The sequence below is a fragment of the Shewanella seohaensis genome (assembly GCF_023283775.1).
GTDB classification, from domain to species: Bacteria; Pseudomonadota; Gammaproteobacteria; order Enterobacterales; family Shewanellaceae; genus Shewanella; species Shewanella seohaensis.
In genome coordinates this window covers 1-57,671 of the sequence record NZ_JAKILE010000017.1, presented here as the reverse complement: position 1 = coordinate 57,671, position 57,671 = coordinate 1, and the positions used below count along the sequence as shown (strand labels likewise).

Here is a 57,671-nt window from a genome sequence, read left to right as displayed (position 1 = left end):
CTGTGTTTATCGGCGGCCAGCATAGTACGAGTTTCAGGTTCAAGACCCGCTAATTGGCGCAGGTAGTTTACTTGCTCAATCGGCAATTCGACCCAACCTCCACGAGGCAGCGATTTAGGCAATTCCACCATACCGTAACGCACACGGATAAGACGGCTGACTTGCACCTCTTGGGATTCCCATAAACGACGTACTTCGCGGTTACGGCCTTCACGTAAACATACGTGCCACCATTGGTTCATGCCCTCGCCGCCTGCAGCTTTAATGGCATCGAACTGCGCCATACCGTCTTCTAACATCACGCCGGTACGCAGACGTTGTACCGCAGCCTCTGGCACTTCGCCAAAGGTACGTACCGCGTATTCACGTTCAACTTCGTTAGACGGGTGCATCAAGCGGTTAGCAAGTTCACCATCTGAGGTAAACAGTAATAAGCCTGAAGTGTTGATATCCAGACGGCCTACCGCAACCCAACGGGAATCACGCACTTTCGGCAAACGGTCAAATACGGTTGGACGACCTTCAGGGTCTTTACGGCTACAAATCTCACCTTCGGGTTTGTGATAGGCGAGTACGCGGCAAATCACATCGTCGGCGGACTTAAGCGATACGGCTCTACCATCGATGCGAACCTTCGCATCAGCTTCGATACGGTCGCCAAGATTGGCAATCACGCCATCAATACTAACTCGGCCTGCAGCAATCCATGCCTCCATCTCACGACGGGAGCCATGGCCTGCACGGGCCAAGACTTTCTGCAATTTTTCACTCATTAGTATCTTGCTCTTCTGACTGTTCAGGCGTTACTTTCAAACCTGAAAATACCGCCTGCAATGACTCAGTATCCGTAAGCGCAGGTAAATCCGCTAGGGTATCTAAGCCAAAATAGGCTAAAAATTCTAAGGTCGTGGCGTAGAGTGCGGGTCTCCCCGGGACTTCTTTGTGGCCAACGACTTTAATCCAATGTCTATCTGACAAACTTTTAATGATATGGCTACTAATGGCCACACCACGCACCTGCTCAATATCGCCACGGGTCACGGGTTGACGATAGGCGATCACCGCCAAGGTCTCTAATGTTGCCCGCGAATACTTAGGTGCTTTTTCCTGCCACAGGGGCTGCAAAAAAGGACTCAGGACTTCCAAGGTCTGGAAGCGATAACCCCCAGCCACTTTCACAAGTTGAACACCCCGCTCCTGATAATCCTGCTGCAACTCTTCCAATGCGGCTTTGATTTTGTCTCTGGAAACGCTGAAATCCGCCAACACGGTTTCTTTCAACATTTTCACCGACAAGGGTTTCCCCAATACAAACAGACTCGCTTCAATAAGCTGTTTTAATTGAATTGGATTTATCTGCATCAATTAATAGGCCTTTACGTAAATAGTTGAAAACGGCTCTGTTTGGTACAATTCCACTAATAATTCTTTGACCAATTCCATCAGCGCTAAAAAGGTCACCACCACACCGGCGCGGCCTTCTTCGACACTGAATAAACGCTCAAAGGGCGTAAACGTCTCGCTATTAAGCATGGCTAAAATTTGGCTCATGCGCTCACGGGTCGATAACTGTTCACGCTTAACATGATGATCTTCGTTGGCATCGATACGTTTAAGCACTTCGCCAAAAGCACGGGCGATTTCAAATAACGATACATCAGGCGGGATCACCAAAGGTTTGATATTCGGTGAAGGTGCCGCGGTTGCTTGAAACACATCGCGTTCAAGCCGAGGTAAATCATCAATTTTTTGCGAGGCTTCTTTGATTACCTCATAGGCCTTCAATTGACGGATCAACTGGGCCCGTGGATCTTCCTCCACTTCATCTTCCGCCACCATACGCGGCAGCAGCAGACGGGATTTAATCTCAGCCAGTGTTGCCGCCATGACCAAATAATCCGAGGCCAGTTCGATACGCGCCTGAGTGAGCATCGCGATATATTCTAAATATTGCGCGGTGATCTGCGAAATGGGTAAATCGACAACATCTAATTTTTGCTTACGGATCAGGTATAAAAGTAAGTCGAGCGGCCCTTCGAAGGACTCTAAAAACACTTCTAACGCCTCAGGTGGAATAAACAAATCCTGTGGCATTTCGGTCATTGCCTGACCGCGAACAACGGCTAAGGGTAAACTTTGTTGCGTGCCCTGCATCCGCTATCCCCATGTAAAACAATCGTTTTTAAACGGCTGTAGATGACTGACTTGACCCCGTACTGAGCGCGGCTTAAGCTCGCTAATCAAGCTCCCCTACGCCAAACGCGCGATTATACCCGCAATTGAGCGGCGATAACACTGTCAAATGATGGTTTTATCGCCTCAATCTCTTAGGGTAAATCGCGTGTTAGAGAAATGGGGTAACATCACCCGCGCCTTCACGCAGCACTTCGAAACCATCTTCCGACATATCGATGACTGTGGTCGGTTTCTCGCCTAAGTAGCCACCGTGCAGGATCACATCCACTTGATGCTCTAACAGATCGCGAATGTGCTCGGGATCCGATTCTGCAAAATCACTATTAGGCATCACCAAACTGGTCGACATCAGCGGCGCATCTAACGCCTCGAGCAGCGCCAAGGCAATTACATTGTCTGGCACGCGGATACCAATGGTTTTCTTCTTGTCATTTTGCAGACGACGGGGCACTTCCTTGCTCGCCTTAAAGATGAAAGTGTAAGGTCCAGGCGTGCAGCTTTTTAAGATGCGGTAGGCCTGATTATCCACCTTGGCATAGGTCGCAAGCTCAGATAGGTCGCGGCACATTAACGAGAAATTATGGTCATGCTCGATTTGACGAATGCGGGTAATGCGCGTCATCGCGTCTTTCTCGCCAATCATACAACCGAGGGCATAGCCCGAATCGGTTGGATATACAATCACACCGCCGGACTTAAGCACAGCCACGGCTTGACTGATCAGGCGTACCTGTGGATTTACTTCGTGTACATAAAAAAACTGACTCATGGTCGTTCCACCCAAGATCCCGACTGCCAGACCCAATCAATACCTTGAGGCTGGTAGAGATTTTTACCTAGTTCAATCCAATTGCTTGGAAAGTGAAAATCACTCCCTATCGATGCAAGCAACTGATTTTGGACACTCAGCGCCACTAAATTGGCCCTATCGTCCACCGTTTGTTGGCCGAGCACCACTTCCATGGCATCCCCGCCGGCTTCTTTAAATTCTCGCACTAAACGCTTTAACCATTTGGCTGACAGCTTATAACCGCTAGGATGGGCCAATACCGCGAGGCCGCCCGCGTTGTGGATCACCTCAATTGCGCTGGCCATATCGCCCCAATTGTTGGGCACATAGCCGGTTTTTCCGCGAGCTAAATAGCGTTTGAACACACTTGGCATATCCACCGCATGGCCATTATCGGCAAGCCAGCGTGCATAGTGACCACGGCTTATGGCGGCTCCTGCAGCGAGTTTTTTAGCGCCCTCATAGGCGCCTTCAATCCCCGCTTTAGCTAAGCGATGGCCGATTTCTTCGGCGCGCTGCTCACGCAACTCACGCTGATGTGCTAAAAAGCGTAATAACTCGGCATGGGTCTCATCAAAGTTGAGCGCCACAATGTGAATATCGTAACTATTCCAACGGGTTGAAATCTCAACTCCAGAAATCAGTTTTAACGGTTCGGCCTGCGCTTGATTGAAGGCGCGGGCTTCACTTAAGCCTGCAACCGTATCGTGATCGGTAATCGCAAATAACTGCACGCCCTTTTCAAGGGCTCTGGCGACCAGCTCGGACGGCGTGAGATGACCGTCGGATGCGGTCGTGTGGCTGTGCAAGTCAGCCAATATGCTTTGAGTATTCATGCCGTTATTGTACGTGAATTTAAGATGAAATGTGCATTTATCTCACACTTTATCGAGCAGGAATGGCATTCGGTACAGTGATTTAGCAACGTTAATCCATCATTTTGAAAAATATTCAATTGACTTTCGCCTCAGGCTCATGTTTTCTATAGCTCAACTAACAAATTATCGAGACCCTTTTGAATGACTCAGATTAACGCTTCTTTCAACATCATTTGGTGGTGGCACTTCCCAACTTAGCGGGTGGTGTGAAGCTCTGTGCTCATTTGAAAGTAACAGAATCAACAAAAAAGCCCGCAGAAATGCGGGCTTTTTTGTTGGTGCGAAAAATGTCTGCAACGCGGTAAACGGATAAAAAGCGAGATAAGCATGACCCTAAAGACATTTAATCAGGTTAACCAAGTTGATGGCGAAAATGTTGCCTCGTCTCAACAGACATTCGCACGTTCACATACGCTCAAGGCGTCGCTGGCATACCATAGCGACCCACTGCGTCTGTACCAGCACATCACTCAAGATGCGCCCCATACCATGTTGTTAGAATCGGCGGAAATCGACAGCAAGGAAAATCTTAAGAGCATGGTGATGACCCACGCGGCGCTGATGATCCGCTGCGATGGTTATCGTTTACGCTTTAGCGCACTGAGCGACAATGGCCTCAGTTTACTCTCCCCCATCGAGCAATTTTTTACTGCTCGCGCAAGCCAAACTCGATGCCAACGCGATGGCCACAACCTAGTGGTCACGCTACAAAAAGATACTGAGCTTAAGGATGAAGATGCGCGCTTAAAATCCACCTCGCCCCTCGATGGTTTGCGCTTGTTTGTAAAGCATATCGACTGCGGCGCTCATACTGACAGCCAATCCAAGCCAGCATTCGAAGACTTATTTTTAGGTGGCGTGCTCGCCTACGATTTGATTGATACCGTCGAGCCACTGCCTGAAGCACCAAATGGTGCAAATGATTGTCCTGATTATTTATTTTATCTCGCCGAAACCTTAATTCTTATCGATCACAAGCAAAAGCACGCCGAGCTAATCACCCACAACTTCAGTGAAAGCACTGAACAACATTCCAAGGTGACCCAAGCCTTAGCCGAGCGAGCAGAGAATATCCGCGCCCAATGTGAAGCCTTAGCCAAGAGTGCAACACCTGCGCCCGCCCTCGTTGGCATAACGGCAACAGAGCAAGTGAATGTCAGTGATGAAGACTTCAAACAAACTGTTATCGATTTAAAAGAACACATTATTGCCGGCGACATCTTTCAAGTGGTGCCTTCACGCAGCTTTAGCCTGCCCTGCCCCAATACCTTAGGCGCTTACCGCGCGCTGCGATTAACCAACCCCAGCCCCTATATGTTTTATTTCAGGGGCCATGACTTCACCCTGTTTGGTGCCTCGCCCGAGAGCGCGCTGAAATATGAAGCCAGCAACAATCAAGTCGAAGTCTACCCGATTGCAGGCACCCGTAAGCGCGGCAAAACCGCCAGCGGCGAGATTGATTTCGACCTCGATAGCCGTATCGAACTCGAATTGCGTTTGGATAAAAAAGAACTCTCCGAGCACTTAATGTTGGTCGATTTAGCCCGTAACGATATCGCCCGTATCAGCCAAAGCGGCAGTCGCAAAGTGGCCGAGTTACTTAAAGTCGACCGTTATTCCCACGTGATGCATTTAGTCAGCCGCGTCACAGGTCAACTACGCCAAGACTTAGATGCACTCCATGCCTACCAAGCCTGCATGAATATGGGCACTCTGGTTGGCGCCCCGAAAGTGCGCGCCTCGCAATTGGTACGTCAGGCGGAAAAGACCCGCCGAGGCAGCTATGGTGGCGCAGTGGGTTACCTCAATGCCCTTGGTGATATGGACACTTGTATCGTTATCCGCTCCGCCTTTGTGAAAAACGGCGTGGCCCATATCCAAGCAGGAGCTGGCGTGGTCTTTGATTCCGATCCCCAGAGTGAAGCCGATGAAACGCGCCAAAAGGCGCAGGCGGTGATTTCTGCCATCAAGATGGGCGCAGGCTTGGATGAAAGCCATCAAGCAACAGCAACCACGACGACTGAACAACCAAGATAAGGAGCCTAAGATGAAACTCTATTTACTCGATAACTTCGACTCCTTTACCTACAACTTAGTCGACCAATTTAGAAGCCTTGGCTGTGAAGTGGTGATCTACCGTAACGATGTTGCCGCCGACTATATTGCCGACAAGCTGTTAGCGGAAACCGAGCCTAGCGCCTTAGTCTTATCGCCAGGCCCAGGTGCGCCCCATGAAGCGGGCTCCATGATGGCGCTAATAGACAAAGTCGCGGGCAAAGTGCCTATGCTTGGGATCTGTCTGGGTCATCAAGCTATGGTGGAATATTACGGCGGTAAAGTGGAGCGTGCGCCTTTTGTGGTGCACGGTAAAGCCAGCCCCACCTTCCATAATGGTACAGGTGTGTTTGCTAACTTGCCTTCGCCCTTACCTGTCGCCCGTTATCACAGTTTAGTCGCCACAAAAGTACCTGATTGTCTTGAAGTGATTGCCACTACCGATGATATGCCAATGGCGATTTTGCACGCCGAGCACAGGGCGGTAGGTTTTCAATTTCACCCAGAATCCATCTTAACCACCTTGGGCAGCACCTTGTTAACCCAAACCCTACGCTTTTTGACTCAAGACATCGCCCACAATACCGCAGGAGCCCAATAATGAGCGCAACATCGATTCAGCCCCTGATCGATATCTTGTTTCAGGGTCAGGCATTAACGCGCGAGCAAACCGCCAGCCTTTTTAGCACCCTTATTCAAGGTGAAATGAATGAAACCGTGATGGCGGGCATGTTAATGGCGCTTAAAATTCGCGGTGAAACCATTGCCGAAATCAGTGGCGCCGCCGATGCGATGCGCGCCGCGGCTAAGCCATTCCCCTACCCAGCCTCAAGCCGTAGCCAAGGAATTATCGATATCGTCGGCACCGGTGGCGATGGTTTTAATACCATCAATATCTCCACCACAGCAGCCTTTGTCGCCGCAGCCGCTGGCGCCAAGGTTGCAAAACACGGTAATCGCTCCGTCTCGAGCAAATCGGGTTCTTCAGATTTACTCGCCCAATTTGGCATCGATTTAACCATGTCGCCCGAGCTGGCGAGCCGCTGCCTCGAATCACTCAATCTGTGTTTCCTGTTTGCGCCCCACTACCATGGCGGTGTCAAACATGCGGTGCCTGTGCGCCAAGCGCTGAAAACTCGCACCTTATTCAATGTGTTAGGGCCATTGATTAACCCAGCGCGCCCAGAATTTATGTTGCTTGGGGTCTATAGCCCAGAGCTGGTGACGCCCATCGCCCGCGTACTGCAAGCCCTTGGCACGCAAAGAGCCATGGTGGTGCACGGCAGTGGTTTAGATGAAGTGGCACTTCATGGCAGCACCCAAGTCGCCGAACTCAAAGACGGTGAGATTATTGAATATCAATTAACGCCAGCGGATTTTGGTGTGCCTCAAGCCCACATTAGTGAGCTTGAAGGGGGCGAGCCTGCACAAAACGCACAAATCACGCAATCTATTTTGCAAGGACAAGGCAGCGATGCCCACACCCATGCGGTTGCCATCAATGCGGGTTGTGCCTTATATCTGTGTGGCCTATCGGACTCAGTCAAAGCCGGCACCGCCCTTGCGCTCAATACCATAAAAAGCGGTAAAGCCTTTGAATTACTGAATCAACTCGCTAAAGTCAGCAGCGAAGCACAGGAATAATGACCATGGCACAGGTTCAACAACCCGAGTCGCATCGCTCGGAAGATAATCAAGCATCGCAGGATGTAAGGGGTAGCATGCAAACCAGCACCGCAAAAGCCAACGTTTTAACCCGTATCGTCGATACAAAGGCCGCCCATATCGCCGCCCTTAAGTTGCGCTTTCCTGAAGACAGCTTAACCCCTAAGATTTCGGACCGTAGTCTGTTTGCCGCCTTAAAAGCCCCGAAGGCGGGTTATATTTTAGAGTGCAAAAAAGCCAGTCCATCCAAAGGCTTAATCCGTAAAGACTTTGATGTCGAAGCCATCGCTTCTATTTATACCCATTATGCTGCTGGGATTTCGGTATTAACCGATGAGCAATTTTTCCAAGGAGACATGGACTATATCCCGAAAGTGCGGGCCAAAGTGAGCCAACCGATTCTGTGTAAAGACTTTTTTGTAGACGAGTATCAAATCAAATTAGCGGCTCATCAGGGCGCTGATGCGATTCTGTTGATGCTTTCTGTCCTCGATGATGAGCGATATCAGCAACTTGCCAACGAGGCGGCCAAGTATCAACTCGATGTGTTGACCGAAGTCAGCAATGAAGAAGAACTGAAACGCGCCATCGTCTTAAATGCACCAATTATTGGCATTAATAACCGAAACTTACGAGATTTAAGTACCGATTTAGCCACCACAGAAGCCCTTGCGCCGCACATCGGCAGCGATCGCGTGGTGATCAGCGAATCGGGCATTTACACTAACGAGCAAGTGCGCCGCTTAAGCCCGTTAGTCGATGGCTTCTTGGTCGGTAGCTCGATTATGGCCGAAGAAGACATTGATTTAGCCTGTCGTAAATTGATCTTCGGTCACAATAAAGTCTGCGGCCTCACCCGCCTTGAAGATATTCAAGCGGCGGCCACTGCCGGCGCCGTGTATGCAGGGCTGATTTTTGCTGAAAAATCGCCACGCGCGCTCACCAAAGATGCCGCCAAACAATTAGTACAGCAATACCGCGCCGCTAATTTGCCCGCCATTGAGTTTGTTGGCGTATGCGTGAATAGCACGCCTGAGTTCATGGCGAGTATTGCTCAAGAATGTGGCTTAGCCGCGCTGCAACTGCACGGCAGCGAAACTGAGCTGGAAATTGCCGAGCTGAGCCAATTACTGCAACAGGCCGGACTGAACACTCAAATCTGGAAGGCGGTCAGTGTCGATGCTCAAAGCAGCGAACTTGCTGCTATGCCAAGAGGGGTGCAGCGTTATCTCTTTGATAGCAAGAATGACGCAGGTTTTGGTGGTACAGGGCAAGCCTTTGATTGGCAATTACCTATTGCCCATAAAACCGAGGCTATGCTCGCGGGTGGCCTCAATGCTGACAATGCTGCCCGTGCCAATGCCCAAGGATTTTACGGTTTAGATTTTAACTCTGGCCTAGAAACAGCCCCCGGCATTAAGTCGGCAGAGAAAATCCAAGCGGCATTTAGTCAATTACGACTCTAGATCCACTTTTATAAAAACCTGTGCAAAGTACAGGCTAGCAAGAATTGAAACTCGATGGTGTTAACCTATATAGCCCTCGAAACAAATGAATAGGATAAGGAACAAGGTATGTCACAGTTAAAGCTTAACCCTTATTTCGGCGAATACGGCGGTATGTATGTGCCGCAGATTTTAGTCCCCGCCCTCAAGCAACTCGAAAACGCCTTTGTCGAAGCACAGGCTGATGAATCCTTTCAAACCGAGTTTACCGACCTGCTTAAAAACTACGCGGGCCGCCCAACGGCACTGACACTAACCCGCAATTTAAGCCCTAATCCTATGGTAAAAATCTACCTCAAGCGGGAAGATTTACTCCACGGCGGCGCCCATAAAACCAACCAAGTATTAGGCCAAGCATTACTGGCTAAACGCATGGGGAAAAAGGAAATTATTGCCGAAACCGGCGCTGGCCAGCACGGTGTTGCCACCGCCCTTGCCTGTGCGCTGCTGGGATTAAAATGCAAAGTGTATATGGGCGCGAAAGACGTTGCCCGCCAATCACCTAACGTATTTAGAATGCGTTTGATGGGCGCAGAAGTCATTCCTGTCACCTCAGGCTCGGCCACCTTAAAAGATGCCTGTAACGAGGCGATGCGCGACTGGTCTGGTAGCTACGAAAAAGCCCACTATCTATTAGGCACAGCCGCAGGGCCACATCCCTTCCCGACCATAGTGCGTGAGTTCCAACGTATGATCGGCGAAGAAACCAAGAAGCAAATGCTGGAGCGCGAAGGTCGTCTGCCCGATGCGGTGATCGCCTGTGTCGGCGGTGGCTCTAATGCCATTGGTATGTTCGCCGACTTTATTGATGAAACCAGTGTCGAGCTGATTGGGGTCGAACCCGCCGGTAAAGGCATCGATACCCATATGCACGGCGCGCCACTCAAACATGGCAAAACCGGGATTTTCTTTGGTATGAAGGCGCCCTTGATGCAGGACAGTGAAGGCCAAATCGAAGAGTCCTATTCGATTTCGGCAGGCCTTGACTTCCCATCCGTCGGCCCACAACACGCCCATTTGAACGCGATAGGCCGTGCGCGCTACGAATCGGCCACCGATGATGAAGCCCTAGAAGCCTTCCAATTATTGGCTCGCAGCGAAGGGATTATCCCCGCGCTCGAATCGGCCCACGCCCTCGCTTACGCCCTGCGCCTAGCGAAAGAGTGCACCAAAGAAACCATTTTGGTCGTTAACCTCTCGGGCCGAGGCGATAAGGATATTTTCACTGTGTCAGACATTTTAAACGGTAAAGAGGAATAACTAAGATGAGCAGCATTTCAAATCAAACTATCCCTCATCAAGCTGGCCGTTATCACGCAGCGTTTAGCCGTTTAAAAGCCGAAGGCCGCGGCGCTTTTGTGCCCTTTGTTACTTTGGGTGATCCTAGTCCTGAGCTGTCACTGAAAATTATCGACACCTTAGTGCAAAATGGTGCCGATGCGCTGGAATTAGGCTTTCCCTTCTCCGATCCGCTGGCAGACGGCCCTGTTATCCAAGGCGCGAACCTCAGAGCCCTCGCCGCAGGCACAACGCCAACGCAGTGCTTCAACTTATTAGCGCAAATTCGCGCTAAATATCCAGAGCTGCCAATTGGGTTATTACTGTACGCGAACCTCATATTCGCCAATGGCATCGATGCTTTTTATGCCAAAGCGCAGCAAGCGGGCGTGGACTCAGTGCTTATCGCCGATGTGCCAGTGGAAGAAGCTGCGCCTTTTATCCAAGCCGCTAAGGCCCACGGTATCGCGCCGATTTTTATCGCACCGCCCAATGCCGATAGCGACACCCTTGAAAACGTGAGCAAAAGTGGCGAAGGCTATACCTATCTATTGTCCCGCGCCGGTGTAACAGGCACAGACACTAAGGCAGGAACGCCCGTTGAAGAAATTTTAGCTAAGCTGCAAGCATTTAATGCGCCGCCACCGCTATTAGGCTTTGGGATTGCCGAGCCGGCTCAAGTGAGCGCCGCCATTCAAGCGGGCGCCGCGGGGGCAATTTCTGGCTCGGCCGTGGTTAAAATTATCGAAGCTCATCAACAGGATGAAGCAAAACTGCTGTCCACCTTAGGCGAATTTACCCGCGTAATGAAAGCGGCAACCTAATCGCCTCATCGGAGTGACACAATCATTCAGGGCCAAATCTGCGGATTTGGCCTTTTTTATTGCATTAAGTACCACGGCAAAACCATGTCGAGCAGAGAACCAACTGCATCTTAAAACTGTCAAACCCAAGGCTTATATTGGGCGCTGAGTCTCATGTCTTAGCGAAAGAGATGTTAATATAACGCCGGTAACATCGGCAGTTCGGCAGTTCGGCAGTTCGGCAGTTTTGTTATGGTAAATGGACTTTTTATGCAGTATCAAATCTATATTCTCGACGTCACGCCTTGGGGCTGTGGTTTTCAAGGTGAAGTCACCGCCCAATGTGATAATGGCGCACCAGTATGGTTTTATTATCAGGGTAGCGATCAACAGGCTAAACAACGTTTTCCAGTGAATCAGTGGGTTAAGGTTGAACTCTTCGGCCGCTTAGCCAAGGCAAACCTACAGACCGACATCATTGAACACCGCCAGAGTCTGCAATTCCCTAAACATAATTGTCACTTTGAGGCATCCGGGCAAATCGTTGAGATCACCCAAACGCCCGATGATACTGTGTATTTACTGCAATCGAGCCTCCCCCTTCCCTTCGATAACGAACTGGGCACCTCTCCGATTTCCCGTGGTCATTGGGTCAATGTTACTGGGGAATTATGGGTGACTAACTGGCAAGATTAAGGCTGGACTCAATATTCACGCAGTGCTCGCGTTTTCAGCGCAGGCTTTCCAGAACAATGGCCAGACACTCAATGAATAAAAGGGCAAATGGCTTTTAGGCGATTTTGCCCCTAAAATGGCGAACCGATTGTGCTAAAGTTTGATAAGCTCAATGCCTACGGCGCAATCCCTAACGTCTTTCGCCAAAAAATGCTTTCGCCTAATCTGCTGACCTAACCAGCTTTTGCAAAAGCGACACCTATTGAGGTTTTAATGTCTAGCGTAAACTCAGTCCCGACTCCCAAGCCCCGCACGATTTTTGGTACGCCTAAGCTACCCGCTAAATACGCTACGGTTGTGATGCCATTTTTTCTTTCGATTTTAATGAGCTGCATCGTGTCAGGGATCAGTACCTTCAACGGTGTCGGTGCATCGGCGCAATTTGTTGAGCTTTGGCTGAGTGCGTGGGGGATTTCATGGGCAGTGGCCTTCCCAACCTTACTGATGGTATTACCTTTAGTTCGAAAGTTAACCGCCGCGTTTGTGCAATTACCTTAGGTTCATCTTCGCGTTTAAAGCCATTTTCCCAAATGGCTTTTATGCCTTCCTTCCCCGCGTTGCCCTAAATTCCGCCTAATAACCCAGTCAAAGACTCGGATTTACAGTCGATTTACACTCAAGATTGACTCACACTTTCGTTGCTTAAGACTGCGTCCCGCAATGCTGGCAGCCCGAAATAAATCCGACGTTAACTTAACTGTAATTCACTGTTTTTGCTTTGAGTATTTCTTCAAAGATATTCTTAAGGACATGTTTTACTCATTTTATGCTACGGCAGCTACCTCGCTGACAAACCGTATTTAAGCCCTTTATTTCCCAGTCGAAAGTACGACACCTCCGACAACCTGCAAATGAGAATGGTTTGCATTTGTAATTTTTCGAATGCTAATTTATTCGCCGTTGCGCTGATGCACTCATCCTCAGCTTATGCGCAACACATGGAACCACACCTGATCCGCAAGATAAGGGAATGACTCACTCGGCTGAGATAGAGATAACCACTCCAACTTGCCCATCAGCCGATGATGACAACCACAGTTTCGGTTGGCAGCTGGAACTTAAGGAGGCGTAAGTGACTACCCCAAAAAAGGAAAACGATCGCAGGATTTTCGATCTACTCGGTATCGGCATAGGTCCATTCAATCTCGGATTGGCCGCCCTGAGTGAACCTATCGATGGCTTTAGCTGTTTGTTTCTTGATGCCAAAACCGAGTTTGATTGGCATCCAGGCATGCTGCTCAGCGCTTCTCGGCTGCAAACACCGTTTATGTCCGACTTAGTGACCATGGCCGATCCCACCAGTCGCTATAGTTACCTCAATTTTGCCAAGCGAACTGGCAGGCTGTACCCCTTTTATATCCGCGAAAACTTTTTCCTGCCACGGAATGAGTATAACCAGTATTGTCAATGGGTTAGCAAACAACTCTCCAACTTGAGATTTGGTTTTAAAGTCACCCAACTCGATTACAACGCCGGTGAAGGTATCTACCATGTTACGGGTGTGGATAGACGCAGCAGCCAGCCCCAAACCTATTTGTGCCGCAAACTGGTGCTCGGCACTGGCACCACGCCCTATGTGCCAGACAATTGCCCGCTACATGACCCCCGTGTGATGCATAGCGCTAGCTATATGCAGCAAAAAACCTACCTGCAGAGCCAAAACGCCATTACCGTGATCGGCAGTGGTCAAAGCGCCGCGGAAATCTTTTACGATCTTCTGCAAGATATTGATACCTATGGTTATCAATTAAATTGGATGACCCGCTCGCCACGCTTTTATCCGCTTGAATACACCAAACTCACCCTAGAAATGACTTCGCCAGATTATGTGGATTACTTCCATGAACTGTCGCCAGAAAAGCGCAGTCGCTTGATTGCGAAGCAAAAATCCCTCTACAAGGGGATCAATGCCGAGTTAATCAACGATATTTATGACCTGCTTTACCAAAAACGTTTAGTCAGCGATATCCAATGCCAACTGCTGACCAACGTGGCGCTCGATAAGATAGAGACCTCGGGCGACACGCTGACACTCAAGTTCAACCACCTCGAACAGGAATATGCCCTCGAGCAACAGACGGGCGCCGTCGTCTTAGGCACTGGCTATCAATATCGTTTACCCGAATTTATTCAAGGTATTAAATCACAAATTGAATTTGATGATCGCGGCCAACTCGCCATTCAACGGGATTATGGCATCGATGTCAGAGGCGATATTTTTATCCAAAATGCGGGCCTGCATACCCATGGCATCAGCTCACCGGATTTGGGCATGGGCTGCTATCGCAATGCGACGATTCTGCAAGCGGTTTTAGGTTACGCGCCCTATCCGATTGAAGACAGTATCGCCTTCCAAACCTTCGATCCAACTAAGATCCGCGCGCGGCAACACCAACCCACGAGCACCTATTCGGCAACAAAAGCCATACCAAGCAAGCCGCTACCTTCGGCGGCGCAACCTACACAAAATAGTAATTGTGAGCCACAGGCAGCACTGCGGATAAGTCCTTCAGGCGGCAGTGTGTCGGTATTGATGGCGCCAAACAAGGAGGCGCAGTAATGGCCAGCCAATGGAGTCGCCACAGTGCGGTCTCACTCTCAAAACCCATTGTGATTGATGAGTTTGTGTTTACACCACTCAATCTCCCGCAACAGCTGTCTATGTTGCAGCGCTGGTTTAATCAAGACTATGCCCGCTTTTGGGGGATGCAGGGGATGAGTCTCGATGCACTTGCTCAGGCGATGGCGCCAAGCGAGCACAAGCTCGCGCTGATAGGTGAATGGCAAGCCAAGCCGCTGTTTATGGTGGAGTTATACGATCCCGCCCACGATGAAGTGGGTGAGCATTACGCCGTGGAGCGGCTCGATTGCGGCATGCACCTCATCCTCGCGCCGCTTGAGGGCAAGCCTGTTCATGGCTTGTCCGGCCAAGTGATGCAGGCTATTGCCGAGCTTATTCTCGACAAGCTCGCCTTTAAACGAATGGTGGTCGAGCCGGATCAGCAAAATCACAAGATCCACCGCTTAAATAGCCAAATTGGGATCCGCTACCAAAAAGCCATTCAACTGCGTAGCAAAGCCGCATTCCTCGGCTTTTGTAGCGCCGAGAGTCGCCAATTAGCGCAAAAGACTAGCGCACTTTTTATGCAGCGCACTGCATCCCTAGCGACTCAAGCAACCCAAGCAACTCATGCGCCCCACGCAACCGCAGTTAACCCTATCATTTTGCAGGTAAACCGATGAACTTAGCCACTAACCGCGCATTACTCAAGCCATTCACTCAAGCCGAATTCCCCACGCTGGAGGCAGCTGCCCACACGCACGTCCCCGTCCACTTAATGCCGGAATATTGGCAGGCGGCAAATCGCCATTTGGTGAAGAAAATCCTCTGCGAATTTACCCATGAGAAGATCATCACCCCACAAATTTATCGCCAAGCGGCAGGTATCAATCACTATGAACTTAGGCTCAAGGACTGCACCTATTACTTCAGCGCGCGCCATTATCAGCTCGACCACCTTGAGATAGAAACCGGGTCGATTCGAGTCAGCAGTGCGGGCCAAGACAAGCCACTCGATGCCATGAGTTTGATTATCAAACTGAAAGATGCCTTGGGCATGAGTGAAACCCTGCTGCCCACTTACCTTGAGGAAATCACCAGTACCCTCTACAGCAAGGCCTACAAGTTGGCCCATCAAGCTATCCCCGCCGCTACACTCGCCAATGCCGATTATCAAACTATTGAGGCGGGCATGACCGAGGGGCATCCGGTGTTTATCGCCAACAATGGCCGCATTGGTTTTGATATGCAGGACTATTACCAATTTGCCCCCGAGAGTGCCAGCGCGCTTCGGCTAGTGTGGATTGCGGTGCGTAAGGACAAAACCACCTTCTCCGCCCTCGAAGGATTGGACCATGATAGCTTGTTAAAACAAGAGCTTGGTGAACAGTTCTTCGAGTTTCAACAACACTTAAGCGCACTGGGGCAAGCGGACGATAGCTTTTATTTTATGCCCGTTCATCCTTGGCAGTGGCGCGAAAAAATTGCCCGCACCTTTGCCGGCGAAATCGCCCGTGGCGACATCATTTATCTCGGCGAAAGCCAGGATTGCTATCAAGTTCAACAATCGATCCGCACCTTCTTTAACTTAAGTGCGCCGCAAAAATGCTATGTCAAAACCGCGCTTTCTATCTTAAACATGGGCTTTATGCGTGGGCTTTCGCCGCTGTATATGAGCTGCACCCCGCAGATCAACGCTTGGGTGGCCAAACTTATCGAAAGCGACAGCTATTTTGCCAAGCAAGGTTTTGTGATCCTCAAGGAAATCGCCGCAATTGGTTATCACCACAGGTATTACGAAGAGGCACTCACCCAAGATAGCGCCTACAAGAAAATGCTGTCGGCGCTGTGGCGCGAGAGTCCGCTGCCGCACATTGAGCCGCAGCAAACCCTGATGACCATGGCGGCGTTATTACACGTCGATCATCAGGAGCAAGCCCTGCTTGCCGCCTTAATCGCGCACTCGGGCTTAAGCACCAAGGAGTGGGTCAAGCGCTATCTCAACCTCTACTTATCGCCATTACTGCACGCCTTCTTTGCCTACGATCTGGTGTTTATGCCCCATGGCGAGAACCTGATTTTAGTGCTCGATGCCGGCATTCCGGTCAAAATATTGATGAAGGATATCGGCGAAGAAGTCGCAGTCCTCAACGGCAGCGAGCCTCTGCCGCAAGAAGTGCAGCGCCTTGCGGTCGAGCTTGAGGAAGAGATGAAGCTAAACTATATCTTGCTCGATATTTTTGACTGTATTTTCCGTTATTTAGCGCCAATTCTGGATAAGCAAACCGAGGTCAGCGAAGCGCAATTTTGGGCGCTTGTGGCTGATAATGTGCGCGACTATCAAGCGCAGCATCCGCAGTTGGCGGACAAATTTGCACGATACGATCTCTTTAAAGACAGCTTCGTCCGCACTTGCCTGAACCGCATTCAGCTCAATAACAACCAGCAGATGATTGACCTTGCCGACAGGGAAAAAAATCTGCGCTTTGCAGGCGGAATAGATAATCCGCTGGCCGCCTTTAGGCAAAGCCATGCCTTTGGAAATCAGAAGCTTAAACCCAAATCCTAAATCACTTTTAACCTTGAGTGGGCCTTACGCCCACTCTGGGCACGCGCCTGTGCCCAAAAACAACCTAGTCAATCAAACAGCCTAAATGGAATTTAAGATCATTATTATGAAAACCTTCCCCCTCAACCGTCTCGCGGCGCACTGCCAACTCGCCATCACACGCCCTGAGCTTATTCTCTGCAGTGCCATACTCAGCATGCCCTATGCTTATGCCGATGCCAGCGATACCCAGAAAAAATCCACCAAAGACATTGAAATCATTAATGTCGTTGGCGCTAAGGATCTCCACGATAATCGCTACAAAACTCAGGCGATGAACACGGCAACGGGTCTAGATTTGTCCTATTTAGAGACGCCGCAATCCGTCACCTCTGTTACCAGCCAAATGATGCATGACCAACAACTCAACAGCGTCATCGAAGCCATGACCAGCGTAGCAGGCATCAATGCTCGGCCGATGGACAACGACAGATACAGCATCAGCTCGCGCGGAATTGCGGTCACCAGCATTCTTTACGATGGCGTGCCCACCACCTATGACACCCGTTTTAACTACGGCGATAACCTAATCGATACCGCCATCTACGAGCGCGTGGAAATTGTCCGTGGCGCCACAGGGTTAATGACGGGTGCAGGTAATCCTTCGGCCGCGATTAACCTTATTCGTAAACGCCCGACGCAAGAATTTATGGGCAGTACCTCAGTGAGTGTCGGCTCATGGAACAATCTGCGCGGTATGGTCGATTTATCCAGCGGCTTAAATGAAAGTGGCAGCATTCGTGGCCGGGTTGTCGCCGCCTATCAGGATAAAGAATCCTTCCAAGACAGATACGAGCAGCAACGCACCACCCTCTATGGCATTGTTGAAACCGATATTACCGACAGCACACTGCTGACCTTAGGCGTGGATTATCAAGACACCACGCCCGAAGCCACTATGTCCGGCGGGCTGCCGCTGTTCCACAGTGATGGCAGTCGTACAAATTACGATCGCGCCACTTCCACCGCTCCCGATTGGGCCTCGGCGCATACCCAAGGGCTTAATACCTTCGCCAGTCTTGAACATCGTTTTGATAACGGTTGGGAGCTGAAAGGCTCCTACAGCTATGGCGATAACTCGCTGAAATATAATGTGCTGTGGGCTACAGGTTACCCTGACCCCGTGACTAATCTTGGTGCCACCGCAGGCTCAATCGCCTATGTCGATGGAAGTCGTACCCAACATAACCTCGACTTACGGGCGCAGGGAATGTTTGCCCTGTTTGGCCAAGAACATCAGCTTACCTTTGGCTGGACGGGTCAGCGCCAAGAGTTTGCCAACCCTTACTATTATCCTACGGCCGCCGTGCCGCCCTTGGGAGATTTTCGCGATCCCAACTTCCAGTATCCAAAACCTCAGTGGAAAGAGACTCACACCACGGGCTCCTTCGGCGAAACCGAGCAAAGCGCCGCCTATGTGGCCACACAGCTCAATCTGACCGATGCCTTGGCATTGCTCGCGGGGCTGCGCCTTAACCAGTGGCAAACCGACCAAGATAACTTTGGCAGCATGTATGATTTTAAGGTCGACAATGAGCTCACCACCTATTTTGGCCTGACCTACTCGCTCGGTGAGCAATACTCGCTTTACGCCAGTTATACGGATATTTTTGCGCCGCAAACCTTGCAGCGCATCGATGCCAGCTACATCGACCCCGTCAAAGGCAAAAACTACGAGGCGGGTATTAAGGCCAGCTTGATGGATGAAAGCTTAGATATGTCGTTGTCGGTATTTGAAATTCGCCAAGACAATGTTGGTGAACGCACCGGAGATGTACTGCCAGGCACTACTATCCCAGTGTATCGAGAGGTTAACGGCACTAAGACCCAAGGCTTTGAGTTTGAATCCACAGGCAAAATCACCGATGACTGGAATATCTACTTCGGCTACACCCAATTCAGTACCGATGATCCTAAGGGCAATCGCATCAACACCTCATCACCTCGCCAGCAGCTAAAACTCTTTACCACTTATACCTTCAGCGGCGATTGGAACAAGTTGCAGCTTGGCGCTGGGGTTAATTGGCAAAGCCGAGTCTATCAAACCGTGAACTCACCCTTAGGCAGAGTCGAGGTAGAGCAAGGCTCCTATGCATTGGCCAGCCTAATGGCAAGTTATGCCTTTACCGAGCAGCTAAAGCTAAGCGCCAATGTGCACAACGCCTTGGATAAAACCTACTACAGCCAAGTGGGGCAATTTAGTCAGTACCAATATGGTACCCCGCGCAGCGTGAGCGTGAATTTGGATTATCGCTTCTAACAGGCTGTCGTTAACTAGCTGTTCATCAATGAAAACTGCGGTGAGTCTAGAGTTCACCGCAGTTTAATCAATTCAAGCCTAAGGAGTGATTATGGCGCGCCAAAGGGAAACGGTACCGACCTTAGCCAAGCTTTCCAGAGGGACCCAACCTGATCATACCAAGCACTGCCATAGCAAATGCTCGCAAAGTTTAAACACTGTGGTCGGCGCGCAAACAACAACCAAGCTAACAGCGCTAAGCCCTGCGGATTTAACTCAAGTCGCCAAAACGTTTAATCAACGACTGGCGCTGCGCGCCCCATTTTATGCCCAGCACTTTGTGGCAACCACCAAACCCCAAGGACTCAGTATTGATACTTGGAGTCAGCCAGCCGTTTATCAGCAGCTTTTACTGGATTTTGCCAAGGCCTATCCACCCTTGGGAAAAACTACATCTTCCATCCAGTCAGAAAATATTCCCGAGCAGTTATTGCTCAGCCATAGCCATAATTCCAAAGCCCTGCACTCGCTCTGGGGACAGTGGTATTTCGGTTTGTTAGTGCCGCCCATGTTGGAATGGATCATTAGCGCGCCGCAGTCGCTCGTGAGCACCATTGAGCAGATTGAGCAGATTGATATAGCGCCTAAGCATTTTTATCTTCGGCCCCATGATTCGGGCAGAGTCGCAGGTTTTGAGTTTCAATTAACTCCCACTCCTCGGGATAACGTCGCCATAGTTAAAGCCGGCATAGTTAAATCCACTGTCTTAACGCCACCCCGCGAGCGACGACTTATCCAGTGGATTCAAAGCCATCTAATCCCGAGCGTTGAGCGATTAACCGGTTTAAGCCCAACCCCCGCAAAGTTGTATTGGAGCCATTTAGGCTACCTTATTCACTGGTATTTGGGCGAAATGGCATTGCCAGATATTGAGTTTGAACAGCTTAAGGCGCTGCTATTTAACACAATATCCTTTGACGATGGCGAAGATAATCCACTCTACAACAGCATTAATCTGCTGCCCGCCTCAGCAACTCACTCAGACAATATTCGCCGCGTGTGCTGCTTAAGGTATCAACTTGCCAACAGTCATCGCTGCGTAGATTGCCCGTTAGCCACGCGCGCCCAAGCCAAACATGCCGCACAAGCTTAGCCTTATCGGTCACGGCCCACTTAGTCGTAAGAGCAACATGGATTGCAACAGCCCTTCACACCGCTTTCATGCAACAGTTAGCAATCGGTCACCTTTCACGGCTTTTTCCCTCTAGCCCCCCGTGCTACACTCAAGCCCACGTCTTCTTAACACGATTATTTATGAAACAACTGCTTGATTTTCTGCCCCTCATTATCTTTTTTGCCGTCTATAAATTTTTCGATATTTATATCGCCAGTGGCGCCTTAATCGCAGCCACTGCACTGCAATTAGTCGTGACCTATGCGCTGTACAAAAAATTGGAGAAGATGCACCTAATTACCTTCGCTATGGTGACAGTGTTTGGCACCCTCACCTTAGTGTTCCATGACGATGCCTTTATCAAGTGGAAAGTCACTATTATTTATGCTTTATTTGCCCTAGCCCTTGGCGTGAGCCAGCTACTCAACAAGTCGATTTTAAAGTCCATGTTGGGTAAAGAGATGAAGGTGGCCGATAAGATTTGGGCACACGTAACTTGGTACTGGGTAAGCTTTTTTACCATCTGTGGCCTAGTCAATATCTATGTCGCCTTTAGACTGCCGTTAGAAACTTGGGTGAACTTTAAAGTGTTTGGCCTCACCGCCTTAACCCTGATTAATACCGTTATCACCGTCTTTTACCTTTATAAACATCTTCCCGAAGATCAACGCAAGGAACTCAAATAATGTGGTATATGATTTCAGCTCAAGATGTTGAGAACAGCTTAGAAAAACGTTTAGCGGCGCGTCCTGCGCATTTAGCTCGCTTACAGGAACTGGCCGATGAAGGTCGTTTGCTGGTTGCGGGTCCACACCCTGCTATCGATAGCGAAAACCCTGGCGATGCGGGTTTTAGCGGCTCATTAGTGGTGGCGGATTTCGATTCGTTAGCCACGGCTCAAGCCTGGGCAGATGCCGATCCTTACTTCGCTGCGGGCGTATATCAAAGCGTTGTGGTAAAACCCTTCAAACGAGTTCTCCCTTAATGAAAATCGTTTCTTTCAATATCAATGGATTGCGTTCTCGCCTGCATCAATTGCAAGCGTTAATCGACAGCCATCAGCCCGATATTATCGGCCTGCAAGAAACCAAAGTGCACGATGAAGCCTTCCCGCTCGCCGAAGTCGAGGCCATGGGCTATCACGTGCATTACCACGGTGGCAAGGCACACTATGGCGTAGCCATGCTCTCCAAAGTCGCCCCAATTAAGGTGCAAAAGGGCTTTGCAACCGATGAAGAAGATGCGCAGCGCCGCATGATTATCGGCACCTTTGCTCAGGCAAATGGCCGTCCGTTAACTGTGTTGAATGGTTATTTCCCTCAGGGCGAAAGCATTGATCATCCGACAAAGTATCCTGCTAAGCGTAAGTTTTATCAGGACTTAATGGCACATTTGCACGCTAATCATAGCAACGATGAAGATATCGCCATCATTGGGGACATCAATATTTCGCCCATCGATTTGGATATCGGCATCGGTGAAGTCAACCGCAAACGTTGGCTAAAAACCGGAAAATGCAGCTTCCAACCCGAAGAGCGTGAATGGCTGAAAACCCTGCAAGATTGGGGATTGGTGGACACCTTCCGTCAACTCCACCCCGACCGCAGCGAGCGTTATTCATGGTTCGATTACCGCAGCAAAGGCTTCGATGATAACCGCGGCCTACGCATCGATGTGATCTTAGCCACGCCGTCACTGGCCGCACGTTTAGTCGAATCCGACGTCGATTACGATTTGCGAGGCATCGATAAACCCTCAGATCACGCGCCAATTTGGAGCACCTTTAAAGAAGCCTAACTCGCTTGGGTTAATTCTTTAATTGATAAAAACATCGGCTTAGGCCGATGTTTTTGTTTGAGAGTGAGTACGTTAAGTGCAGACTTTATAGGCGAGCCATGGTATTCACTCGACGACACGGTGAATAGACACCTAGGGGTTCTAAGCTTATGAACGAGAGCCATGGTCATTCTCATGCGTCCCTGCATTGCACGACATTCAGGCGTCCTACCTATCAGATGGCGAAATGGCCGTTAAACACCGATGTTGTTCAAGTCCATGCTTGGATGCAGGGCCGCCCCGTCAGATGTAATGGATTCACGAATGCCGTGATGGCATGGATGCCAAAGAGCGGCCATGGGGCGGACGGTCGTCTCGCTAATCGCCACGGTTCACCTGTTTAGCATCGACGAAGTCTGTTTGCTTTAAAGAAATACGTAGCGTGCTTTGGGACATTTTCGAGTTAAAGCTTTAACTCTAATCCGTGGAGTTCGGTTTAAAATATCTTTGGGCTAACGCCGCATTGCAGCGGGTTGTCCGCTGCAATGCCTTGTTATGTTACTCACTCCACTCTGGTGTCATAGCTCTTAGGGCCTCATTAACCCCAAAGCATTCATATATTGGGTAACTAGCCTTAAGGTTAGTAATATTAAAGTAGGCGTAAAGCCGGAACTCATGCTCTCGTTTTATATATATTCCATACCTCAAGCCATCTGTCACTATCAATCTACGGCAATTATCTTTTCCTTTCGCGTAGGATTGAGCTTGTGAAAATGCAGTTAAACAGGAGTTTCCTTTCTTTTTTGCTTCCACAACTACACTTAAGTTGGAGTCTTTTCTTGGAAGACTCTTAAATAAGGCCACATCTACTTTATTCCACTCAATGGCCATTTTTTGAGGCGTCCAACCCAACGCTCTAAGTAATGGAACTGCCAAATAGGAAACTGTTTCAAACTCCGAGGGGTTGTCATATTTGTTATACCATTTAGCAATCCTCACCAATTCATCGATTTCTTTATTTAAATTATCGATCGAATTACTAGAAACCCCATTATCGAATAGAAACTCTGAAACAGCTTCAAAGTCAACAGTGTTATCTTCAGATCTCGGCAATTCGATTAGTGGTGGAGTATTGTCGAAATCAAGCGCCAATGATTCAATCCAATCAGTGACAATCGGCGAATCAAGTTTTTGTGTTGTATCGCCTTGCTTAAGAGTATAAGTATCAAAGTTTTTAGGTGACTTAAGTCCTTTCCATAACCAACTCACTCTACGAACATGCTGTAAATCCCAGCCGTCTACATCACCAAATAAATCAAGCCATTCATAATCACCTACGACAACACCTACACCAAGTATTGTTGAAGTTCCTAAACGGAGAACAACAATGTCTCCATCTTTAATCTCTTGCGAAAATCGCTTAAGGTCGGTCACTTTCTTAGAGGACCAATCATCGTTTCTTAACGTCTTAGCACAGCCTGGCCATGAACCAGCGTAACCAGGACCATTTAGTATGACGTCCCACTTGAGACATATCGCAGCATAATTTCTATCTGTATCACCAACAGCTTGTTGCCAATAGCTTCTATTCAAAAGTTAATCTCCATGCTACTTGAAAACATAACGCCGCAAACAGCGGCGAGCGATAGCGAGTCCGGCGGCGATAGCGAGTCCGGCGGCGATAGCGAGTCCGGCGGCGATAGCCGCGCACTGCTTTGCCTTGTTAACCTTCATGGCTCGATACCAGTGAAGCTAAATCATCTTCATATGCCAAAAACGCCTCATCAAAATCCTCGAAGGAATCTGAATCAGGGGAAATAACCTCCAATAACTCTTGCCTTGCATCACGATCTTTCGGAGGCATGCCGCCTGGAAATTTAGATGCTGCTCGTCTGACGATATCAGCAGTGTAAACAGCTCCTATTTTTACAAGAGCATGGATCGTATCTTCTGTGTGATCACCTGCCGAGTTATAAAAGAATTGATCAAAGCCTCCATTATTTATTTCAGCCTCAAGCTCATCTATGAGTTCTTTAATCGTTGGCACAAATACTCCTTGGAGGTTAACATTTTATTCATGCGCATGCGCGTTTACCTCGTTAGACCAGTGAAAACGCGCACAGTTAACTATCTGTATGTAAAGAACTTATCAGCATTCTGCCGCTTTTCATATAAGTAATCCATCTGGAAAAACGCGCATGTGCGTTTTCTAAATCTATTAACTAAAAGCCAGCTACCATAGTCATTTGATTTTATAGTGTTTTATTTGCTACAGATGGAATTAATGCGCACTGATATTGTCTTAAAATCACACCAAAGTATCTAAATTTAAATATGACTGTATAGCCATACATTATTAGCCACTTCGCGGTAAGGCCAAACATAGGTAACTAGATGAGAATTTGTATGGCAACAAGAGTAGGTATTTTCGATTGAGATAACGAGCCGAAACACACTTTGGGGCAATACCTTTTTAGCTGAAAGAGCTGTAAAAGGGTTAGTTAAGGTTGGCATTGTTGCACCAGTGCCCCTCTAAAATAGGGACATTTTAGTAATAAAAAGAGAGCGTGGTATTGGGGGTATAGTGACAATTACTGCTAAGCAACTCAGTTATCTGCTTTGAGGTATTTCGAAAATGAAATGGCGGAAATCTACGATTTCCGCCATTTTCAGATGATACGCTAATGCTTTGTATGAGACTCAGTATCGGGTGTTATTGCTCAACTACCCACACTGAAAACTGGCAATGCCCACATTGAAGGTAAGATTAGCTAGTGCGGTACTGTTTAAGGATCCCTTCGAGTTCAACCGAGGCATGTTGCAAATCATGCGCTAGGGTGACACTGCGCTGCGCCGTTTGTTTAATGGTATCGGATTGATGGCGGATCTCATTGAGTTGGCCAGCAATATCGCGAGCGGCCACGCTCTGCTCTTCCGCCGATGCAGCAATCTGGCTGCTCATATCGAATACGGCATTAACCGATTGCGCCATCCCCTCGACATCGTCGCCCACGGCAATAATGGCGCTGCGGCCTTCATCGGCGCGGTCCACAATCTCGGTGGTGATATTGGAGAGCTGACGAGTGCCCGATTGCAATCCTTCGATCATCGCTTGGATCTCAACAGTCGCTTGTTGAGTCCGTCCCGCTAAGGTACGCACTTCATCGGCAACCACCGCAAAACCGCGGCCTTGCTCACCCGCACGGGCTGCTTCGATGGCCGCATTCAGCGCCAGCAAATTGGTCTGCTCGGAAATACTGTTGATGGTAGTCACCACGGCATCGATACCCGCCGCATCCTTAGATAACTGTTCTACCGATGAAAATGCTGCGCCAATCTTGGTTGAGAGTTGCCCAATACTGTCGACCGTATGGCTAATACGTCCTTGGCTGGCACTCATTTGGCTGGCGTTATCTTTGGTCTGGAGCGAGGTATTACTGGCATTGACCGACACTTCTTCAATCGCCGAGGTCATCTGCGCCATGGCAACGGCAACCGAGTCTAAAAATTGATGCTGGGCACCAATTAACTCGCCACTGCTTTTGGCCTGCTGATTAAACTCATCGGCGGCGAGGGAGAGCGTCTGAGCATTGCTGCGAATAGCACTCACCATTTCACTCATGTTATCGGCGCAGCGGTCAATTTCGCGGGCGATTAAACTGAAGTCATCGGTGCCGAAAAAGTTTAATCTAAAACTTAAGTCGCCATCGGCTAAGCGTTTGATGGCCATGTACATATCCCACAGGCCACCGCCGAGGGAGGTTGAAATCCAGTAGCTGAGTTGGAATAAGGGTAATAAACCGATTAACGCGAGCCAAAACATTAAGTTGGCATCGCTGCGCCCCTCGCTTTCCCATTGAGCAACATTTTGCGACAGCTCGAGTGCGCCGCTGGATCCCACGCTGGCACTGGCGGTCACATTTTCTCTTTGGCGCTGAGCGTCAGTTTGGCGACTGACAACACTTAAACCATTGTCACGGGCAAACTGTGACAACGTATCCCCTGTCAACTGCTGTGCATTCGCGACTTGAGCAAAGGCATCGACCGTCGCCTGCACCCGAGCTAAAGAGGCGGCTTCGAGGTTGCGGTGGGCATGTTGGTAATTGACGAGTGCAACGGCGGCGGTGATCAGCGCCACCATAGAGCAGACAACCCAAAACTTTCCGTTGAGACTGAATTTGATCAATATGGCATCAATGGTGCGAAACTGGATTTGTTTCATCTTGATATTTCCTAAGACCTAAAGGCTATCGGGTACTAAATCAGCATTATAGCTCATATATTCCATCACTTTTTTACCGCACAGGCATCATCTGCACATTAAAAAATGATGAATTTAATCGGCACTGGCGATTTCAGAACCTGTTGATGCTGACCATTTTTGGCGAAGGGTGACTAACTGCGCCGTCAACAAACTCATGCAAAAACCTAACAGGGCGCCCAACACTAAGGATGGCACAATATTGGCGACATCCCCTGCCATGGCAAAGGTAATACAACAGCCAATAAAGGCGCCGGGAATAAAACTTAATTTTTGATAACTGGCCTGTAGGCACATTGCCGAGGTCGCGATACCCGTAAACAGATAACCCGCCACAGGCGATACGAAGAAACTGCTACCGCTGATAATGAGCCAAGCCCAAAACACACCGGAGAGATTGGTACACCACGCCATCATCACGCCTTGAAAACCGGCCTTAGGCTGAGCAAAGAAGGTGCTACAACCTAAAAAGCCAATCCAAGTAACGAGATGAAAGGCATCTGCGATACCACACCAGACAGCGGCTAATAGCCCCGCCGAAATAGCGACTTGCCAACGATTTTCCATGATGACCCCTTTGTATTGTTTTCACGGAAGTTAATACTCAAATGCGCTTAAGGTGCGGCTGTATTATGGTGTTATAGCGCCCTTCACTTCCGTGTCGATCAATTTTTAGTAGGGATCTGCAATCGAAAACAGACTCACAGGCCGACTAGGAACCGATTCAAATGAATGTGTACGCGAGTCCGCATACCTTAGGTCACTTGAGTAAACATATTGGTTAAATTACCTCTATTCTGGTAACAAAAACCTGATCTATTGCTAATTTTCGGCATTAATGCCCGTAAATTTGCTAACAAGCAATTTATTTGTGGTAAAAAAACGAAAAAAGCGCTTATTAGGCGCTTTTTTGCTCACTCAGGAATGGTTTACAGCATCACACCTTTAACTGTTTATTAACTGGCAGATCGCGGATCCTAAGGCCTGTTGCGGCAAATATCGCATTGGTCAGGCTTGGTGCCACCGGCGGCACGCCGGGCTCACCCACACCCGCAGGCGGTGCATCCGAGTCGATAATGATGATCTCCATCTCTGGCACTTGGGGTAAACGTAGCAAGGGATAATCATGGAAGTTAGACTGCATCACCTTCCCCTCTTGGTAACTGATCTCCCCCATTAGCGCCAAGCTTAAACCAAATACTATCGCGCCTTCGGTCTGCGCTTTCACCCTGTCGGGGTTAACCACAGTGCCCGCATCAATCGCAGCAATGGCATTCAGCACCTTAAGCTGTTTGTCCTCGCCGACTTCTACCCGCATCGCCACCGCCACCACACTCACAAAGCTGCGGTGCACGGCAAAGCCCCAACCTTGATTCTTACCCGCTTTAGGCGCCTTGACTTGGGCTTGTTCAACTGCCTCAATCACCTTGAGGTAACGGCCGACATCGACGGGATGACGGTTTAAGTCTTCACCATAGTTGCCATATTTAAAGCCTTGGTTCTCAAAGGCCTCTCGCCTTGCTTGGCCCAGTAAGCTGCGCCACATATCGGGGCAAGATAACTTGGCTTTATGGGCCATTTCATCGACAAAACTGCCCACGCCAAACCCGTGTTGAATGTTACATACCGAGCGCATCCAACCGATACGATTGTGAGCGCTGGCTTTAACGGCCTCGTAGCGTAAATTTGCGAGGGCAAAGGGCACATCGACAAAGCCTAAGTCCAGCTCTCCACCGGATGGATACTCAACGCCCTCGGCAAAGGTGGAGCTGATCGACGGGAAGCCCGTACGCGCGAGCAGCGCCGTTGGTTTGTTATTGGCATCGAGCAAGGCCTGATAACACTGGGCACTGATGGCGTGATAATAACCGTTTTGGATTTCATCCTCACGGCTCCAACTCACCTTCACTGGCCGTTTAAATTGCTTGGAGAGTAGCGCCGCCTCCACACTGAAATCTGGTTTGGACTTGCGCCCAAAGCCGCCGCCCAGTAACGTCACATTCACTTTCACCGCATCCTCGGCGATACCTAAGGCTGCGGCCACATTTTGCTGGGTACTCTGCGGTGTTTGTGTCGATGCCCAAATTTCACAGCCCTTCTCGGTCACATTGGCGGTTGCCACAGGCGGCTCGATGGAGGAATGGATAAGGTAAGGCACGGTATAAATCGCCTTAAGGGTATCGTCCTTCGGCCAGGCTTTGACCTCATCACCAACTTGACGTACCACCTTGCCAGGGGCTTGTACCTTGTCCACCAGCTCTTGCAGGTAGGTTTTAGAATCGTGGCTGCTGTTGGCAGACTCAGTCCAGCTCACTTGCAAGGCTTTACGCCCCTGCAGCGCGCTCCAAGTATTTGTCGCCACCACAGCTACGCCGCCTAGGGCTTGAAAAGCGGGAGCGCCCTTGGACGTTGGCAAACGGTACACATCGACCACACCAGCTACTTTGCGCGCCGCACTATCGTCAAGACTTGCGACATCGCTCCCCAATACGGGTGGGCGCATAATGCTGGCATAAAGCATGTTATCCACTTGAATATCATAGCCATAGACAGCCTTACCCGTGAGCATGGCCTGCATATCGACTATCTGACGCGATGCACCAATTTGCTTGAAATCCTTAACCGCCTTTAACCGCAGCGAATCGGCTGCGGGCAGTGGTAATCCCGCCGCATCGAGGGCTAATTCGCCAAAGCGCGCAGCACGGCCAGATTTAGCATGCAGCACTTGATGATCTTTAGCCTGCACTTCACTCACGGGGACTTTCCAGCGAGCTGCTGCGGCTTGTTCAAGCATGGTTCGAGCCATCGCGCCCATCTCACGCATGCGATCATAGTTTTCGCGGATACTGCGGCTACCATCGGTATTTTGGCTGGCGTAACGTTTATCTGCGAGTCCTTGAATAGGCACAATTTTATCCCAATCAGCCTCCAGTTCTTCGGCCAAGATTTGTAAAATCCCCGTGCGGATCCCCTGGCCCATTTCGGAGCGGTGGCAGGTCAAATAAACCTTGTCATCCTCACCGATGGCGATAAACAGATTGAGCCGCGCCTGCTGATCCTGCGCCAATGCCATTGGACTCCAACTGAGACCACTTGCCCCGAGTGCGAGGCCGCCCCCGACGGCGCCGAAGAGTTTTAACACATCGCGGCGACTGATATTTTCAACTGCGGTGAATGTACTCATCTTAGCCCTCCTGTTTGGCATAGCTTTGCAGCGCCGCTTTTATCCGAGGATAGGTACCGCAGCGACACAAATTACCCGACATGGCAGCATCGATTTGCTCCGCCGATGGTTTTGGATGCTGAGTGACTAAAGCCGCTGCCGACATTAATTGCCCCGCCTGACAATAACCACACTGAGGTACATTATGTTCGGCCCAAGCATTTTTAAGCTTTTGATTATCCAGCCCTTCAATCGTGGTCAGTTGTTTGCCCTGCGCCTGGGATACGCTGGTTAAACAGGCGCGCACTGGCTGACCATCTAAATGCACGGTACAGGCGCCGCAGAGTCCGGCACCGCAGCCATATTTAGTGCCCGTTAAGCCTAAAATATCCCGTAACGCCCAGAGGATGGGCATATTGGGATCCGCATTTAAGGTAAAAGATCTGCCATTAATGGTCAGGTTTTGGGAAGGCATCGCAAGACTCTGGTCCTTTGCCGCCTCCGAGGATGGTATTGCCATAACTCACTCCTTAAGTGCCAACCACGACGCAAGATCGGCTTTAGTATCAATATCAATCGCGGCATGCGGTAAGGGTACAGCCACTAACTCACCCACATTTGCCAGTTGTTTTAAGATGGATTTGGCGCCGCGATCGCCGGTCAAATCCGTTAATAAATCGAGTATTGAGGCATTAAAAATAGCAGGAGCGCCTAATTCATCCAGCTTACCTGCTTCGTGATGATAAAGCGCGGCCACAGATTGCTGACTCGTTTGCCAAGTCTCAATCAACTGCCGATAGTCTTCAAATGTCAGCGCGACCTGATCCGCTAAGGTGAGTAACATGCCATCAAACTGCTGTGCTTTTGCAAAGTCCGCCGCAGCGCGCAGCGACGATGACAAACCCGTCTGCCAGTCGGCATTATGCAGTAGCGAGAATTGATTCGCCCTAAAAGCCTCAAGTTGGGGACGAAGTTCGTGGGCATGGGCACCGAGCACCACCAGCATCGAAGCGCTGACTTAATTGGATGCTCCCATTGCCAATGGCGCCGAGGTGAAGCGAACCAAACGCTCGATATGGCGTTGTAAGATGCTTTTCCCACAATTTTCACTCGAGGGCGTTGATAATGGCTGCGCCAGTTTAATCCCCTGAAATCGCCGGCTCTCCCCTGCAGCCAGCACGGCAATTAACAAGCGTTGGCGGCTCAGCATTAGGGCATGATCCCATCGAGAATCGAACATGGCGCGCCGTGTAGCACCCCATGGCATTGGGCCAAGATACTCAAGGCAATAGCGCTCGGTAACTCGCCACCGAGCGCAAGCCCCGCAGGCGCCGAGAAAAAGCCACTAAACGAATCGGTACTGAGTTCGGCCATTTCCAGCACTTTATCCCGCCGATGGGCAGGCCCCAAGAGCGCAACATATTTAAGCTCAAAGGGTTGAATGGCTTTGAGCGCCGCTGCATCTAAGTTCAGGTTATGGTGCATGACCACTGCACAATCTAAGGATGCAACAAGGGTGCTCGCCTCATTAGCACTTTGCTTGACGATATGGGCATGGGGAAAGTCGGCACTTCTCGCGTAGGCGGTGCGCGTATCAAATACGCTCACCTGCCAGCCTAAACTATGGGCAATCGCCGCCACGGGTTTAGCATCAATGCCCCCACCAAAAATCCCTAAATGAAATCGCGGTCTGAGCGGGATGATAAGCGCCTCCCCGTCGGACTGACTGAGTATGCCCGCCTTAGGAAAATCCGCCGTAGGAAAAGGGGCACTCTTTGCCGGATAAAACTGCGCGGCGTAACTGCGAGCATCACTGCCCGCGGGAGCGAGAGGTAACTGATAGTAGCCCGACTGCCCCTTACGAAAGGCTTGCACTATGTCCACTAGTCCAAGATCATGATTTTCTTTAAGCAAAGGGATCAACATGATATCGACTTTACCGCCGCAACCGAGGCGGTAGCTGGCATCGGATTCATCGGTCGCATCGTAGGTGACACAAGCAATCTGCTGCGATTGCATGGCTTGCTGCGCATGACGGCGAAGATCCGCCTCTAAACAGCCACCACTTAATATCCCCGCGCCTTGGCCAAACTCGTGGAATAACATCATGGCACCGGGCTTTCGGTAGGACGAGCCTTGGATATGGGTAATCACCGCCAGCACCCACGCATCATCGGCTAAAGGCAACCAATGCTCTAACAAGTCTTCGATTTGCTGAACCATGCACAACACTCCATGCTTGCATCTGCGGCTAGATAAGTGAAGCCAATAAATAACATTCGACTTAACAAGTTAACAAAGCTGAACTCGCATTCATAGAGGAAATGATGAACAAAATATTGCGGTGAGGGATACTAGGACGTGTTGACGTTTCGAGATTAAATTTTGTTCGCTCTGGCAAGTTCGTGATCGCGAAACGAGGAGTGAGGTGTAGTTATTCTACTCAAATAACGAGTGACATAGAGCAAGAGCTTGCCAGAGGAACCCTTCGGGCAGCGTTTGGTTGGAGTTTCTGCTGCGTTATCGCCCGTTTATGTAGAATAACTACACTGCACGGGCTTTGCCTTGCATAAAAACCAGCCAAATAGCTGCAAAAATAACTATGAAACGTCAACACGCCCTAAGAGTTCGCGGCGAACGATAATGAGCTAACCCATGACTCGCGACGCATTTACACACGTCGCGATGAAGTATGGTCGGTTTACAACAGTAACTGATCGGCCACAAAGGGGTTATGTTCGCGCTCTTCCCCGAAGGTCGACATAGGTCCGTGGCCGGGAATAAATTCTACATCCGCCCCTAAAGGCCAAAGTTTGGTGGTGATGGAGTGGATTAAATCCTGATGATTCGATTGCGGGAAATCCGTGCGACCAATTGAGCTTCTAAACAGAATATCGCCGACCCAGGCCAGATGAGCGTCGGCGGAATAAAATGCCACGTGGCCCGGAGTATGCCCGGGGCAATGCAACACGCTTAAACTTTGCTCACCCACGGTAACTACATCGCCATCCTGCAAATATTGCTCGGGCTCAAAGGCTTCGCAGTGGGGAAACCCAAAGTTTTGGCTCTGTTTTGGCAGGTTATCAATCCAAAACTTATCCGCTACATGGGGGCCAATAATAGGTACATTCGTTTGCTGCGCCAACAGTTTAGCACCGCCCACATGGTCGATATGGCCGTGGGTCAGCAGAACTTTTTCAAGGGTCAGTCCCAACTTGTCCACTTCGCCTAAAATACGGTCGACATTCCCTCCCGGATCGACAACCGCGGCACGCTTCGTTTTTTCACACCAGATCAAGCTGCAATTCTGCTGGAAAGGTGTCACAGGAATAATTTGATACTTCATAGCTTCAATCTCGTGTTATCCATAGCCGATAGATTACGCTAAGAGGCTTATCATGGCTCAAATTTTTACAATAAAAATTGATCTTAACCAAAGGCTAACCAAATAATCCCAACTTGCGACAACAGGGCTTTTGTATACAATCTGCCCTAAACAACAAGCCCTACTCTTAAGGTTAATTGATGAAACCCGATATGATGCTCGCCGGTGTCCTCGCCAAAAAACACTCATTCAACCTGCCACTCAATTATCAACAGCCGATTGGTGAACAGATCAGCGTGTTCGCGCGGGAACTCTGCGCCATTGAAAATAAAGATAAAAAACTGCCATATATCGTCTTTTTTCAGGGAGGTCCCGGCTTTGCCGCCATGCGCCCCGCTAATAATAGCGGTTGGATCCGCCGCGCACTCAAAGAGTTTAGAGTATTATTGCTCGACCAACGGGGCACTGGGCTTTCTAGCCCGATAAATTACCAAAGCCTCGGTCACTTAACGCCTGAACAACAGGTCGAATATTTAAGCCATTTTAGGGCCGACAATATCGTCCGCGATGCCGAATCAATTCGCGCCCAGCTCTGCCCCGCCGACAAGTGGGCGATTCTAGGTCAAAGTTTTGGTGGTTTCTGCGTGCTGCATTATTTAAGCGCCGCCCCTCAGGGTGTGAGTGAAGCTTATATCACTGGCGGCATTCCTTCCCTCACACGCAGCAGTGATGAAGTCTATCAGGCCACCTATCAGCGCGTACTCGCTAAAAATAAGGACTTCTTCCAGCGCTTCCACGATGCGCAGCATCTAGTGACACGCCTCGCCAAACATATACTCGAGCACCCAGTGCATTTAGCCACGGGCGAGCGCCTCACGGTTGAAATGCTGCAACTGCTCGGCATTAACTTGGGCATGGAGCAAGGCCCTGAGTCGGTTTACTATTTGCTTGAACAGGCGCTGGTGCACTCGCCCCAAGGTGATTATGTCAATCCGCTGTTTTTAAATCATTTCTGTCAATTGCTCGACTATAACACCAACCCGATTTTCGCCCTGTTACACGAAGCCATCTACTGCCAACACAGTGCGTCACAGTGGTCTGCCCATAGGGTGCGTGAACAGTATCCGGCCTTTAACTATCAAGTCGGTAAGCCTTTCCTGTTTACTGGCGAGATGATTTACCCTTGGATGTTTGAGCAATTTAGCCATTTAGCCCCACTCCAAGCCGCGGCCAATCTCCTTGCCCATAAAATGGACTGGCCGGCGTTATACAATCTCGAGCAACTCAGCCAAAACCGCGTCCCAGTTGCGGCCGCGATTTACAGCGAAGATATGTATGTCGAGATGGACTACAGCCTCGAAACTGCCAAACAGGTAGCTCACCTAAAGTATTGGTTAACCTCGGAATATGAGCACAATGGCATTCGAATGGATGGCGAGCGGATCTTAGATAAACTCATCAGTCTCAACCGCGGTGACAGCTTAAGATAAATGTTAATTTTAAGGGTTAATTAAGTAAAAGCTGTCATTGTGTGCTGGCTCCTCATCCATATGAGTGATTTTGGCTACAACATTCAACGACCAATTTTCCGTAAGAGTAATCCGTATTGGCTTACTCTTTTTTTTACCTAAAAAAATGCACTCAACCGGGTTGAGTGCATGACAAAAATAGTCAAAAAAGCAGGGGAGCGAGTTTCTAACCGAGATGAAATTAACGTTTCATCTGAGGATAAGTAAATTCATGGCATTGATTGCAATAGACTTTACTTTCTTTGTGTTCCTGATGGCAGTAAGTACAAGGCAAATCTGTACCATAGTGCAGACTGTCATGGGGATTTGGCTCAACCGAATGGCCCGCATCCGCTAGGCGCTCAGTCAGCTTAGCCACCTCCTCGGGTGAACCGTGGCAGCTACTGCAAGTCGCTGCATCGGGAACGATTTTACGTTTTGCATCACCGTGGCATGCCGCGCAATCGACTTTACCATCGGCTCCTGTCATCACCTCTTTATGGTAGTCCTTGATATTCAATGCATTAGCGGCCATTGGCGTTGCCAGCATGACACCGAGTAATAGAATAAATACGGGTTTTAACATCAGAGTCTTCCTAGGCGGGGCATAGTGCCCCGCATCGTAGATTAATAGTTTGCAATAAAGTCAGTTGACGCTTGGATATCGGGTGTAAACGGACGGTCCTTGGCAACAAAAGGCACTTTTTCACGGTAGGCCTTGTACATGGCTTGTGTTGCCTTACCCAGTTGTAGTTCAGGGTGAGCTTGCTTACGTAAATCAATCGCTTGAGTTGAGTGCAGCAGTTCTAAACCGTAGATGACTTGGGTGTTATCCACGATTTGGATCAGGTTATCCGACGCCAACTTAAGATTCGTGAAGGTATCTTCAATCCCACCGGCGATAGAAATCCCATCGAAGGATACTGGCGTGGCTAACTGCTTGTTACGCACTTGCATATCCACAAAGGCCTTTTGAATCGCACCGAAGGCATGGCCTTGGTTTTCTGGCGCACTCAGGAAACGCGTCAGCTTAGTAAAGTGATCATCGGACAGATGAATAGTGCGCATCACACTGTTATGGGACACGTGGGTCAGGGCCACACTCAGGTTTTGCACTGCGAGTGCCACAGGTAGCGGCTCAAAGTTAGTGGTAGGGAACACACCGCCCTGCCCTTCAACCAAATATTTAGCCACTTGTGGGAACTCGGCATATTGGTTCGACGCGCCCACAATCACGGCTGGGTTATCGTCCGAATGGTTGATTTGGATATTGATCACTTCATCTAATGAAGCTAGGGCCTGCTCGGCGCCTGCAAAGGTGTAAGCCGTAGTTCTAAAGCTTAACGGATCCTGTAATGGACGCTCATCGTTTAGCTGCCATAAATAGCTACCATCGAGCTGCTTGAGAATGTCACTGGTGGCCGATTTAATGTAAGGGAACGGACGGATGTCGTTGGTTTGCGGCAAGAATGGCGCCACGTTACCGTTTAATCCCTCAAGGCTTAAGCCAAAGACAGTGGGCGATACGGACAACAATTGCTTCGCTTCACGGTAACCTTGCATGGCATACGCGACGGCAAAGGCATTGTTAGACAGAATCGATAGCGCATCTTTCCCCATAGGTGCCAATGGGGTGATCCCCGCATCGGCCATCGCCTCTTTACTGCTCACACGCTGACCTTTGTAGAACACTTCCCATTCACCAATCATGGCTAAACCGACATGGGATGACAGCAGAATATCCGCCTCACCGACTGTGCCTTTAGCTGGGATCACAGGGGTCAGCCCCTGATTTAAATAGGCTTCATAAAGCTCGGCAACCACAGGTTGCACACCGGTTTGTCCGGCTAACATGGTATTTAACCGCACGGCTAAGGCTAGACGAGTGAGTCGAATCGGCGCAGCTTCACCGACACCGGCACTGTGGGCACGCAGAGTGCTGAGGTTAAAGCTTCGAGAGGCATCGAGCACCGCATCACTCAGCTTACCGTTGGCATCGAACAGCTTGTGGTCTTTATTTAGCCCAACCCCCACGGTTAAGCCATACACAGGTTTGCCCAGACGCGCCGCTTCCATCAGTAGCGCGTTTGCTTTCACGAGTTGGGTCTTGGCCTGCGGCGCAATCTTCACTTTAGCGCCATCGGCAATCGCCCAGGCTTGGTCTTGGGTTAAATGTTTACCGTCGAGCACTACTTGCTCCATCGCGAACGCACTGCCTGAAAGTAGACTCAAGGTGAGTGAGGCCATCAACATGGATTTATTCATTATCATCTCCAACATTTTGTTATATTTAATAAAATCTAAGCTTGCTTGAGCGTCACAGCGTTCGCTGCGGCGCAGTTACGGCCGGCATTACGCCCAGTGACTACCCCTTCGGCCACGGCACAGGCTCCTAAGCGGCTGGCACCATGGATACCGCCCGTGGCTTCGCCTGCGGCATATAACCCGGGGATGGCTTTATTGCTGACCAAATGCAGCACTTCGGATTGGGTATTCACCTTCACGCCACCCATGCAGTAATGCACCTTCGGCCACATGCGCACCGCATACCAAGGCCCTTTGTCCAGCACTATTGCCTCCTGCATGGGGCGGTCGAACTCTTTATCAACGCCCGTCTTCACGGCTTCATTCCAACGCGCGACCTGCGCCTTTAATGCCTTGGCGGGCATGCCGTAAATAGCGGCTAGTTCGTCTAAGGTCTCAGCCTTGCTGATGACCTTGTATTTCAGGCCCCAATCTAAAGTCTGTGCCTTGCTGGCACCGGCGGCATTAGTAAAACCAATGGGATAGACAGGCTGCCCCTGCTCATCCCGTCTGGTCATGATGGCGTCGGCACGCGCTTTACGGTCGGCTAACTCATTGAAGAAACGCTCGCCGGTACGCACATCCACAACAATGCCGTGGGGATAGGTAGCGATGGTGTTGAACTGGGAAGCCGTACCAAAGCCCTTCTCGTCGGGGGATGCCCATGGGCCGAGCTGAATTTGGTCTAAATGAATAGGATTAGCACCAATAAGCATCATCTGTTTTAGCGCCTCAGAGGTGGCACCTGCATGGTTGGTTGAATCTAAATCACTATTTAACTCAGGTAATTGCATCATGCGGTATTCAATATCACGACCAAAACCACCGGTCGCCATAATCACGCCACGGCGCGCGCCGATACGACGTATTTTACCCGTGCGCTCTTTGGGAAAATAAAAACCTTCGCGAACTTCGACACCGATCACCCGTCCGGCCTCATCTTGTACAAAGCCTTCGAGCTTGGTCTGATTTTTCATGATGACGCCCTTATCCCGGGCGGCTTTAATTAGGGGACGAATAATGCCAGCGCCTGAACTTTCAACCGTTTGCAACACTCGTTGTACCGAGTGGCCGCCAAAGTGTTGCACAAAAGGCTTCCAGTTCACGCCGTAATCAATCAACCATTGGCAGGATTCTGCAGTGCCGTTACACACCAGTTTAAGCATTTCCACATCGTTCATGCCGCGACCTGCCCGCAGCATGTCAGCCACCATGGCATCGACCGAGTCTTTAATCCCGGCTTGTTTCTGTAGCGCAGAACCAGCTACCGCCATGGCGCCGCCATTGATGGTAGAGTTACCACCAAACACGGGCATCTTATCGATAACCATCACGCTCACGCCGGCTTCTCTGGCCTGCAACGCCGCAGACATGCCAGCAAAACCGCTGCCAACCACGAGCACATCTACGATTTCATCGAAGTTGATAGGCGCAGAGTCACAGCTGGCAGTAGTGGGCAGTGCAATACTCGCCCCGAGTCCCGCGGCCATGACCATGCCCCCCTTTAATAACTGGCGGCGCCCCGAATTAATACCTTGGGTTTTACTCATGCTGATTTCCTTCAATAATCATTGGAACTTGTCAGCGTGAAAGTGCAGATGCTGTGCCAAGCACCTAAAAAGAGGTATTTATGTGGGGAACTTTGATTGCAGGCACAAAATCACGAAATATAAAGATCTACAATCACGATACTTAGTGATTAACTTGAAATATCAATGGAAAAACACTTCTATTACGAATCAACGCTAAGACTCTGTAGCAGTCTGCAACTCGAAAAATCTTTGCACAGTTACTTCGGGTTTATTCGGGATGAATTGCCTATAGATGGGCTATTTGTGAATATTTTTCGCAAACAATTTAATGATATACAGTTTATCGCCCATGTTGATGATTCCCATTGCTGCACCTTGGATAAACGCATCCAAATTCCTCTGAAGATGGCGCAATTGCTAGAGGATCCCGAGCGGCCAAAGGTGCGAATTGTTAATGACATAGAGCATGATCCTGTCACCTCTTTAGTCGCGCCTCAGGTCATTAAGGATATTCGTTCGGTAATTATTTTGCGGATGTCGATTGAGAATACCCACCTTGGGATAGTCGGCTTTTATGCCAAAACGACTGGAGTGTTTAGGCCCCGTCATGCTGACTTGATTGCCCCACATATGCAAAACCTCGCGCTCATCACGGCGCTGAATTTAAGGGATCGCAACTTACTCAAAGAGAACGAAGCGCTCTCTAAACAAAACGTCAGTCTACGCCGCACCTTAGATGTTCAAAATGGCGTGGTTGGCGCTAATTCTGGCTTGAAACAGGTGATGCAGCAGGTGCAATCCATCGCCAAGATTAACACCACAGTGTTAATGCTTGGGGAAACTGGCTGCGGCAAGGAGGTTATCGCCAACGCCATTCACGAACTGTCGGAGCGCTCGGGTAAGCCTTTTATCAAGGTAAACTGTGGCGCTATTCCAGATACTTTGATTGACTCCGAGCTCTTTGGTTATGAAAAAGGTGCGTTTACTGGCGCTGATTCGCGCAAAATTGGCTACTTCGAGCAGGCCAACGGCGGCACCATTTTCTTAGATGAAATTGGGGAATTACCGCTTTCGGCCCAAGTTCGACTACTTAGAGTACTGCAAAATAGTTGTATCACCCGCGTTGGCGGCCACGATGCGGTGCAGCTCGATATTCGTATAGTGGCCGCAACCCACAGAAACCTTCAAGCCATGGTACACAGAGAAGAGTTTCGCGAAGATCTCTGGTATCGGCTGGCGATTTTCCCCATCGAGATCCCATCACTCAGACAAAGACGCACGGACATTCCTCTGTTAGTGCAACATTTTGTCGAGCAGTTGAGTGCCAAGTTCAATTTGCCACAGCTACCAAGAATCGCCCCAGAACAACTGAATATTCTCAACCAATATGATTGGCCAGGGAATGTGCGCGAACTCATTAATGTGCTCGAGCGCGCTATCATTCAGCACCCTGCGGGTCCGCTGGATTTTAGTTTTCTGGCGCCCAAAAGCCTCGAAGCCGTTAAAACCCCGTCCAATCAAACCGTGATTATCGATCCAAGTCATGCCAGCGATAAGCTGGTGCCACTGGAGGTGATGACCAAAAAATACATCAGCCATGCCTTAAGGATCACGGGCGGTAAACTCTATGGCCCAGGCGGCGCGGCCGAATTGCTGGATATCAATGCCAATACCCTGCGCAGTAAAATGAAGAAGTTAGGGATTGTGTAATGCATTGATAAGAAATGGATAGTCATGAAAAAGGCCACAATACTGTGGCCTTTGATGAATGCACTTTTTAGCGCACTCTCTCGTCAGACTTAGAAGAAATAACGAATACCAACGGCATAGTTATTATCTTGCAGATCTTCGTAGGCTTTATCGTCCATATCGCTGAAATCGATTTTGGCTTCGGCATACATGATGGTGTCGCGGCTATAGCGATAATGCAGGCCTAGCACGGCAAACTGACGCGTCCATTTGCCTTGGATAGCGGTGTTTTCATCGGTGTCCAAATCCTGATAAGTCAGCAATAGGCTAGGTACGAATCCGTTATCATAGTGGTAAGCGACAATAAATTCGGCGCCAGTTGAGTCGTAAAGCTCCCCACCTACCAACTCGTTTTGCTCACTCTTATGGGCGTTAAAACCCACATACAGGCCGTCGGCATCACGACCTGGCGCATATTGATAGAAGCTGCCGTATTGGGCACCGATACCGATGATTTGGTTGGTATTATCGACTTCTTTGCCCGCAAGATTGCCAGTGAAGTCACCACGGTTAAAGCCCGCTAACACCTTAAATTTATCGGTGAAATAGTAAGTCGCACTCGCGCCATAGCTAGGGTCGAAGCTCAGCTCCGAACCATCGTTTAAGGCGTTACCTAAATTATCATAGAGCGCCACATCACTATTTTGCTTAGAAGCGTATTGCACCGCGATATGCAGATTACCAAAGGTATTGCGGTATTGTAGCGCCGCATCGGCACGACCCGCTCCGGTGAGGCCGCCATCACCGAAGGTATAAGCACCAACAGACCAACCCGTAAAGGCATTCAGCACGTCAGTGGTGTAAGCAACATCGTAATAAGCCCCCCACTGCTTACCAAAGGTGAGCGAGCCCCATTTGTCGTGCGACATGCCGACATAACCTAAACGGTTAAAGAGGAAATCTGAGGTTTTTGAAGCCGATAACTGGCCACCACCTTGGCCTTCGGTATAGATAAGGCCATCGTCACTGGTGACCATGTTAATGCCCCATTCTGTATGGGCAAAAGAGCGCCAGCCGTTTTTCTCTTGGCGGTCGAAACGGAATCCTACGCGGGAAAAGTTATCAATTACCGAAGTTTCGTGGCCATCATTTAACGCCGCAAAGCCTAGCCAGCCCATCATATTGACGCTATTGGTTTGATCGTTATACAGCTCAACCGCCTGAGTGGTACCAGTCAATAGTACCGCGGGGATCATCACTGCAAGCAATTTCTTTTTCATATCATCTACACCTTTTAATTCAGCTAAACCATATATAATCATATGATTTAATTGGCTTATTATATTCTCCAGCCAACACACAGCAGTTTGCATGCCACGGCGCAGAAAATCTGAATTTCAGGGTGTTTTTTAGAAGTAGATCCGCCAATCACGAAATATCGTGATTGGCGGCAATTAAATATCGCGGAATATATTAAATATCGTTACTAGATCGCGAGCATTAGCGACAGTTTGATTACATTTGTGTCATCAAGCTTGAGCAGGCGCTCTGCTAGCTCGCCGTCTAGCCGTAGTGGGCGTAGCGGATGTCGAGGCCGTCGATTTAGCCGAGGTAGTTTTAGCGGCTGAGCTTCTCGCTGTGGCGTTTTTAGTGCCGGATTTTTTCCATCCAGCGCCTTTACCTCCAGCTTTTCGATAGCCGCGCTTTTTCGTTGCTGCACGCTTAAAGCCCTGCCCTTTTAAGCCATTGAGGGCTGAGGGTAATTGAGCGCCCGCATTTTCGATTAAGTTATTTAGCGTCCCCAGCAGAGGCTGCATAAAGCCTTGATATGAGATTTCTTTATGGCAGATGCCGTTTAGACTTGCCTCCCACAGCGCCGTCATATCGGGTGTCGTGGCGCTAAGGGGTAAGCTATTGATCAAGCCCTTGCCCACCTCAGTTGCCACAATCGACTTGCCCTGACGCTGAATAAAGCCCCGTTTAAACAGCAGTTCAATAATGCCTGCGCGAGTCGCTTCTGTGCCTAAGCCATCGGTTTCCTTTAAAATTTTGCGGATCTCTGGGTCAGTCACATAACGGTTAATCCCCGTCATCGCACTCAGCAAGGTCGCATCGGTAAAGGCTTTGGGAGGTTGAGTTTGCTTCTCGACCAATTCACCTTGGTGACAATGAAGAACTTGTCCTAAGGTAAGAGGAGGTAACTGACCAAGATATTCCCCTTCCTCTGCGTCCTTGTCGCCTTGCGCAAAACTCGCAGCGGATGATGCGTCCTTTCGTTCGCTCTCTTCTCTGGCAAACAGTTGTTTCCAACCGAGAGACTTATCCTGTTTTGCCTTGGTTTTAAAAAGGCCACCTTCGATCGTCACCTCGACCACGGTTTCACTGTAGCAATAGGCGGGGTAAAACTGCGCCAAATACTGTCGAGCAATATGCAGATAAAGCTGCCTTTCCCGCTGGCTTAAACCTGCTAGATTGGGCTGTTTTTCCGTTGGAATAATGGCGTGGTGAGCATCGACTTTTTTATCATCCCACGCCTTAGACTTCAGCCGAGGATTGGGCACCTCAGCGTGTGCGACTAACTCGGGCGCACCGCCCGTAATGGCCGCTAATACCCCGCTTGCAAGCCCATGCTGCTCGGTGGGCAAATAACGACTGTCTGAGCGTGGATAAGTGATTAGTTTATGGCGCTCGTATAAGCTCTGGCAGGTATCGAGTACGTCCTTCGCGCTCATCCCAAAGCGCTTGGCGGCATCGATTTGCAGCGCCGATAGACTGTAGGGTAAAGGCGGATTCTGCTGCTTATCCTTAGTGCTTAACTGGGTCACTTTGGCGGGTTTATCGGTGATCCGGCGCACTACATTTTGCGCTAAGCCCTTAGCAAGCACGCGCCCTTCCTCATCCATATAGGGCAAGCAGGCTTCACTGGGTTGCCACTTCGCCGTGAAAGCCTGCTCTTTGTCGGTCACTAAGTGAGCCAGAACCTCATAAAAAGGCTTAGATTGGAAATTCGCGATTTCCTCATCGCGGCGCACGATAAGCCCAAGCAGCGGAGTCTGTACTCGACCGACCGATAGTACGCCCTGATAGCCAACCTTTTTCCCTTGAATAGTGTAGGCCCGCGTCATATTCATGCCATAGAGCCAATCGGCGCGGCTTCTTGCAAGCGCCGAGGTCGACAAAGGAATAAACTCACGATTACTGCGAAGTTGCGACAAGGCACGTTTCACCGCCTGCGGGTTTAAGTCGCTGATAAGGAGTCGCTGCGTTTGCTGTAATTTATCGCCCGTCACGCCCAAATAGGCGATCACTTCATCAACCAATAACTGCCCTTCCCTGTCGGGATCGCCCGCATTCACTAGCGTATCGGCCTGCTTCACCAGTTTTTTAAGTACTGTGAGTTGGCTGCGGGTCGCGGCCTTAGGTTTAAGCTGCCACTTCTCAGGCACTATGGGTAAATGCTCAAACTTCCACGATTTAAACTCGGGATTATAGGCATCGGGCTCAGCCTGTTCGAGCAAGTGCCCCACACACCAAGACACACAGTTACCTTGGGCGTCTTCAACAAACCCTTCACCTTTTTTGTGGGGTTTAGGCAGCACATCGGCGATTGCACGCCCAAGGCTTGGTTTTTCGGCAATATAGAGGATCATATCTACATTAAATACTGGATATAATTACAGTGTAATTTAGCCCAAAGCGGACAAGAGTGCAAACCGCCGTTTTACCTCAAGGGCCGATTTAACTCGCTTTGCGGTAACGAAACAATAAAGCTGTGTAAATTTAGTTGAGAACAATTCTCATCTAAACCTAAAATCCCTTGCATCCGTTACGAGGAATCGAGAAAACAAATGAATACACTGACCTTGCCAGGCCCTTCAATCCCCGTCTTTAAGCCAGCACTCACCTTAAGATTCAATCAATTGGTGATCTTCCACAGCCTGTTATTATTGGCGTTAAGTCTGCTTTGTGAAATGGGGCTAAAAAGGCTTGGGCTTGAGACGCCTCTCCTTTCTTGGGGAGTTATTCTGTATTTTCCCGTGGCCGTGAGCCTGTCTTTGCTATTAAAACATAGCGTTAGCCGCCGCAGTCTGGCATGGCTATTCGGACTATGGATGCTGCTATGGCTGGTGATGTAAGCACCGGTTTAAGCCTTGTAGGGATACCCACACTTATATCTGTTTAGGTCAAATAAAGAGTTCTAACTCCACGCACCTTGTCTCACCTTTCTCCTACATCCCGACTGTCAAACGCAGCTCGAAACCTAGCGAATTAACGCACCGCTAAATCCCCTATCAGTAATGCCACCAAATAAAGAACGTTAAATTATCAATTATTTAACAACTTTAGCTATGAAGCGGCTTAAAAAGTCGTTATGTTGAAGCTCTTGGACGCCCCCACGCGTCTTAACCTTAGGCCAAATTGGCCGTTTAGTACCCAAACTTACAAGCAAATATCTTAAAAACTCTGCAAAAACAACAGAATATTGGAGTTGAATTATATGAATGAGATTGTTAATGCGGTCAACAATATCGTTTGGAGCCCTGCGCTCGTTTATCTTTGCCTCGGTGTAGGACTCTTTTTCTCCCTGCGCTCACGTTTCTTACAGTTACGCCATTTACCCGAAATGATCCGTTTAATGTTTGATGGTAAGAGCACTGATGCCGGTGTGTCTTCCTTCCAAGCCTTAGCCATGACCTTAGCGGGTCGTGTGGGAACCGGTAACATTGCCGGTGTCGCCACTGCGATTACCTTTGGCGGTCCAGGTGCATTGTTTTGGATGTGGATGGTGGCGTTTCTTGGCGCCAGCTCCGCATTCGTCGAATCCACCTTAGGCCAAGTCTACAAAGAAAAAATCAACGGTGAGTACCGCGGCGGCCCCGCCTTTTACATTGAAAAAGGCTTAGGCATGAAGTGGTACGCTTGGACATTTGCTATTGCGACCATTTTTGCCTGCGGGATTTTACTGCCAGGCGTGCAAGCCAACTCGATTGGTTCGAGCCTAAAAACCGCCTTCGATATCGACCCTAACGTCACCGCCGCTATCCTCGCTATGCTGTTAGGTTTTATTATCTTTGGTGGCGTGAAACGTATTGCCCACTTCGCCAGTACCGTAGTGCCCTTTATGGCACTGGGTTATATCATCGTCGCCTGCGTGATTATTGCCCTTAATATTGGTCAGCTGCCCGATATTATTATGTTGATCCTAAAAAGCGCCTTCGGACTCGATGCGGGCTTTGGTGCGATTTTAGGTCTTGCGATTATGTGGGGGGTAAAACGCGGTATTTACTCCAACGAAGCGGGTCAAGGTACTGGGCCACACGCCTCCTCGGCCGCAGCGGTAAGTCACCCTGCAAAACAAGGTTTAGTGCAAGCATTCTCTGTGTACATTGACACTCTTTTTGTGTGCTCTGCCACTGGTTTTATGTTGCTCATCACTGGACTTTACAATGTGCAAGGGCCTGAAGGTGTCGCACTCTACACTGGCATTGCCGGCGTTGCAGCGGGCCCTGGTTATGTACAAACCGCGATGGAAAGCATGATGCCAGGCTTTGGTAATATGTTCGTCGCCGTCGCGTTGTTCTTCTTCGCCTTCACCACCATTGTGGCCTACTACTATATTGCCGAGACCAACATCGCCTATATCAACCGTAAGGTAAATCGTCCTTGGCTGACCGTAGTACTGAAAGTGGTGCTGATGGCGTCAACTGTCTACGGCACAGTGAAAACTGCCGATTTGGCATGGGGCATGGGTGATATTGGCGTAGGTTTAATGGCTTGGTTAAACATTATCGCCATTATTCTGCTGCAACGTATAGCCTTTACTTGCCTTAAGGATTATGAGTCGCAACAAAAACAAGGGGTTGAGCCGTTATTCGATCCTGAAAAGCTCGGTATTCCCCATGCAGACTATTGGGTTGAGCGCAAAAATGCGCAGGATGAACTAGCGCAGAGTCAATCCAGCGAAACTCCCAAAATTTCCTAAGGATTGAAACCCCTAACAAAAATGCCAGTGATTAATCACTGGCATTTTTGTAGTGCTTTTTAAGATGTGCCCGCTTACCGCCAAGCACACTTTCCATCTTAAGAATTTCGTCTTATGGATGGCAAACGTTGTGTAACTCTAAGTTAGTGCCAATGTCTTTATTACGGTCGGCTTTGGCATCGTCGTTACGTAACTGAGTTAAGTGGTCGAGGTAAGATTGGTCAACATCGTTAGTGATGTAGTGACCGTCGAACACTGAGGTTTCGAAACGTTTGATCTCTGGGTTTTCCATTCTCACCGCTTCAACCAGATCCGGCAGATTTTGGAAGATAATGCCATCGGCGCCGATCAGCTTAGCAATTTCATCGGCATCACGACCGTGGGCAATCAGCTCATTCGAGGTTGGCATATCGATACCGTAAACGTTCGGGAAACGGATTTCTGGTGCCGCCGAGGCAAAGTATACTTTCTTCGCACCCGCTTCACGCGCCATCTCGATGATTTGCTCTGAGGTGGTACCACGCACGATAGAGTCATCCACTAACAAGACGTTCTTACCTTTAAACTCAGTGTTGATGGCATTGAGTTTACGGCGTACCGATTTTTTACGCTCCTGTTGACCAGGCATAATAAAGGTACGGCCGATATAACGGTTCTTCACAAAACCTTGGCGGTAAGGTAAGTCCATGCAACGGGCGATTTCTAATGCGATATCACATGAAGTTTCAGGAATAGGGATCACCACGTCGATATCATGGTCGTACCATTCTTTTTTGATCTTTTCACCGAGCTTGGCACCCATGTTTACGCGGCTGGCATAAACAGAGACGTTGTCGATAGTCGAATCAGGACGCGCAAAATACACGAATTCGAAGATACAAGGTGAGTAGCTTGGCTCTTTCGCGCATTGACGAGTGTAAAGCTGGCCATCTAAAGAGATATAAATCGCTTCGCCTGGCGCCACATCGCGCATCACTTCAAAACCCACGGCATCGAGCGCCACGCTCTCAGAGGCCACCATGTACTCAGTACCGGTTGGGGTTTCGTGCTTACCTAATACCAGTGGACGAATACCGAAAGGATCGCGGAAGGCCACCAGACCTTGGCCGATAATCATGGCCACTACCGCATAGGCGCCACGGGCTTGCTCGTGCACCTTGGCAACAGTGTCGAACACCTCATCGGCGGTCAGCATCAAGCTGGTAGTTTTTTGCAGCTCATCAGCCAGCAGGTTTAATAATACTTCTGAGTCGGATGTGGTGTTCACATGGCGACGTTTTTTGATCAGGCCTTCAGCTAATTCAACCGTGTTGGTTAAGTTACCGTTATGGGCTAATGAAATCCCAAATGGCGAGTTAACATAGAAAGGCTGCGCTTCTGACGCGCTGGAACTGCCTGCAGTAGGATAACGTACGTGGCCAATACCCGCATTGCCCTGTAGGCGCTGCATGTGTTTGACTTCAAATACATCTTTGACCAGACCATTGGCTTTACGTAGTCTGAAAGCACCACGATCAACGGTCACAATACCTGCCGCATCCTGACCTCTGTGCTGAAGCACGGTCAGTGCGTCATAAATGGTCTGATTAACCGATGATTGGCCAACTATTCCGACGATACCACACATGGGTAAGCTTCCTCATTGTAAGATGTTCTATGCCCTTTCATGTTGAAATATAAGTAAAAGACGAAGTAAATCCCCAGCCATACGGCTTAAGTGTTTCATCTCAGTGTTGAGTCCGTACCTTAGGTTTCAGGCTCAACCCTACTTATCCTCCATCACTTAGGATAAATTTATTGTCTTTTTTATAGTTTGGGTACAAAGCTGGAGGTGTTTTCCAAATAGTGAAAGAACCATTGGATCACAACGCCAAATTCGGGCACTAGTACAGAGTCCTTCCACCATTGGGTGTTGGGTGAGCCTGTAAAAGCATCCATAAAAAACAGTAGCGCGCTGACGATCAGCGCCCCCCTAATGGCACCGAAACACAGACCTAAGAGTCTGTCAGTGCCAGATAATCCGGTTTTAACCACTAATTGCCCAATGATGTAATTGATGAGGGCGCCGAGTATTAAGGTGGTGATAAAAAGAATAGCAATGGAGACCCCATTGCGTAGCACCTCATCGTTCATTTGCGTGAGATAAACGGCGAGGTCTTGGTAAAATTGGCTGGCAACAAAGAAAGCCGCGAACCATACCACTAACGACATGGCTTCTTTGGCAAATCCGCGGATCAGACTGATAAGAGTCGATAACCCGATAACGAAGATGATAGCGTAATCAATCCAAACCATTGAGATGGCTTTCCAGCATAGGCTTTAAGACGGCGCGATTCTACCAGAGACTGAAACGATTCTCACCCCTAGAGAGGTAAATAAATTATTTCAGCCTCTGCCGAATAGCATTAAGATTCCAAGGGATTAAAAGGCACAATTCGGCCTTTCAAACGGGTTAGGCTTTCAATTTCTTCCTGCATTTTCTTGAGCTTAGCTTCGGAAACATCGGGCCCCACAAACACTTTCGTCAATACGCCATCCTTAGGCGTGTCTGGAATTGTGTACGCCTTGTAACCACTTTTACGTAACTGCGCCACCAGCGCTTTTACGTTGGCGGCATTGCTAAATGCGCCTAGTTGCAGGGTAAGTCCAGGTTTTAATGAATCGCGGCTCACCACTTTGATGCCATCGTCTTTGGCAGGTTTTGCAGATTCTGTTTTCGCGGTTTCGGCTTTAGGTTTGTCCGCTTTCGCCACGACGGTTGGCTTGGTTTCAGGCTTTTTGGTCTCAGTTTTAGTTGCAGGTGGCTTTGGCGTCTCTTTCTTCGGCTCGGCCTTAGCAGTCTCGGTTTTCACCGGCTCTTTCACTTCAGGCTTATTTTCCGCTTTTGCCGTCTGTGGCTTGGCTTGCTCCTTCACCGCTTCCGATTTAGGTTCGACTTTTGCCGCAGGCGTGTCTTTGACGTCAGTATTGACCGCCTGCGCTAACGCCGCCTCATCATTCGGAGAGGCCTCTTCGGGTAAGGCACCTTCGCCATCCACATCCTGAGTGGACAACACCTCAAACATATCATCGGCGTTTTGCTGCGCTATCGCGGCAGGACGCAGGGGAATTTCGGCAAATTGTTCCTCTTGGCGGTCCTTCTTGCCATCTAAAATATCCGGCAGAAAAATCACCCCGAGGGCGACCAGCACCACAGTGCCGACTAATCGATTATGAAACTGGCTAGACAAAACGGTTATCCTGCTTAAAGAGAGACTTAAAACCTGCCACAGTGTAAAAGGAGCCAAACACAATTACCACATCATCGGGCTGAATTTGCGCTTTTAATGCCGTCCATGCCGAGGCGATATCGTCAAACTCATGGGCCTTAGTGTCTTGCGCTAAGGTTTGGCGCAGCAGGCTTGCATTGGCGCCGCGCTCCCCCTGTAAACTCACTAAGTACCAAGTATCGATTAAGGGCGAAACCACAGGCAATACGCCTGCAATGTCCTTATCCTTTAGCATGCCGCACAGGGCAAACACTCGCTTCCCCGTCACCATAGGCGTGAGCTGTTTGACTAAAAAGCGCGCCGCATGGGGGTTGTGCGCCACATCGAGTAAAATCAGCGGCTGCTCGTTAACTTGCTCTAAACGCCCGGTTAAGCGCGCGCTGCTGATGCCTTTGGCAATGATATCGGCAGCAATATGCGGCCAGCCATGTTCAACAATCGCAATCACAGTCGCGGCGTTGGGTAATGGCAGTGTCGGCAAACTCAGCTGCTTGAGGGTGAATACTTGGCCTTGGTAATCCCACGTCTGGCCATCTTGCTGGTAACTAAACTCCTCACCCACACGATAGATCTTGGCGCCAACATCTTGGGCGACATCATTGACCGTATGGGGTAAGTTTGGCTCGCCGACAATGGCAGGTTTTCCTTGGCGAAAAATCCCCGCCTTTTCGCGGCCAACCAGCTCACGGGTATTACCCAAATACGCCTCATGGTCTAAATCAACCGAGGTCACGACGCTGATATCAGCATCAATCATGTTAGTGGCATCTAAACGGCCGCCAAGACCGACTTCTAAGATCACCACATCCAGCTTGGCCGCTTTAAATAGGATTAAGCCCGCCAAGGTGGCATATTCGAAAAAGGTCAGCGAAATCTCGCCACGTGCCGCTTCAATCTGTTCAAAAGCCGCTACAAAGGCGTCATCGCTAGCGTCCTGACCGTTGATGCGCACCCTTTCATTGTATTTGAGCATATGGGGCGAGCTGTAGACGCCCACCGTCAACCCTGATAAACGCAGGATGTTCTCTAGCATGGCGCAGGTCGTGCCTTTACCATTGGTGCCAGCAACAGTGACAATTTGACTTGGCCCTAAATCCAATACATTAAGGCGCTCGGCAACCTTAGAAACCCGAGTTAATCCCATGTCGATTTCGGTTGGGTGAATCGATAATAAATAATCTAGCCATTGTGCCAATGGCGCATTCACACTCGGCACAGTTAAGGCTGTCTGTTCAGTCGGGGCTGTGGTCATCTGTTCTTTCCTTCCTTCGATACGCGCTTCACTTACATCGGCAAAGCGGCGATTAATCCAGCATAAACAATGGCCCTAAAGCCAACTTAGGCAGTTGATACTGCTCGGGATATGTCACATCGACTAAATAGAGCCCATTGGGTTTGGCGGTGGCCGCCGCTTGATTGCGATCTTTAAGCGCCAGCAAATCCGCCATCCAAGTCAGTGGTTGGTTGCCTAGGCCGATTTCCAACAGGGAGCCAACAATGTTTCGCACCATATGGTGCAAGAAGGCATTAGCAGAAATATCGACAATCACATACATGCCCTGACGGGTCACTCTAACGCTGTGCACATTGCGAAATGGGGTTTTCGATTGGCATTGAATCGCGCGAAAACTGGTAAAGTCCTGCTCACCGAGCAGCGCCTGCGCCGCAACATGCATTTTATCGGCGTCGATATCACCGTGGTAATGGCTCACGCCGTGACGTAGGATCCCGGGGCGAAAATTATGATTGTAAATCACATAGCGATAACGTCTGGCCGTGGCTGAAAAGCGGGCATGGAAACTGTCATCCACCTCTTTTGCCCAACGAACGGCGATATTATCGGGCAAATTGGCATTCACCCCTAAGGTCCACGCGCCTTCGTTACGTATGGCATTCGTCTCGAAATGCACCACCTGCCCCGTTGCATGAACGCCGGCATCGGTTCGTCCCGCACAGAACAAGCTGATGGGTTCGTTGGCCACCTTAGATAAGGCTTGTTCTAATTGCCCTTGTACTGAATCGACTTCGGCCTGACGCTGCCAACCGAAATAACCACTGCCGTCATATTCAATACCTAATGCAATCCGCATCCACACATCCTCACAGTTAATTTAGCGGCGCATTTTATCACAGCAGCCCACAAAAAAAACGGCGCTCTGCGCGCCGTTAGTGTGAAATCAAGCCCCTTAGGGATTAGCCCATCTCTTTAAGTAAACGAGCCGCTTCTTCTTGCTGACGCTCGTTACCGTCGATTTGGACTTCCCGTAGCAATGCTTTGGCACTGTCGCTATCATCGATTTCGATATAGGCACGGGCTAAATCGAGCTTGGCATTGACTGAGTTTTCCTCATCGTCCACGTCGATCATGGCGGCATCGCCAATCAGGGCACCGACATCGCTCATCTCCACATCCATTTCAGGATAGAGATCTGTCTCTGTGTTGTCCTGCTCGGCATCGTTAAGCAGTTTTTCGATATCGATATAACCATGCTCGTTTTGGAAGTTAGTTAAATCATGTTCTGGAACAAACTTCTTCGACTTGCGAGATTCCTGCGCATCGAGGGCCGCTAGGGCCTCGTCGACGGTAAGCGTATGCTCATCATCGAGGGCAAAGCTGTCCTCAGGGGTTAATATCTCTTCCTCTTCGAGCTCGGTATTGGTGCTAAAGGCGGCAAGTACGCTGTCATCGCTTAAATCGACATCATCTGTATCGTCTTTTAAATCAAACTCGTGGCCTAAATCCAGCTCATCGTCGAGGTTAAACTCAGTGCTCGAAGCTGTATTTTTGGCATCAACCTCTGGCTGAGTATCTGGCGCAAACTCTAGCGGTTTACGCGACGAGCCCTGCACTGGTACCGGATCTAAAGGCAAATCGGTTTCAGGTTTGACCGGCGTTTTCGCCTCAGGCGTAGGCGTAAAATTCAGTTCGGTATCCCAATCGAGAACATGGGGATCTTTAGTCTTATTTGCCTTTAAGTCATTGAAGAAAGATGACTCTTTTTCCTTCGCACTCGCGGCGGCCGCCACAGCAGATGCGGCGACAGCGGCACCAAGAGCAGGTGCGATATCGTCAGTATATTCATCAAAGCCTGTAAACTTAGGTTCTGTGGCATCGTCATCGGCACTGTTATCCGTACTGTCTTGGTTATCCGCAATCTCTTCACTCAGTTCGAAGGTATCGTCCGTGCCATCAATGGCATGGGCGGCACCAATGCCCTTGAGTAAATCTTCTTCCTCGTCTTTTTCTTCTGGCTCGACATGGGTGGTTTCTAAGTCGAAGTTAAAGTCGTCGGCATCCGCCTCGGCTTGTTCAGGCACATCGAACTCGGCTAAGAGTGAATCGAGGTCGTCCTCTGCCGTTGACAAATCTTCAGGTAATGCGGCTTCGAGTTCGGCGGCAATGTCATCGCGCTCAAGGGTGGCTTCAACTTGAGCCGTATCGTCGACAACAGCCTCTTCGACGAGCGCTTCTTGCGTGTTAAAGCCTGCCAATAACTGGTCGAGATCTTCATCGCTCGTTGGCAAGTTTGGAGCGAGTTCATCATCCAACTCAGCGGCAATGGCCGCAGCGACTTCAGGATCGGGCTGCGCAGGAGCATCTAGGTCCGCGAGTAGCGCATCTATATCGTCGGATTCGCTTACGCCCATGTCAGTTAAGTCGGCATCAAGCTCGGCGGCAATTTCATCGCTTAAATCGGGTTCGGGTGCGGCGGGTTTATCAAAATCTGCCAGTAAAGCATCAATATCATCGGTTTGCGCGACACCCAACTCGGCTAAGTCATCGTCCAATTCGGCGGCAATTTCATCACCGAGATCATCAGCAGTTTCTGCTGGCACCTTGTCATAATCGGTCAATAAGGCATCGAGATCCTCATCCGCCGCTTCGACAGGTTTGTTAGCCTCTGGCTGATTAAAGCCTGCGAGTAACGCATCGATATCGTCGTCGGCAGGCACAGCATCGTTTTCAAGCTCAGTGTCCAGCTCTGTGGCTAAGTCAGCGCCTAGCCCAGATTCTAGCTCGGCGGCAATCGCGGCGGCTAAATCTTCATCCTCTGGATCTGGCGCAGTTTCAGCAGGTAAATCGAAACCGGCTAATTCGTCGAGTTCGTCAAGCCCTTCAGCTGTAGCTTGAGCCTCCTGCGGGGTATCTTCTTCATCAGAGCCTAATCCGGCCAGCAATGCATCGAGGTCTTCTTCCTCAATAATATTGCCAGATGCGGCTTTTTCTTCGGCAAAGGCTTCGGCTTCCTCTTGGTCACCCATGGCCTCTGCCCAGAGATCGTCCAGAGACTGGCCTTCATCCTCTTCAAATTGAGGTTCAGGCTCAGTGCTGACACCTGGGTCAATAAACATTTCTGATGCCATGTCCATTTGTTCATGGCTATCGGTCATTTCCTGCTCGGGTTGCAGGTCAACACTGCCAACATCGAGTAAGCTGTCGATCGAATCAGCATGGTCAGTATCTAGATGCACCGCCATGTCGCTGAGATCGTCATCATCCATCGCCAGCACAGACGCACTCGCCACGCCAGCCGCACCCGCGGCCATCATCGCCGCCTGCTGCGCTTCTAACTCGCGGCGCTCTTTATTGCGTTTACGGCGTAATAGCCAGAAAACGAGCACCAGTAGCAATAATGCGGGGATCACCGCTGCCGCAACGAGGAGCAGCGGATTACTCATCAGGTTACGCCACAGATCATCGGGCTCTGCGGGCATGGCAGGCTCGTCTGTCGTCGCGGTCCCTGGCGTTTGTGCGGCCTCAACCTCGGCTTTAAGTGCAAGGTTTTGCTTCTTACTGGCCTGTAGGGTTTCTTCTAATACCGCAATCTGTTGATTTAATTCTTCAACCTTGGCTTTGAGTGTCTCAACATCGGTATTCCTCACCGCGAGTTGATCTTGCGCTCTGGCTAACTCATCGGTCAGGGATAAATTCTTGCTCTCCGCAGCTTCGAGGCGTGCATTGATATCCGAGCTCACCATCTTAGGCGCGGTTGGCGTCGCAGCCACTTCGGTATTGGTCACTTTCGCCGCTTCGGGCTTCACCTCGGCCTTAGGTGGCGTCTCCACCTTAGGTTTAGGCTGTGCAACTGTCTGAGTCGGTGCAGCGGGCTTAGTCGCAGGTTTGGTTTCAGCCTTAGGCGTAGCTTTAACACCAGAACGAGCCTGCTTATCGCTGCGCTCGGCGCGGGCAATGGCCAGACTATTGGGAATAGCCAGCATTACTTCTTTCGAAGGGATCAGCAAAATCATGCCACGTTCGAGACTGTTATAACTGTCGGAGTTAAACGCATGGGGGTTAGCATCAAATACTGCGGCCATCACCTGATAAACGCTGACACTGGCATCGGGACGGACTTTTTGCGCAATGCTCCAGAAAGTGTCCTTAGAGGTCGTTGGTCCATATTGATGATTGACCTGACGGATCTGTCCGTCTGGCCCCATGATTTTTAAAGGTTTTATTTTGGGAGTATCAGCAGCTATCGCAGGATCAATAAAAGAGGTCGTGGAAGAAACAGCTAAAACGGTGGCCATCAGGCCCACAAGATACGAAGTGCGAAATTTCATCAATCCTTCCCTTTGAAGCGCTATTTAAGTTATCTCGCTGATAACAGGCTTTAGGCAATTGTATTTATTGAGATTACTATAAACTAGAAATCCCAGCCCTGCTACTGTTCACAATTGTAAAACAAAAAAAGCCTGCTGGCAGCAGGCTTTTTCACTGGGCATCAATCGCCACTTAAGAGTTAGTAATAATCTCTCACTAAAATCTCGGCAATTTGCACACTGTTTAAGGCTGCGCCTTTACGAATATTGTCCGACACCACCCAAAGGTTAATACCGTGAGAATGGGAAATATCCTTACGTACACGACCCACATAAACAGGATCGGTACCCGCTGCATGGGTTACAGCCGTTGGATATTCGTCATCGGATTCGAACAATACCACTCCTTCGGCATCGCGCAGTAAAGCTTTAATATCTTCTGCATCGGCGACTTGACGCGTCTCGATATGTACGGCTTCAGAGTGACCATAGAAGACAGGCACACGCACGGCCGTTGCGTTAACGAGGATTTCGTCATCACCGAAAATCTTCTGGGTTTCCCAGACCATTTTCATTTCTTCTTTGGTGTAGCCGTTATCCATAAATTTATCGATTTGCGGCAATACGTTAAACGCGATTTGCTTTGGATAAACTTCAGCGTCAGCAGGCAGACCTTGCAGCAACTTAGTGCATTGTTTTGCCAGTTCTTCAATCGCCTTTTTACCTGTACCAGAGACAGACTGATAGGTCGCAACGTTAATACGGCTGATACCGTAAGTATCGTAAATCGGTTTTAGTGCCACCAGCATTTGGATGGTCGAGCAGTTCGGGTTAGCGATGATGTTACGGTTGCGGAAATCGGCAATCGCATGGGGGTTAACCTCAGGTACAACCAATGGAATATCAATGTCGTTGCGGAAGTGAGAGGTGTTATCGATCACCACACAACCCGCTTCAGCGGCGATTGGCGCCCACTTGGCCGAGACATCGCCACCAGCAGAGAAGAAGCCTAACTGTGCTTGACTCCAATCGAAGGTTTCGACGTCCAAAATGGTAACTTGTTTGCCATGGAAGCTGACCGTTTCACCGGCGCTACGGCTACTGGCTAAAGGATATAAGTTCGCAACCGGGAAGTTACGCTCTTCGAGGATCTCAATCATAGTTTGACCCACTGCGCCCGATGCACCTAAAACGACAACATTAAATTCCTGCGACATAATTACCGACCGACTCCTGAAAAACCTAAATTGGACAACCAATCTACCTCAGATTGGCCGTGATAAGCCAGCGCCAATGCACTAAATTCGCGTCTATGTTTGTGATTTTTTCTCATAGTGTCGAAGCCATTCGACCTTGCAAAGCCATTTCGGAATACGGCATCGTCATCACGCAGGTCGTAGACGAATCTTGCGAGCTGTAATAAGGCTTTTTCATCGGGAATTTGTTCGAGCTCGACCGCCTTAAAATGAAATGGTGGCAAGAGCTCGGATAAGCGCTTCGTGGCCGGAATGGCTAACAACTCACACAACTTTTGGTACAGCATAAAAGTGCCACGGGCCTTACCTTCTAAGCTGTAACCGGCGATATGCGGGGTCGCAAACTCAGCAAAAGGCACCAGCTCAGGCATGGGATTCGGCTCCCCTTCCCATACATCGAGCACCAATTTAAGGTCATCCCTTTGCTGCTTAACCTTAATTAAGGCTTGATTATCAATCACATCACCACGGCAACAGTTCACCAGCCAAGTATTTGGTTTAAGACTCATCAGGCGCGCTTCATCGAATAAATGCAGCGTCTTATGTTCGCCAGTGCGGGTGATGGGCACATGTAGGCTGATGATATCCGCTTCAAGTAATAGGGTTTCAAGGCTCACAAAATGACGGGGATCGCCCTCGGCCGCTTTGATGGGGTCATTGAGTAATACCTTAATGCCGTAGGCTTCGAGGCATTTGGCCGTCGCGCTACCAGTATTGCCCGCGCCGACAATCCCCACGACTTTGCCCTTGAGCGGCGAGTTAAACCGCGCCGCCAGTTCTAACATCGCAATAAAGGCAAACTCCCCGACTGCGGTCGCATTACAGCCGGGCGCATTCGAAAAGGGAATACCACGCACTGCAAGGTAGGCCAGATCCACATGGTCCGTCCCTATGGTGGCGCTGCCGACAAACTTAAGTTTTGGATTGGCATCTAACAATGCAGCATTGACTCGGGTGACCGAGCGCACCAGCAGCACATCGGCATCTTGCACCTGCTCGGGCGTTAGCGTGCGGCCATTGACTGGGATTATCTCGCCTAACGCCCCAAATAAGGGTTCGACATAGGGCATATTTTCATCGACAACAATCTTCATGGGGACCTTTCTGATAAAAATGGGCTAGAGAGTGAGTAGCCAAGGATTCTAGCAAGACTCTGATCATAAACCCAATCCCTGAGTCTCATTATACCAATCGTATTAAATATCTGTTCATTCAGCGGGAGTTCAACACGCTTTAGACAAGGCGAAGGGTTGAAGGCATAGTGGTGCTCTGTCGAAAGCCTTAAACGCAGTATAAAGCGCGTTGAACCCCGCCCTTCGGGAGCCACACTGGCATCCCACTCCCGCGTTACATTGACTTAAAAGGGAATAACCATTTCTGCATCAATGCGCCTTGGATTGAAATGCCAGTGAGGCTCTGAACTGATTAGATATTTAATGTGATTGGTATTTCTGAATTTCAGCCAGTAAAGAATCCGCCTTCTTAGAAGGCGGCTTTGATTTGCCCCTGGAAGGGGCTATTTCCTTACACCTACTTCATCTGTTGCGACAATTGAGCATCATGCTCTAGATCTTG

The 57,671-nt window shown here is 49.6% G+C and carries 49 protein-coding genes and 1 other annotated feature (1 of these 50 running past the window's edge); of the genes, 20 read left to right on the top strand and 29 right to left on the bottom strand.

The window, feature by feature from the left end:
- The 5 genes from rluB to rnm all read right to left on the bottom strand — a co-directional run.
- Positions 1 to 773, bottom strand: partial view of a 23S rRNA pseudouridine(2605) synthase RluB gene (gene rluB, locus L2713_RS17845; protein ID WP_011716577.1) — the 5' portion only. Its footprint begins 103 nt before the window's first position; the window shows 773 of its 876 coding nt (coding positions 1-773); the start codon lies at positions 771 to 773; the stop codon falls past the left edge of the window.
- Positions 766 to 1,362 carry an SMC-Scp complex subunit ScpB gene (gene scpB, locus L2713_RS17840; RefSeq protein ID WP_011622248.1) on the bottom strand — a complete coding sequence of 199 codons (597 nt, stop codon included), beginning with the start codon at positions 1,360 to 1,362 and terminating at the stop codon, positions 766 to 768. Before scpB ends, rluB begins: the two co-directional genes overlap by 8 nt.
- A 3-nt stretch (positions 1,363 to 1,365) precedes the next feature.
- Positions 1,366 to 2,154: a segregation and condensation protein A gene (locus tag L2713_RS17835; protein ID WP_011622247.1), complete on the bottom strand. Its 789-nt coding sequence runs from the start codon at positions 2,152 to 2,154 to the stop codon at positions 1,366 to 1,368.
- Between the two features lie 190 nt (positions 2,155 to 2,344).
- The gene (locus tag L2713_RS17830; RefSeq protein WP_086904495.1) at positions 2,345 to 2,965 is read right to left on the bottom strand and encodes an L-threonylcarbamoyladenylate synthase; all 621 of its coding nucleotides are present in this window, start codon (positions 2,963 to 2,965) and stop codon (positions 2,345 to 2,347) included.
- On the bottom strand, positions 2,962 to 3,822 hold the full coding sequence (gene rnm, locus L2713_RS17825) for an RNase RNM (RefSeq protein WP_248968808.1): 861 nt from the start codon (positions 3,820 to 3,822) through the stop codon (positions 2,962 to 2,964). Before rnm ends, L2713_RS17830 begins: the two co-directional genes overlap by 4 nt.
- A 210-nt stretch (positions 3,823 to 4,032) precedes the next feature.
- Positions 4,033 to 4,140, top strand: a sequence feature (Trp leader region).
- Positions 4,141 to 4,191: 51 nt separating this feature from the next.
- Here rnm and L2713_RS17820 point away from each other — a divergent pair.
- The 16 genes from L2713_RS17820 to xthA all read left to right on the top strand — a co-directional run bounded on the left by L2713_RS17820 (position 4,192) and on the right by xthA (position 22,283).
- Positions 4,192 to 5,901: an anthranilate synthase component 1 gene (locus tag L2713_RS17820; protein ID WP_248968807.1), complete on the top strand. Its 1,710-nt coding sequence runs from the start codon at positions 4,192 to 4,194 to the stop codon at positions 5,899 to 5,901.
- Between the two features lie 10 nt (positions 5,902 to 5,911).
- A complete protein-coding gene (locus L2713_RS17815; protein WP_109287442.1) occupies positions 5,912 to 6,520 on the top strand; it encodes an aminodeoxychorismate/anthranilate synthase component II in 609 nt (202 codons plus the stop codon).
- A complete protein-coding gene (gene trpD / locus L2713_RS17810) occupies positions 6,520 to 7,563 on the top strand; it encodes an anthranilate phosphoribosyltransferase (RefSeq protein ID WP_248968805.1) in 1,044 nt (347 codons plus the stop codon). Before L2713_RS17815 ends, trpD begins: the two co-directional genes overlap by 1 nt.
- A 77-nt stretch (positions 7,564 to 7,640) precedes the next feature.
- The gene (trpCF, locus tag L2713_RS17805; protein WP_248968850.1) at positions 7,641 to 9,050 is read left to right on the top strand and encodes a bifunctional indole-3-glycerol-phosphate synthase TrpC/phosphoribosylanthranilate isomerase TrpF; all 1,410 of its coding nucleotides are present in this window, start codon (positions 7,641 to 7,643) and stop codon (positions 9,048 to 9,050) included.
- Positions 9,051 to 9,158: 108 nt separating this feature from the next.
- Positions 9,159 to 10,349 (top strand): tryptophan synthase subunit beta, encoded by a 1,191-nt coding sequence (gene trpB / locus L2713_RS17800; protein WP_248968804.1) that lies wholly within the window; start codon positions 9,159 to 9,161, stop codon positions 10,347 to 10,349.
- Positions 10,350 to 10,354: 5 nt separating this feature from the next.
- Positions 10,355 to 11,191, top strand: coding sequence for a tryptophan synthase subunit alpha (gene trpA / locus L2713_RS17795; protein ID WP_248968803.1), 837 nt, complete (start codon positions 10,355 to 10,357; stop codon positions 11,189 to 11,191).
- Between the two features lie 249 nt (positions 11,192 to 11,440).
- A complete protein-coding gene (locus L2713_RS17790) occupies positions 11,441 to 11,866 on the top strand; it encodes a glycerate kinase (protein ID WP_248968802.1) in 426 nt (141 codons plus the stop codon).
- A gap of 252 nt (positions 11,867 to 12,118) precedes the next feature.
- Positions 12,119 to 12,403, top strand: a complete 285-nt coding sequence (locus L2713_RS17785; protein WP_011625817.1) for a DUF2798 domain-containing protein — start codon at positions 12,119 to 12,121, stop codon at positions 12,401 to 12,403.
- A 574-nt stretch (positions 12,404 to 12,977) separates the two neighbouring features.
- The gene (locus L2713_RS17780; protein WP_248968800.1) at positions 12,978 to 14,465 is read left to right on the top strand and encodes a lysine N(6)-hydroxylase/L-ornithine N(5)-oxygenase family protein; all 1,488 of its coding nucleotides are present in this window, start codon (positions 12,978 to 12,980) and stop codon (positions 14,463 to 14,465) included.
- Positions 14,465 to 15,148, top strand: coding sequence for a GNAT family N-acetyltransferase (locus L2713_RS17775; RefSeq protein ID WP_248968799.1), 684 nt, complete (start codon positions 14,465 to 14,467; stop codon positions 15,146 to 15,148). The genes L2713_RS17780 and L2713_RS17775 overlap by 1 nt, the downstream gene beginning before the upstream one ends.
- Positions 15,145 to 17,034, top strand: a complete 1,890-nt coding sequence (gene pubC, locus L2713_RS17770; protein ID WP_248968797.1) for a putrebactin synthase — start codon at positions 15,145 to 15,147, stop codon at positions 17,032 to 17,034. The genes L2713_RS17775 and pubC overlap by 4 nt, the downstream gene beginning before the upstream one ends.
- An 85-nt stretch (positions 17,035 to 17,119) precedes the next feature.
- Entirely contained in the window at positions 17,120 to 19,333 is a 2,214-nt protein-coding gene (locus L2713_RS17765; RefSeq protein ID WP_248968796.1) for a TonB-dependent siderophore receptor, read from the top strand.
- Positions 19,334 to 19,424: 91 nt separating this feature from the next.
- Entirely contained in the window at positions 19,425 to 20,465 is a 1,041-nt protein-coding gene (gene fhuF / locus L2713_RS17760) for a siderophore-iron reductase FhuF (RefSeq protein WP_248968794.1), read from the top strand.
- A 161-nt stretch (positions 20,466 to 20,626) separates the two neighbouring features.
- Positions 20,627 to 21,172 carry a septation protein A gene (locus L2713_RS17755; RefSeq protein WP_248968792.1) on the top strand — a complete coding sequence of 182 codons (546 nt, stop codon included), beginning with the start codon at positions 20,627 to 20,629 and terminating at the stop codon, positions 21,170 to 21,172.
- Entirely contained in the window at positions 21,172 to 21,471 is a 300-nt protein-coding gene (locus tag L2713_RS17750; protein WP_011072939.1) for a YciI family protein, read from the top strand. The genes L2713_RS17755 and L2713_RS17750 overlap by 1 nt, the downstream gene beginning before the upstream one ends.
- Positions 21,471 to 22,283, top strand: coding sequence for an exodeoxyribonuclease III (xthA, locus tag L2713_RS17745; RefSeq protein WP_086904508.1), 813 nt, complete (start codon positions 21,471 to 21,473; stop codon positions 22,281 to 22,283). The genes L2713_RS17750 and xthA overlap by 1 nt, the downstream gene beginning before the upstream one ends.
- A 537-nt stretch (positions 22,284 to 22,820) precedes the next feature.
- On the opposite strand, the gene L2713_RS17740 is transcribed toward xthA, so the two are convergent.
- The 10 genes from L2713_RS17740 to L2713_RS17700 form a co-directional block, all read right to left on the bottom strand.
- Positions 22,821 to 23,855, bottom strand: coding sequence for a DUF8426 domain-containing protein (locus L2713_RS17740; RefSeq protein WP_248968790.1), 1,035 nt, complete (start codon positions 23,853 to 23,855; stop codon positions 22,821 to 22,823).
- Between the two features lie 15 nt (positions 23,856 to 23,870).
- On the bottom strand, positions 23,871 to 23,996 hold the full coding sequence (locus L2713_RS20550) for a hypothetical protein (RefSeq protein WP_262251051.1): 126 nt from the start codon (positions 23,994 to 23,996) through the stop codon (positions 23,871 to 23,873).
- Positions 23,986 to 24,309 (bottom strand): DMP19 family protein, encoded by a 324-nt coding sequence (locus L2713_RS17735; protein WP_248968789.1) that lies wholly within the window; start codon positions 24,307 to 24,309, stop codon positions 23,986 to 23,988. The genes L2713_RS20550 and L2713_RS17735 overlap by 11 nt, the downstream gene beginning before the upstream one ends.
- A 720-nt stretch (positions 24,310 to 25,029) precedes the next feature.
- Positions 25,030 to 26,484, bottom strand: coding sequence for a methyl-accepting chemotaxis protein (locus L2713_RS17730; RefSeq protein ID WP_248968788.1), 1,455 nt, complete (start codon positions 26,482 to 26,484; stop codon positions 25,030 to 25,032).
- Positions 26,485 to 26,598: 114 nt separating this feature from the next.
- A complete protein-coding gene (locus tag L2713_RS17725; RefSeq protein WP_011622224.1) occupies positions 26,599 to 27,090 on the bottom strand; it encodes a DUF1097 domain-containing protein in 492 nt (163 codons plus the stop codon).
- 370 nt (positions 27,091 to 27,460) lie between these two features.
- On the bottom strand, positions 27,461 to 29,707 hold the full coding sequence (locus L2713_RS17720) for a xanthine dehydrogenase family protein molybdopterin-binding subunit (RefSeq protein WP_248968787.1): 2,247 nt from the start codon (positions 29,705 to 29,707) through the stop codon (positions 27,461 to 27,463).
- 1 nt (position 29,708) lies between these two features.
- A complete protein-coding gene (locus L2713_RS17715) occupies positions 29,709 to 30,206 on the bottom strand; it encodes a (2Fe-2S)-binding protein (protein ID WP_011625802.1) in 498 nt (165 codons plus the stop codon).
- A 3-nt stretch (positions 30,207 to 30,209) separates the two neighbouring features.
- Positions 30,210 to 30,692 (bottom strand): nucleotidyltransferase family protein, encoded by a 483-nt coding sequence (locus L2713_RS17710; RefSeq protein WP_248968786.1) that lies wholly within the window; start codon positions 30,690 to 30,692, stop codon positions 30,210 to 30,212.
- A 203-nt stretch (positions 30,693 to 30,895) separates the two neighbouring features.
- Positions 30,896 to 31,909 (bottom strand): XdhC family protein, encoded by a 1,014-nt coding sequence (locus tag L2713_RS17705; RefSeq protein ID WP_248968785.1) that lies wholly within the window; start codon positions 31,907 to 31,909, stop codon positions 30,896 to 30,898.
- Between the two features lie 478 nt (positions 31,910 to 32,387).
- Positions 32,388 to 33,032, bottom strand: a complete 645-nt coding sequence (locus L2713_RS17700; RefSeq protein WP_086904076.1) for an MBL fold metallo-hydrolase — start codon at positions 33,030 to 33,032, stop codon at positions 32,388 to 32,390.
- A gap of 179 nt (positions 33,033 to 33,211) precedes the next feature.
- On the opposite strand from L2713_RS17700, the gene L2713_RS17695 reads away from it, so the two are divergent.
- Positions 33,212 to 34,501: an alpha/beta fold hydrolase gene (locus L2713_RS17695; RefSeq protein ID WP_248968784.1), complete on the top strand. Its 1,290-nt coding sequence runs from the start codon at positions 33,212 to 33,214 to the stop codon at positions 34,499 to 34,501.
- Positions 34,502 to 34,721: 220 nt separating this feature from the next.
- Here L2713_RS17695 and L2713_RS17690 read toward each other — a convergent pair whose 3' ends face one another.
- Genes L2713_RS17690 through L2713_RS17680 form a run of 3 tightly spaced genes read right to left on the bottom strand, consistent with a single transcriptional unit; the run spans position 34,722 to position 38,373 of the window.
- Positions 34,722 to 35,105, bottom strand: coding sequence for a cytochrome c3 family protein (locus tag L2713_RS17690; protein WP_248968782.1), 384 nt, complete (start codon positions 35,103 to 35,105; stop codon positions 34,722 to 34,724).
- Between the two features lie 41 nt (positions 35,106 to 35,146).
- A complete protein-coding gene (locus tag L2713_RS17685) occupies positions 35,147 to 36,784 on the bottom strand; it encodes an HAL/PAL/TAL family ammonia-lyase (protein ID WP_248968781.1) in 1,638 nt (545 codons plus the stop codon).
- A gap of 35 nt (positions 36,785 to 36,819) precedes the next feature.
- Complete coding sequence (locus L2713_RS17680) at positions 36,820 to 38,373, bottom strand: flavocytochrome c (RefSeq protein ID WP_248968779.1); 1,554 nt, start codon at positions 38,371 to 38,373, stop codon at positions 36,820 to 36,822.
- 165 nt (positions 38,374 to 38,538) lie between these two features.
- Here L2713_RS17680 and L2713_RS17675 point away from each other — a divergent pair, with 165 nt between their 5' ends.
- Positions 38,539 to 40,065, top strand: a complete 1,527-nt coding sequence (locus L2713_RS17675; protein ID WP_248968778.1) for a sigma-54 interaction domain-containing protein — start codon at positions 38,539 to 38,541, stop codon at positions 40,063 to 40,065.
- Between the two features lie 89 nt (positions 40,066 to 40,154).
- Here the strand turns inward: L2713_RS17675 and L2713_RS17670 are convergent, their stop codons facing one another.
- Complete coding sequence (locus L2713_RS17670) at positions 40,155 to 41,324, bottom strand: porin (protein WP_109287476.1); 1,170 nt, start codon at positions 41,322 to 41,324, stop codon at positions 40,155 to 40,157.
- A gap of 249 nt (positions 41,325 to 41,573) precedes the next feature.
- Positions 41,574 to 43,694, bottom strand: coding sequence for a DNA topoisomerase III (locus tag L2713_RS17665; protein WP_248968777.1), 2,121 nt, complete (start codon positions 43,692 to 43,694; stop codon positions 41,574 to 41,576).
- 198 nt (positions 43,695 to 43,892) lie between these two features.
- Here L2713_RS17665 and L2713_RS17660 point away from each other — a divergent pair, with 198 nt between their 5' ends.
- The gene (locus tag L2713_RS17660) at positions 43,893 to 44,180 is read left to right on the top strand and encodes a hypothetical protein (protein ID WP_248968775.1); all 288 of its coding nucleotides are present in this window, start codon (positions 43,893 to 43,895) and stop codon (positions 44,178 to 44,180) included.
- 362 nt (positions 44,181 to 44,542) lie between these two features.
- On the top strand, positions 44,543 to 46,027 hold the full coding sequence (locus tag L2713_RS17655; protein WP_248968773.1) for an alanine/glycine:cation symporter family protein: 1,485 nt from the start codon (positions 44,543 to 44,545) through the stop codon (positions 46,025 to 46,027).
- Positions 46,028 to 46,139: 112 nt separating this feature from the next.
- On the opposite strand, the gene purF is transcribed toward L2713_RS17655, so the two are convergent.
- From purF to L2713_RS17610, 9 genes are all read right to left on the bottom strand, one after another.
- On the bottom strand, positions 46,140 to 47,654 hold the full coding sequence (gene purF / locus L2713_RS17650) for an amidophosphoribosyltransferase (RefSeq protein WP_011622213.1): 1,515 nt from the start codon (positions 47,652 to 47,654) through the stop codon (positions 46,140 to 46,142).
- Positions 47,655 to 47,833: 179 nt separating this feature from the next.
- Entirely contained in the window at positions 47,834 to 48,322 is a 489-nt protein-coding gene (locus L2713_RS17645; protein ID WP_011716539.1) for a CvpA family protein, read from the bottom strand.
- A gap of 110 nt (positions 48,323 to 48,432) precedes the next feature.
- Complete coding sequence (gene dedD / locus L2713_RS17640; protein WP_248968772.1) at positions 48,433 to 49,257, bottom strand: cell division protein DedD; 825 nt, start codon at positions 49,255 to 49,257, stop codon at positions 48,433 to 48,435.
- A complete protein-coding gene (folC, locus tag L2713_RS17635) occupies positions 49,250 to 50,548 on the bottom strand; it encodes a bifunctional tetrahydrofolate synthase/dihydrofolate synthase (RefSeq protein WP_248968770.1) in 1,299 nt (432 codons plus the stop codon). Before folC ends, dedD begins: the two co-directional genes overlap by 8 nt.
- A 52-nt stretch (positions 50,549 to 50,600) precedes the next feature.
- Positions 50,601 to 51,386 (bottom strand): tRNA pseudouridine(38-40) synthase TruA, encoded by a 786-nt coding sequence (truA, locus tag L2713_RS17630; protein WP_220057763.1) that lies wholly within the window; start codon positions 51,384 to 51,386, stop codon positions 50,601 to 50,603.
- Between the two features lie 103 nt (positions 51,387 to 51,489).
- Entirely contained in the window at positions 51,490 to 54,861 is a 3,372-nt protein-coding gene (locus L2713_RS17625) for a FimV/HubP family polar landmark protein (protein ID WP_248968768.1), read from the bottom strand.
- Between the two features lie 179 nt (positions 54,862 to 55,040).
- Positions 55,041 to 56,057, bottom strand: a complete 1,017-nt coding sequence (locus L2713_RS17620) for an aspartate-semialdehyde dehydrogenase (protein WP_248968767.1) — start codon at positions 56,055 to 56,057, stop codon at positions 55,041 to 55,043.
- A 2-nt stretch (positions 56,058 to 56,059) separates the two neighbouring features.
- Complete coding sequence (locus L2713_RS17615) at positions 56,060 to 57,190, bottom strand: 4-phosphoerythronate dehydrogenase (RefSeq protein ID WP_248968766.1); 1,131 nt, start codon at positions 57,188 to 57,190, stop codon at positions 56,060 to 56,062.
- The gene (locus L2713_RS17610; protein ID WP_248968765.1) at positions 57,187 to 57,423 is read right to left on the bottom strand and encodes a hypothetical protein; all 237 of its coding nucleotides are present in this window, start codon (positions 57,421 to 57,423) and stop codon (positions 57,187 to 57,189) included. The genes L2713_RS17615 and L2713_RS17610 overlap by 4 nt, the downstream gene beginning before the upstream one ends.
- Between the last annotated feature and the right edge of the window lie 248 nt (positions 57,424 to 57,671).

Bases quoted from the DNA above. Each gene is read 5' to 3' on its own strand.
- scpB (WP_011622248.1), bottom strand. From the start codon at position 1,362: ATGCAGATAAATCCAATTCAATTAAAACAGCTTATTGAAGCGAGTCTG.
- L2713_RS17835 (WP_011622247.1), bottom strand. From the start codon at position 2,154: ATGCAGGGCACGCAACAAAGTTTACCCTTAGCCGTTGTTCGCGGTCAG.
- L2713_RS17830 (WP_086904495.1), bottom strand. From the start codon at position 2,965: ATGAGTCAGTTTTTTTATGTACACGAAGTAAATCCACAGGTACGCCTG.
- rnm (WP_248968808.1), bottom strand. From the start codon at position 3,822: ATGAATACTCAAAGCATATTGGCTGACTTGCACAGCCACACGACCGCA.
- L2713_RS17820 (WP_248968807.1), top strand. From the start codon at position 4,192: ATGACCCTAAAGACATTTAATCAGGTTAACCAAGTTGATGGCGAAAAT.
- L2713_RS17815 (WP_109287442.1), top strand. From the start codon at position 5,912: ATGAAACTCTATTTACTCGATAACTTCGACTCCTTTACCTACAACTTA.
- trpD (WP_248968805.1), top strand. From the start codon at position 6,520: ATGAGCGCAACATCGATTCAGCCCCTGATCGATATCTTGTTTCAGGGT.
- trpCF (WP_248968850.1), top strand. From the start codon at position 7,641: ATGCAAACCAGCACCGCAAAAGCCAACGTTTTAACCCGTATCGTCGAT.
- trpB (WP_248968804.1), top strand. From the start codon at position 9,159: ATGTCACAGTTAAAGCTTAACCCTTATTTCGGCGAATACGGCGGTATG.
- trpA (WP_248968803.1), top strand. From the start codon at position 10,355: ATGAGCAGCATTTCAAATCAAACTATCCCTCATCAAGCTGGCCGTTAT.
- L2713_RS17790 (WP_248968802.1), top strand. From the start codon at position 11,441: ATGCAGTATCAAATCTATATTCTCGACGTCACGCCTTGGGGCTGTGGT.
- L2713_RS17785 (WP_011625817.1), top strand. From the start codon at position 12,119: ATGTCTAGCGTAAACTCAGTCCCGACTCCCAAGCCCCGCACGATTTTT.
- L2713_RS17775 (WP_248968799.1), top strand. From the start codon at position 14,465: ATGGCCAGCCAATGGAGTCGCCACAGTGCGGTCTCACTCTCAAAACCC.
- pubC (WP_248968797.1), top strand. From the start codon at position 15,145: ATGAACTTAGCCACTAACCGCGCATTACTCAAGCCATTCACTCAAGCC.
- L2713_RS17765 (WP_248968796.1), top strand. From the start codon at position 17,120: ATGGAATTTAAGATCATTATTATGAAAACCTTCCCCCTCAACCGTCTC.
- fhuF (WP_248968794.1), top strand. From the start codon at position 19,425: ATGGCGCGCCAAAGGGAAACGGTACCGACCTTAGCCAAGCTTTCCAGA.
- L2713_RS17755 (WP_248968792.1), top strand. From the start codon at position 20,627: ATGAAACAACTGCTTGATTTTCTGCCCCTCATTATCTTTTTTGCCGTC.
- L2713_RS17750 (WP_011072939.1), top strand. From the start codon at position 21,172: ATGTGGTATATGATTTCAGCTCAAGATGTTGAGAACAGCTTAGAAAAA.
- xthA (WP_086904508.1), top strand. From the start codon at position 21,471: ATGAAAATCGTTTCTTTCAATATCAATGGATTGCGTTCTCGCCTGCAT.
- L2713_RS20550 (WP_262251051.1), bottom strand. From the start codon at position 23,996: ATGAAGGTTAACAAGGCAAAGCAGTGCGCGGCTATCGCCGCCGGACTC.
- L2713_RS17730 (WP_248968788.1), bottom strand. From the start codon at position 26,484: ATGAAACAAATCCAGTTTCGCACCATTGATGCCATATTGATCAAATTC.
- L2713_RS17725 (WP_011622224.1), bottom strand. From the start codon at position 27,090: ATGGAAAATCGTTGGCAAGTCGCTATTTCGGCGGGGCTATTAGCCGCT.
- L2713_RS17720 (WP_248968787.1), bottom strand. From the start codon at position 29,707: ATGAGTACATTCACCGCAGTTGAAAATATCAGTCGCCGCGATGTGTTA.
- L2713_RS17715 (WP_011625802.1), bottom strand. From the start codon at position 30,206: ATGGCAATACCATCCTCGGAGGCGGCAAAGGACCAGAGTCTTGCGATG.
- L2713_RS17710 (WP_248968786.1), bottom strand. From the start codon at position 30,692: ATGCTGGTGGTGCTCGGTGCCCATGCCCACGAACTTCGTCCCCAACTT.
- L2713_RS17705 (WP_248968785.1), bottom strand. From the start codon at position 31,909: ATGGTTCAGCAAATCGAAGACTTGTTAGAGCATTGGTTGCCTTTAGCC.
- L2713_RS17700 (WP_086904076.1), bottom strand. From the start codon at position 33,032: ATGAAGTATCAAATTATTCCTGTGACACCTTTCCAGCAGAATTGCAGC.
- L2713_RS17695 (WP_248968784.1), top strand. From the start codon at position 33,212: ATGAAACCCGATATGATGCTCGCCGGTGTCCTCGCCAAAAAACACTCA.
- L2713_RS17690 (WP_248968782.1), bottom strand. From the start codon at position 35,105: ATGTTAAAACCCGTATTTATTCTATTACTCGGTGTCATGCTGGCAACG.
- L2713_RS17685 (WP_248968781.1), bottom strand. From the start codon at position 36,784: ATGAATAAATCCATGTTGATGGCCTCACTCACCTTGAGTCTACTTTCA.
- L2713_RS17680 (WP_248968779.1), bottom strand. From the start codon at position 38,373: ATGAGTAAAACCCAAGGTATTAATTCGGGGCGCCGCCAGTTATTAAAG.
- L2713_RS17675 (WP_248968778.1), top strand. From the start codon at position 38,539: ATGGAAAAACACTTCTATTACGAATCAACGCTAAGACTCTGTAGCAGT.
- L2713_RS17670 (WP_109287476.1), bottom strand. From the start codon at position 41,324: ATGAAAAAGAAATTGCTTGCAGTGATGATCCCCGCGGTACTATTGACT.
- L2713_RS17665 (WP_248968777.1), bottom strand. From the start codon at position 43,694: ATGATCCTCTATATTGCCGAAAAACCAAGCCTTGGGCGTGCAATCGCC.
- L2713_RS17660 (WP_248968775.1), top strand. From the start codon at position 43,893: ATGAATACACTGACCTTGCCAGGCCCTTCAATCCCCGTCTTTAAGCCA.
- L2713_RS17655 (WP_248968773.1), top strand. From the start codon at position 44,543: ATGAATGAGATTGTTAATGCGGTCAACAATATCGTTTGGAGCCCTGCG.
- purF (WP_011622213.1), bottom strand. From the start codon at position 47,654: ATGTGTGGTATCGTCGGAATAGTTGGCCAATCATCGGTTAATCAGACC.
- L2713_RS17645 (WP_011716539.1), bottom strand. From the start codon at position 48,322: ATGGTTTGGATTGATTACGCTATCATCTTCGTTATCGGGTTATCGACT.
- folC (WP_248968770.1), bottom strand. From the start codon at position 50,548: ATGACCACAGCCCCGACTGAACAGACAGCCTTAACTGTGCCGAGTGTG.
- truA (WP_220057763.1), bottom strand. From the start codon at position 51,386: ATGCGGATTGCATTAGGTATTGAATATGACGGCAGTGGTTATTTCGGT.
- L2713_RS17625 (WP_248968768.1), bottom strand. From the start codon at position 54,861: ATGAAATTTCGCACTTCGTATCTTGTGGGCCTGATGGCCACCGTTTTA.
- L2713_RS17620 (WP_248968767.1), bottom strand. From the start codon at position 56,057: ATGTCGCAGGAATTTAATGTTGTCGTTTTAGGTGCATCGGGCGCAGTG.
- L2713_RS17615 (WP_248968766.1), bottom strand. From the start codon at position 57,190: ATGAAGATTGTTGTCGATGAAAATATGCCCTATGTCGAACCCTTATTT.